This is a genomic window from Olleya aquimaris (assembly GCF_003259525.1).
GTDB classification, from domain to species: Bacteria; Bacteroidota; Bacteroidia; order Flavobacteriales; family Flavobacteriaceae; genus Olleya; species Olleya aquimaris.
The window spans coordinates 289,105-334,065 of sequence record NZ_QLLO01000003.1; the positions used below are offsets into that span (position 1 = coordinate 289,105).

The 44,961-nt window shown below is 32.2% G+C and carries 42 protein-coding genes (1 of these 42 only partly in view); 13 read left to right on the forward strand and 29 right to left on the reverse strand.

Features of this window, described 5'->3' with window-relative positions:
• The 5 genes from gldF to LY08_RS06210 form a co-directional block, all read left to right on the forward strand.
• Positions 1-152 carry the final stretch of a gliding motility-associated ABC transporter permease subunit GldF gene (gene gldF / locus LY08_RS06190; RefSeq protein WP_111659577.1) on the forward strand. The gene continues 562 nt to the left of window position 1, outside the view, so only the last 152 of its 714 coding nucleotides appear in the window; its start codon lies off the left edge, out of view; its stop codon occupies positions 150-152.
• A 1-nt stretch (position 153) separates the two neighbouring features.
• A complete protein-coding gene (locus LY08_RS06195; protein ID WP_111659578.1) occupies positions 154-639 on the forward strand; it encodes a hypothetical protein in 486 nt (161 codons plus the stop codon).
• The gene (gene gldG, locus LY08_RS06200; RefSeq protein ID WP_245907559.1) at positions 620-2,299 is read left to right on the forward strand and encodes a gliding motility-associated ABC transporter substrate-binding protein GldG; all 1,680 of its coding nucleotides are present in this window, start codon (positions 620-622) and stop codon (positions 2,297-2,299) included. Before LY08_RS06195 ends, gldG begins: the two co-directional genes overlap by 20 nt.
• 84 nt (positions 2,300-2,383) lie before the next feature.
• Complete coding sequence (dnaN, locus tag LY08_RS06205) at positions 2,384-3,502, forward strand: DNA polymerase III subunit beta (RefSeq protein WP_111659579.1); 1,119 nt, start codon at positions 2,384-2,386, stop codon at positions 3,500-3,502.
• Between the two features lie 155 nt (positions 3,503-3,657).
• Positions 3,658-4,035, forward strand: a complete 378-nt coding sequence (locus LY08_RS06210) for a lipocalin family protein (protein ID WP_111659580.1) — start codon at positions 3,658-3,660, stop codon at positions 4,033-4,035.
• Between the two features lie 67 nt (positions 4,036-4,102).
• On the opposite strand, the gene LY08_RS06215 is transcribed toward LY08_RS06210, so the two are convergent.
• From LY08_RS06215 to LY08_RS06260, 10 genes are all read right to left on the reverse strand, one after another.
• Entirely contained in the window at positions 4,103-4,441 is a 339-nt protein-coding gene (locus LY08_RS06215; protein WP_111659581.1) for a DUF4870 domain-containing protein, read from the reverse strand.
• 85 nt (positions 4,442-4,526) lie between these two features.
• The gene (locus LY08_RS06220) at positions 4,527-4,943 is read right to left on the reverse strand and encodes a DUF6691 family protein (protein ID WP_111659582.1); all 417 of its coding nucleotides are present in this window, start codon (positions 4,941-4,943) and stop codon (positions 4,527-4,529) included.
• Position 4,944: 1 nt separating this feature from the next.
• Complete coding sequence (locus LY08_RS06225; protein WP_111659583.1) at positions 4,945-5,490, reverse strand: YeeE/YedE family protein; 546 nt, start codon at positions 5,488-5,490, stop codon at positions 4,945-4,947.
• A 325-nt stretch (positions 5,491-5,815) separates the two neighbouring features.
• Positions 5,816-6,418, reverse strand: a complete 603-nt coding sequence (locus LY08_RS06230; RefSeq protein ID WP_111659584.1) for a methyltransferase domain-containing protein — start codon at positions 6,416-6,418, stop codon at positions 5,816-5,818.
• Complete coding sequence (gene trxA, locus LY08_RS06235) at positions 6,418-6,711, reverse strand: thioredoxin (protein ID WP_111659585.1); 294 nt, start codon at positions 6,709-6,711, stop codon at positions 6,418-6,420. The genes LY08_RS06230 and trxA overlap by 1 nt, the downstream gene beginning before the upstream one ends.
• Before the next feature lie 8 nt (positions 6,712-6,719).
• Entirely contained in the window at positions 6,720-7,178 is a 459-nt protein-coding gene (locus LY08_RS06240; RefSeq protein ID WP_111659586.1) for a c-type cytochrome, read from the reverse strand.
• A 5-nt stretch (positions 7,179-7,183) separates the two neighbouring features.
• Positions 7,184-7,453: a heavy-metal-associated domain-containing protein gene (locus tag LY08_RS06245; protein ID WP_111659587.1), complete on the reverse strand. Its 270-nt coding sequence runs from the start codon at positions 7,451-7,453 to the stop codon at positions 7,184-7,186.
• Positions 7,454-7,625: 172 nt separating this feature from the next.
• Positions 7,626-9,041: an MBL fold metallo-hydrolase gene (locus tag LY08_RS06250; protein ID WP_111659588.1), complete on the reverse strand. Its 1,416-nt coding sequence runs from the start codon at positions 9,039-9,041 to the stop codon at positions 7,626-7,628.
• 125 nt (positions 9,042-9,166) lie between these two features.
• Positions 9,167-9,964: a sulfite exporter TauE/SafE family protein gene (locus LY08_RS06255; protein ID WP_111659589.1), complete on the reverse strand. Its 798-nt coding sequence runs from the start codon at positions 9,962-9,964 to the stop codon at positions 9,167-9,169.
• 66 nt (positions 9,965-10,030) lie between these two features.
• On the reverse strand, positions 10,031-10,663 hold the full coding sequence (locus LY08_RS06260; RefSeq protein ID WP_111659590.1) for a Crp/Fnr family transcriptional regulator: 633 nt from the start codon (positions 10,661-10,663) through the stop codon (positions 10,031-10,033).
• 107 nt (positions 10,664-10,770) lie between these two features.
• On the opposite strand from LY08_RS06260, the gene LY08_RS06265 reads away from it, so the two are divergent.
• From LY08_RS06265 to LY08_RS06295, 7 genes are all read left to right on the forward strand, one after another.
• Positions 10,771-11,430 carry an HAD family hydrolase gene (locus tag LY08_RS06265; protein WP_111659591.1) on the forward strand — a complete coding sequence of 220 codons (660 nt, stop codon included), beginning with the start codon at positions 10,771-10,773 and terminating at the stop codon, positions 11,428-11,430.
• An 87-nt stretch (positions 11,431-11,517) separates the two neighbouring features.
• Complete coding sequence (hemN, locus tag LY08_RS06270) at positions 11,518-12,882, forward strand: oxygen-independent coproporphyrinogen III oxidase (protein ID WP_111659592.1); 1,365 nt, start codon at positions 11,518-11,520, stop codon at positions 12,880-12,882.
• Between the two features lie 86 nt (positions 12,883-12,968).
• The gene (locus LY08_RS06275; RefSeq protein WP_111659593.1) at positions 12,969-13,805 is read left to right on the forward strand and encodes a universal stress protein; all 837 of its coding nucleotides are present in this window, start codon (positions 12,969-12,971) and stop codon (positions 13,803-13,805) included.
• Positions 13,806-13,945: 140 nt separating this feature from the next.
• Positions 13,946-14,794 (forward strand): universal stress protein, encoded by an 849-nt coding sequence (locus tag LY08_RS06280; RefSeq protein ID WP_111659594.1) that lies wholly within the window; start codon positions 13,946-13,948, stop codon positions 14,792-14,794.
• Positions 14,791-15,231, forward strand: a complete 441-nt coding sequence (locus LY08_RS06285; RefSeq protein WP_111659595.1) for a hypothetical protein — start codon at positions 14,791-14,793, stop codon at positions 15,229-15,231. Before LY08_RS06280 ends, LY08_RS06285 begins: the two co-directional genes overlap by 4 nt.
• A gap of 5 nt (positions 15,232-15,236) precedes the next feature.
• On the forward strand, positions 15,237-15,872 hold the full coding sequence (locus LY08_RS06290) for a hypothetical protein (protein ID WP_111659596.1): 636 nt from the start codon (positions 15,237-15,239) through the stop codon (positions 15,870-15,872).
• Between the two features lie 4 nt (positions 15,873-15,876).
• Positions 15,877-16,602, forward strand: coding sequence for a sulfite exporter TauE/SafE family protein (locus LY08_RS06295; RefSeq protein WP_111659597.1), 726 nt, complete (start codon positions 15,877-15,879; stop codon positions 16,600-16,602).
• Here the strand turns inward: LY08_RS06295 and LY08_RS06300 are convergent.
• From LY08_RS06300 to LY08_RS06340, 9 genes are all read right to left on the reverse strand, one after another.
• A complete protein-coding gene (locus LY08_RS06300; RefSeq protein WP_111659598.1) occupies positions 16,599-17,432 on the reverse strand; it encodes a universal stress protein in 834 nt (277 codons plus the stop codon). The genes LY08_RS06295 and LY08_RS06300 overlap by 4 nt on opposite strands.
• Before the next feature lie 87 nt (positions 17,433-17,519).
• Entirely contained in the window at positions 17,520-18,221 is a 702-nt protein-coding gene (locus LY08_RS06305) for a sulfite exporter TauE/SafE family protein (RefSeq protein ID WP_111659599.1), read from the reverse strand.
• Complete coding sequence (locus LY08_RS06310) at positions 18,222-18,668, reverse strand: FixH family protein (protein ID WP_111659600.1); 447 nt, start codon at positions 18,666-18,668, stop codon at positions 18,222-18,224.
• Positions 18,669-18,680: 12 nt separating this feature from the next.
• The gene (gene ccoG, locus LY08_RS06315; RefSeq protein ID WP_111659601.1) at positions 18,681-20,102 is read right to left on the reverse strand and encodes a cytochrome c oxidase accessory protein CcoG; all 1,422 of its coding nucleotides are present in this window, start codon (positions 20,100-20,102) and stop codon (positions 18,681-18,683) included.
• Between the two features lie 13 nt (positions 20,103-20,115).
• Positions 20,116-21,078 (reverse strand): cbb3-type cytochrome c oxidase N-terminal domain-containing protein, encoded by a 963-nt coding sequence (locus LY08_RS06320; RefSeq protein WP_111659602.1) that lies wholly within the window; start codon positions 21,076-21,078, stop codon positions 20,116-20,118.
• Positions 21,075-21,266, reverse strand: a complete 192-nt coding sequence (locus LY08_RS13625; protein WP_111659603.1) for a CcoQ/FixQ family Cbb3-type cytochrome c oxidase assembly chaperone — start codon at positions 21,264-21,266, stop codon at positions 21,075-21,077. Before LY08_RS13625 ends, LY08_RS06320 begins: the two co-directional genes overlap by 4 nt.
• A gap of 6 nt (positions 21,267-21,272) precedes the next feature.
• Entirely contained in the window at positions 21,273-23,468 is a 2,196-nt protein-coding gene (gene ccoN / locus LY08_RS06330; protein WP_111659604.1) for a cytochrome-c oxidase, cbb3-type subunit I, read from the reverse strand.
• A gap of 11 nt (positions 23,469-23,479) precedes the next feature.
• Complete coding sequence (gene ccoS / locus LY08_RS06335; RefSeq protein WP_111659605.1) at positions 23,480-23,668, reverse strand: cbb3-type cytochrome oxidase assembly protein CcoS; 189 nt, start codon at positions 23,666-23,668, stop codon at positions 23,480-23,482.
• A gap of 74 nt (positions 23,669-23,742) precedes the next feature.
• The gene (locus tag LY08_RS06340; protein ID WP_111659606.1) at positions 23,743-26,115 is read right to left on the reverse strand and encodes a heavy metal translocating P-type ATPase; all 2,373 of its coding nucleotides are present in this window, start codon (positions 26,113-26,115) and stop codon (positions 23,743-23,745) included.
• 110 nt (positions 26,116-26,225) lie between these two features.
• Between LY08_RS06340 and LY08_RS06345 the strand changes: the two genes are divergently transcribed.
• Positions 26,226-26,903 carry a Crp/Fnr family transcriptional regulator gene (locus LY08_RS06345; RefSeq protein WP_111659625.1) on the forward strand — a complete coding sequence of 226 codons (678 nt, stop codon included), beginning with the start codon at positions 26,226-26,228 and terminating at the stop codon, positions 26,901-26,903.
• 81 nt (positions 26,904-26,984) lie between these two features.
• Here the strand turns inward: LY08_RS06345 and LY08_RS06350 are convergent, their stop codons facing one another.
• From LY08_RS06350 to LY08_RS13630, 10 genes are all read right to left on the reverse strand, one after another.
• Positions 26,985-28,691, reverse strand: a complete 1,707-nt coding sequence (locus LY08_RS06350; protein ID WP_111659607.1) for a T9SS type A sorting domain-containing protein — start codon at positions 28,689-28,691, stop codon at positions 26,985-26,987.
• A gap of 89 nt (positions 28,692-28,780) precedes the next feature.
• Positions 28,781-30,160 carry a T9SS type A sorting domain-containing protein gene (locus LY08_RS06355; protein WP_111659608.1) on the reverse strand — a complete coding sequence of 460 codons (1,380 nt, stop codon included), beginning with the start codon at positions 30,158-30,160 and terminating at the stop codon, positions 28,781-28,783.
• A gap of 25 nt (positions 30,161-30,185) precedes the next feature.
• Positions 30,186-30,956 carry a glycoside hydrolase family 16 protein gene (locus LY08_RS06360; protein ID WP_111659609.1) on the reverse strand — a complete coding sequence of 257 codons (771 nt, stop codon included), beginning with the start codon at positions 30,954-30,956 and terminating at the stop codon, positions 30,186-30,188.
• Positions 30,956-33,256: a beta-glucosidase BglX gene (gene bglX / locus LY08_RS06365; protein ID WP_111659610.1), complete on the reverse strand. Its 2,301-nt coding sequence runs from the start codon at positions 33,254-33,256 to the stop codon at positions 30,956-30,958. Before bglX ends, LY08_RS06360 begins: the two co-directional genes overlap by 1 nt.
• On the reverse strand, positions 33,257-34,912 hold the full coding sequence (locus LY08_RS06370) for a family 16 glycosylhydrolase (RefSeq protein ID WP_317046877.1): 1,656 nt from the start codon (positions 34,910-34,912) through the stop codon (positions 33,257-33,259).
• Positions 34,913-34,929: 17 nt separating this feature from the next.
• The gene (locus LY08_RS06375; protein ID WP_111659612.1) at positions 34,930-36,981 is read right to left on the reverse strand and encodes a hypothetical protein; all 2,052 of its coding nucleotides are present in this window, start codon (positions 36,979-36,981) and stop codon (positions 34,930-34,932) included.
• 16 nt (positions 36,982-36,997) lie between these two features.
• Positions 36,998-38,470: a RagB/SusD family nutrient uptake outer membrane protein gene (locus LY08_RS06380; RefSeq protein WP_245907560.1), complete on the reverse strand. Its 1,473-nt coding sequence runs from the start codon at positions 38,468-38,470 to the stop codon at positions 36,998-37,000.
• Between the two features lie 2 nt (positions 38,471-38,472).
• Positions 38,473-41,517, reverse strand: coding sequence for a SusC/RagA family TonB-linked outer membrane protein (locus LY08_RS06385; protein ID WP_111659614.1), 3,045 nt, complete (start codon positions 41,515-41,517; stop codon positions 38,473-38,475).
• A 218-nt stretch (positions 41,518-41,735) separates the two neighbouring features.
• Positions 41,736-44,504 carry a helix-turn-helix and ligand-binding sensor domain-containing protein gene (locus tag LY08_RS06390; protein WP_111659615.1) on the reverse strand — a complete coding sequence of 923 codons (2,769 nt, stop codon included), beginning with the start codon at positions 44,502-44,504 and terminating at the stop codon, positions 41,736-41,738.
• A 314-nt stretch (positions 44,505-44,818) separates the two neighbouring features.
• Positions 44,819-44,961 (reverse strand): DUF6266 family protein (locus LY08_RS13630; protein ID WP_262510024.1); only part of this gene is annotated, 143 nt, incomplete at its 5' end.

Sequence of the window (44,961 nt, forward strand, 5' to 3'; positions counted from 1 at the left end):
TAACATCTAGTAATTTTATCGATAATTTAGGAATGAATGCTCACTACAAAAGTATGAGTCGTGGTGTGTTAGACACCAGAGATATTATTTATTTTTTAAGTGTCGCTGTATTGTTTATAGCGTTAACTAAATTCAACATCAAAAAACAATAAAATGGTTATTACAACTGGTTTAGTCCTATCGTTTATTGTTGTTTTTATATTAGCTTGGTTGTTTATAAAAACCATAGGTAATAACAAATGGTTAAGCTTATTGGTTAGTATTATTGCTACCCCTCTACTCTATTTTTGGATGTTTTATCCCATGTTAAATATTTTTACAAGCTATCATCATCAAAAGTATTTTAATGCAGAAGATTGGCAGGAGTTTCCGGAGTTACGTTATGAAATGGTAGACCAAATAAAACAACAAAATCAACTTATTGGTAAAACAAAACAAGAGGTTGAAGCTGAGCTGGGAGAACCAGAATGGTTTGGTTGGGACGAAACAATTAAAGCCAATTCTAATGACCTATGGAACTATAATTTAGGCTTTAAACCTGGTGCATTTAATAACCAACAAGAGTGTTTAGAATTACAATTTAAAAACGATACAGTAGCAGCATTAAAAACCTATCAACTTGAGAAAAAATTTGAATAATACCATCAAACATATAGGCTTATTAATTATTGGGTTACTCCTTATAAACATACTTTCAAACAAGGTGTATAAACGTTTTGATTTGACGTTAGACCAGCGTTTTACACTTAATCCATCTGCTTTGGATATTATAAAAAAAGTGGATTCACCTGTAATTATTGATGTGTTTTTGGAGGGTGACGATTTTCCGTCTGAATTCAGAAAGTTAAAAACCGAAACTAAACAATTACTTGAAGAATTTTCGGCTTACAATAGCAACATAAGTTTCAACTTTATAAATCCTATTGAAGATGATGCGACACGAGATCAAAATATTCAGCAATTAAATGCACGTGGATTAACACCTATGCAACTAACTGTTAAAGAAAATGGTAAATCTAGTCAAGCAGTTATTTTTCCTTGGGCTTTAGCAAGTTATAATAATGCAACTGTTAAAATTCCTCTAGTAAAAAATACAATTGGAGCTACACAACAACAATTAGTTACTAATTCTGTACAACATCTAGAATATGCATTTGCAGATGGTTTAAGCAAATTAGTTAACCCTAAACGACGCAAAATAGCAGTGTTAAAAGGTAATGGACAGCTAGAAAACAGATATATAGCAGATTATATAAAAACCCTAAAGGATTACTATTTTATTGCACCTTTTACTTTAGATAGTGTGTCTAAAGATGCTGAAAATACCTTGCAAAAACTGAAAGGCTACGATTTAATTATCAACGCAAAACCAACAGTAGCGTTTACAGAAGAAGAAAAATACATTTTAGACCAATACACCATGAATGGTGGAAAAAGCCTATGGTTACTTGAAAAAGTGGCTATGAGCAAAGATAGTTTGTACAACGATTTAGGTAAAAACGTAGCTGTACCAATGGATTTAAATTTAACCGATTTTTTCTTTAAATACGGTGTACGTATCAATCCGTTAATTGTTAGCTCTATGTACTCTGCGCCTATTACCTTAGCGTCTGGAGAAGGTAGTAATAGCCAATTTCAGAGTTACCCTTGGACCTATTCACCATTAGCAAAAGGCAACTCTAACCATCCTATAGTCAACAATTTAGACTTTTTAAAGTTTGACTTTTCCAACCCAATCGATACATTAAAAAATGGGACGACTAAAACCATCTTATTACAAACTGCGCCATTAACTAAATTAGAAGGCACACCAAGAGAGATAAGCTTGGATATGGTTAACGACCAACTAGACCCAAAATCATTTAATAAAGGTCCGCAAACACTAGCAGTATTATTAGAAAACACCTTTACTTCTGTCTATAAAAATAGGGTTAAACCTGTTGCCATTTCAGACAATAAAGATGAAAGTGTGCCAACTAAAATGGTGGTCGTATCTGATGGCGATGTTATTAAAAATGAAGTGGGTAGAAATGGTGTGGAAGAGTTGGGATTTGACAAATACACTGGACAAACATTTGGTAACAAAGAATTTTTAGTAAATGTGGCTAATTTCCTTTTAGACGATACTGGACTTATAAACATTCGATCTAAAGAAATAGCAGTTGCCTTTTTAAATCCAGAAAAAATAACCGAAGAAAAAACAAAGTGGCAACTCATAAATATCTTACTACCATTGCTTTTACTGGGTGTTTTTGGTTTTGCTTTTAACTACTTTAGAAAGAAAAAATACGCCAAGTAAGTGTTAATAAGTTTGTTTCCAATTTAAAGACATTAACAATATATTTGTAATACGAATATTAACAGAACATAACGCAAATAAATAATGAAATTTATTGTATCAAGTACCTATTTACTAAAACAATTACAAGTTTTAGGAGGTGTTATAAACAGCTCGAATACACTACCAATTTTAGATAATTTTTTATTCGAAATCAATCAAAATAAATTAACAGTTTCTGCAAGCGATTTAGAAACCACGATGTCTGCAGTTTTAGATGTAGAAAGTGATAACGAAGGTAGTGTTGCTATTCCTGCACGTTTATTGTTAGATACTTTAAAAACTTTTCCAGAGCAACCCTTAACTTTTGTTATAGAAGACAATAATACAGTTGAAATTAGCTCTAACCATGGTAAATATGCTTTAGCTTATGCAGACGGGAACGAGTTCCCAAAATCGGTAAGCTTAGAAGATCCAAGCAGCACTAAAATGCCTGGACATATCTTAGCAACTGCAATAAACAAAACCATCTTTGCAGCAGGAAATGACGATTTAAGACCAGTAATGAGTGGTGTGTTTTTTCAATTTTCTACAGAAGGGTTAACCTTTGTAGCAACAGATGCACACAAGCTAGTAAAATACGGTCGTGAGGATGTGAAAGCGTCTCAAGTAGCCGAGTTTATTATGCCAAAAAAACCTTTAAATCTTTTAAAAGGAATTTTAGCAGCAAGCGAAGAAGAAGTGACTATTGAATATAACGATTCAAATGCAAAATTCACTTTTGAAAACACAGTGTTAATCTGTCGTTTAATTGATGGGAAATACCCTAATTACGAAGCAGTAATCCCAAAAGAGAATCCAAATAAATTAACTATAGACAGAACACAGTTTTTAAACTCTGTACGTCGTGTTAGTATTTTCTCTAACAAAACAACGCATCAAATTAGATTAAAAATAGCTGGTGCAGAATTAAACATTTCTGCAGAAGATATTGACTACTCTAACAAAGCAGAAGAGCGTTTAACTTGTGATTACCAAGGAGATGATATGCAGATAGGCTTTAACTCTCGTTTTTTAACAGAGATGTTAAACAACTTAAATTCTAATGAGGTACAATTAGAATTAAGTATGCCTAACAGAGCAGGTATTTTAACACCTATTGACGATTTAGATGAAGGCGAAACTGTAACCATGTTAGTGATGCCAGTTATGCTAAACAGTTAAATTTTATTATAATTATCATAAAAAAAGCAATTCTAAAGAATTGCTTTTTTTGTTTGTAGTAAAATCATATTAACTTTTCTTACATTTGCAAGACACATGGTTCTTAATAGTTCCCTAAATTTTAAATTATTAAGAATGTATAATTAATTCATATTATGACTAATAGTATCAGACTAGTTTTAGTTTGTTTTCTTTTTTTTACTCAATTATCGTGTACCAACGATGATGTTTCAATCCCAACCAAAGAAGCTCATCCCATAGTTGGAGAATGGTTAAGAAGTGATTTTACAGCAGTACCTTTAAATGAATTTAGACTTATTTTTTTAGATAATAACGAAGGATTTAGAATATTTTTAGTCTCTACAAACAATGGTGATATAGGTACAACTACAGATTTTAATTGGAGTGTGGACAACAACACCTTAACTATTACAGAAATAGAAAACGAAACCATAGTCACCTCATTTGATTTTACATCAACAGGCAATTTAGTACTACCAGAATATTCCGAACTAGAGTTTATTAGACAATAATCTTAATATTTAAATTAAAAAACGCAACCCAATGGGTTGCGTTTTTGTCTTTATCCACTTAATATAACTAACTAATAAAATTAAAAGATAAAGGGTAATTTGGGTTTTCGCCATTACTAACTTTAATAGCGTTAATAATTGGATATATAATTGAAACTAGCCCTAAGACTAACCATCCTAAAAGCCCTAATCCAAATAACAAAATTAATGGTACACATATTATGTATAGTACAACTAAACTCAATTGGAAGTTTACTATGGTTTTACCATGAACATCCATTTGGTAAACTTTGTTCTTTTGGGTTAACCAAATAATTAACGGAAGGATTAAACTTCCAAACCCTAAAATTAAAGTCACTAGCTGACTTAAATGGGTTAATACTAATAATTGTCTGTCTTCTTTCATAACGATTTGATTTGATGATTGATATAAACCAACAGATTGGCTTACATAAATAAGACGTCAAATCATCAAAAATGTTACAAAAAAATTAGTGAGGTAATTTACTTTTTAAAACACCGTAAACAAAAGTCCCTAAGATTGCTCCTAGCAATAATATAAAAATACTGATGTAACCTGTACCCAATAAGGCATACATTGGACCTGGACAGGCACCAGCTAAAGCCCAACCAAAACCAAAGATAATTCCTCCAACAAAGTAATTGGTAAATCCTTTATCTTTATCCTTAACCTGTATAGGTTTTCCATTAAAAGTCTTTATTTCTTTCTGTTTAATTAATTGCACTAAAGCAATTCCAACAATAACAGCAGAACCAATAACGCCATACATATGGAAGCTTTTAAATTGAAACATTTCAAAAATTCTAAACCACGAAGCAACTTCAGAAATTATTAAAAGGATTCCAAAAACAAATCCAACACTAAAAAAAGCTATATATTTTTTCATCTTAAAAAATTAAAGGGAATATTAAATGAACCATGACTAAACCTCCAATAAAAAAACCAATTACTGAAAATAATGACGGTCTTTGTAAATTACTTAGTCCCATAATGGCATGACCAGAAGTACATCCTCCAGCATAACGTGCACCAAAACCAACTAAAAAACCTGCTATTAATATAATAGCAAAACCTTTAACAGTTAATAGTTGATCCAAACTAAATAGTTCTGCTGGGAAATAAGAAGAATTGACACTGTCAAATCCATAGGCGTTTAACTGATTAACAACGTCTTCGTTTATCTGAGGTGGATCTACTTTTAGCACTTGGAAGGCAAATATCCCTCCAGAAATTACGCCTAAAAGCACAACCAAACTCCAAATATTATCTCTCCAGTTTGTACAAAAGAAACTAGAGAATCGACCAGCTCCAGACATAGAGCATATGGTTCTTAAATTTGAAGACATTCCAAATGTTTTACCTAATCTTAAAAGTAAAAACATAATTATTGCTATTAAAGGTCCAGCAATAAACCAAGGTAAGGGATTGAGCATAATTTTTTTTTGACAAAGAAATGGATTTTTGTCAACATAAAAAGTAACTAAAGTTACATAGTAGCTAGTTACTTATTAAACAATTGATTTTTAATTATTTATTTGATTTCTTTTTATCACTATTAGTCATAAAATTAATTAAAATAGCTACAAGAGCTACACAAACTAATCCAAAAATAGCAATCATAATGACGCCATTATTCCAATTATATAAGGCAAAAGTTTTCAATATCATATCTAATAATTAATGATTAAATTCAATTGTAAAACTAGTAAAGGGAAGTATTAATTATTATGACAATTGTCATTAATTCAAAAAATAAGTTTAAAACACGGTCTTAGAAATTTTCTTTTTTTGAATAATAAAAAATAATTCTTTTCCTTGCCTAGGTTTAATAGAATTATAAGCTTGTTCCATAATGTTAATTTTAAAATAAGGTTTAAAATATTCAAGGTATTCTGCTTTACAACCTCCAAAAGGAGGATGTGTGTCGTTTAAAGGTGCATCAAATAGTAAACCAGTTACTTTACCTTTATCTTGTAACAATTCAGATGCTTTTGCAGCATAAGCTGGACGTAAATTAGGGTCTAAAGCACAAAAAAAAGTTTGCTCGATAATTAAATCGAAACTCATATCTAAATCAAAAAAATCGCTTTTAACAAGATGTGACTTTGGAAAAGAAGGAACTCTTGCATTAAAATTATTTAAAGCTGTTTTTGACACATCCACAACATACACATTATTAAAACCATTATTGTGTAAATATTCGGCTTCATAGCTGTTACCACCTCCAGGAATTAGAATGTTAAAGTTCTTATTTGTTAACTGATCAAAATAGGCTTTTAATGGTGGTGAGATTTTCCCTAAATCCCATCCAATATCATTGGATTGGTATCTGTTATCCCAGAAGTCTTCATTTAAATCCATCAATTTGATTTTATAATATTAATAATATCATTTTTTTGAAGCACACCAGATTGTCTCCACACTTGTTTTCCGTTTTTAAACAAAATCATGGTTGGTACACCTCTAACTTGATATTTTGAAGCTAAAGCTTGATTTTTATCAACATCAATTTTAATGATTGAAACACCTTCACCTAAATCGTCTTTTACCTCTTTTAATATTGGACTCAATGTTTTACAAGGTCCACACCAAGTGGCAAAAAAGTCTACTAAAACAGGAATATCTTTATTAATAATTTCTGAAAATTTGCTCATATTCAAATTTACATTTTTTTATGCTTCCCTTTTTCTTCTTTAAAATGCTCTTCAAACCATTCTGGTTGGTCAATATCATGTTCAAACATATAATCAGCTATTTGCTTTATTGTTTCTTCAGGAAATGATTGCTTAGGCATAACTCCAAAACGTTTTACAGCTCCATACATTTTAGCATCGTCTACATTAGGATTTTTTATCCAATTTTGCATAGATGTAATAAATTGCTCTTTTGTTGTGTCATCATTTAAATAATGCTTTTTTACTGCTATCATTGGTGGCCCAAGCCTATTGTCATGATCAGCTGATGGACTATGACAGATATAACAGTGAGTTTCCATTAATTTTTTTCCTGGATGATTGTTAGCTTCCATTTGTTTTTCGAAAGCAGAAAACTCTTTATTTTTAGAATTGTTGCAATTGAATAGAAAAACAGAAAGCATTCCTAGTACTATTAATTTTTTCATATTATTTATTTTAAAAATTTGCCTTTTGCACAACTTGCAAAAGACTTCGCTTTTGAAGTCAATGAATTTGTATCATCAATTGAAGGATAGCCTAAAGATTTAAGTGCGTCTTTTACTGTAAAAGCATCAGTTTCATTTATATAACTAAATGATACTTTACTGTCTTCTTCATCTACATTAATATTAGTAATGTTTTTAATTTCTGATAACTTTGTAGTTATGGTATGCGCACAACCACCACATTTTAAGTTTTGAATTATTATTGAGGTTTTCATGTGTGTATTATTTTAATTTTGGATAAAAACTATTCTTTTTTAGTCTCCTTTCATATTTAAACTATATCCTATAAAATTAATAAATAAAACACTATTTATCAGTAACTTTTGTTACACAAAAAGCGCGTATTACATTACTGCAATACGCGCTTTTTACTAACTAAAATTTATATTATTTTAAAGTCGAAGGACAAACATAGTCCGTTCTTGGTATATCTGTTTTCTTAATAGCACCATAACCACCAGCTACATCAATTAGGTTATGGATTCCTCTACTTTTTAATATCGACGCTGCAATTACAGATCTGTAACCTCCTGCACAATGGATGTAAAACGGTTTATCTTCTGGAAACTCGCTTAAATGGTCATTGATATTATCTAATGACGTATGGTTTGCACCATCTACATGTTCTGATGAAAACTCGCCATCTTTTCTAACATCAAAAATAACGTCCTTATTTTCTGGATAGCGTTTAGCAAATTCTTCTGCAGAAATTGAAGTTAATGTATCGTATTCTAATCCTGCATTTTTCCATGCCTCAAAGCTACCTTCTAAATACCCAACAACATTATCAAAACCTACACGAGATAAACGTGTAATTACTTCTTCTTCTCTACCATCTGGCGCAACTAAAAGTATAGGCTGACTCACATCTGCAATTAATGCACCTACCCAAGGAGCAAATCCACCATCGATACCAATAAATATAGATCTAGGAATATGTCCTTTTATAAACTCTGATTGATGACGTACGTCTAAAACAATAGCATCTGTTTCGTTTGCAACAGCTTCAAAAGCTTGTGGTGATAAAGGCTTTTGTGATATCTTCATGACTTTATCTAAACTTTCATACCCTTTAATATTCATCATAACATTTTGAGGAAAATAAGCTGGTGGTTCAGATAAACCGTCTAACAATTCGGCTATAAATTCTTCTTTAGTCATGTCTGCACGTAAGGCATAGTTTGTTTTCTTCTGGTTACCCAACGTATCTGTAGTCTCCTTACTCATGTTTTTACCACATGCAGAACCTGCACCATGTGCTGGATACACAATAATATCATCTGGAAGTGTCATTATTTTATTACGTAGCGAATCAAACAAATAACCTGCTAATTTCTCTTTTGTTAAATCTGAAGCTACTTTTTGTGCTAAATCTGGACGTCCAACATCGCCAATAAATAAGGTATCTCCTGTAACTATACCGTGTTCTTTACCGTTTTCATCTATTAAAAGATAGGTGGTACTTTCCATGGTATGTCCTGGTGTATGGATGACTTTAATTTTGTAGTCACCCACTGTAAACACTTGATTATCTTCTGCTATAAGTGCTTTATAATTTGGATTAGCGGTAGGTCCAAAAACTATTTGAGCACCTGTTTTGTTTTGTAAATCTAAATGACCAGAAACAAAATCTGCATGAAAATGAGTTTCAAAAATATATTTGATTGTTGCATTATCAGATTTTGCTTTTTCTATATAAGGTTGAACTTCTCTTAATGGATCTATAATTGCTGCTTCGCCTTTACTTTCAATGTAATAGGCAGCTTGCGCTAAACATCCTGTGTATATTTGTTGTATATTCATTTTTAATAAATTTTTAATTGTTTTTAAAATGTATTCGCCTTTGGGCTAGACTAATACTTGTATTATTTTCTATTCAAAAATAGTACGAAAATTATTTTTTTGCAGTAACAAAAGTTACATAGTTGTTAAGTTAATTCTTTAAATATTATGTAAATACCCATAATAAAAACAAACCAACCAAATCCTTTTTTTAATTTTTTACCTTCAATAAAATTGGATAAATATATTCCCAAAAATATACCAACCACTGATACTGCTGTAAAGCTTAACAAAAATAACCAATCTATTTCTAAATTTTCGACATCACCTATAAATCCTATTAACGACTTAATAGCTATTATTAATAATGAGGTGGCAACTGCTTTTTTCATTGGTAACTTTGCCAACAACACTAATGCTGGAATGATTAAAAAACCACCTCCTGCTCCAACTATTCCTGTTAAAACTCCAACAACAATACCTTCAATAATTATTAATGGATAGTTGTATTTTACTGTAGACTCTGCATCACTAGTGTTGGAATTATTTTTAATCATAAAAATAGAAGCAACCAACATAACTAAAGCAAAAAACAGCATGATTGCTATGTTTTTGGTTACTAAAAAACCTCCTAAACTGAAAAGCTTTTCAGGTATTGCAGGTACCATATATTTTCTGGTAGAATACACCGCAATAAATGCAGGTATAGCAAAAACAATAGCAGTTTTAAAGTCGACTAAACCTTTTTGTATATTTTGAATAGCACCAACTAATGCAGACACACCAACAACAAATAAAGAATAAGCAGTTGCTGTTACTGGATTTACAAATAATAAATACACTAATATAGGAACAGTTAATATTGATCCTCCACCTCCAATAAGACCTAAAACAACACCTATTAGAAGTGCTCCAAAATACCCAAATACCTGTAGTATATCCATAACTTAAATTTCAGTTTACAAAACTAGTATTTAATGGCGTTTTGATGCGTAACAAAAGTTACATTACTACAAATCTATAACTTTAATATTATTGCGATGTAACTCTATTTTACCATCAATCTCTAGGGTTTTTAGTAATCTAGATATAACCACTCTTGATGTATGTAAATCTCTTGCAATTTCTTGATGAGTGACGTGTATTAAATCATTATGATTAACCATTGCTTTATCTTTTAGGTATTTAAACAAACGCTCGTCCATTTTTAAAAAGGCAATGGTATCTATAGCTTCTAAAAGTTCTGTCATACGGTTGTGATAACTTTGTAATACAAATTGCTGCCATGATTTGTATTTACCTAGCCATTCTTCCATTTTAGATACTGGAATCATAATTAATTTGGTATCTGTTTCGGCTACAGCTCTAATTTCACTTTTAGAATTTCCTAAACAACAAGATAAAGTCATAGCACACGTATCACCTTGTTCTATGAAGTATAAAATAAGTTCGTCTCCTTCATCATCTTCTCTCAATATTTTAATAGCACCACTAACTAATAAAGGCATAGACTTGATGTAATCCCCTATTTCTATAAGCTTTAAGCCTTCAGGTATATCTCTGTATGTTCCTACATTATTAATTTCTTGAAGTAATTCATCTTCAAACAAATAGCCATAATGTTGTTGTAATTCTTGATACATTTTTTACTTTTTAATAAGGTAAAGTTATGTAATTAACTTAAATGTAACTTGTGATACTGAAGAAATTATAGATTGCTTTAATATCTTCGTAAAAAATTAATTACGTAATGGTTAAAGCAATTTTATTTGATATGGATGGTGTTATTGTAGATACGGAACCACTACACCACAAAGCTTATTATAACATGTTTAGTGATTTTAACATCACTGTTAATGAAGATTTATATCAAAGTTTTACAGGTCAATCCACAAAAAATATTTGTAAAAAACTTGTCAATCACTTTAAACTAGATCATACAGCTTTAGAACTAGAGTTGTGTAAACGCAACCATTTTAATGGGTTATTTAATCATGACGAGAGCTTAACATTGCTGGATGGTGTTTTAGATATTATACAAGATTATTACAATAATGGTCTAACTTTAGTATTAGCCTCTTCTGCCTCTATGGGAACCATTAACAAAGTCTTTACACGTTTTAATTTAGACCAATATTTTAAAGCAAAAATTAGTGGTGCAGATTTAAAAGCTTCTAAACCACATCCCGAAATTTTTGAAAAAGCAGCTCAATTAGCAGGTTTCTCACAACAAGAGTGTATTGTTATCGAGGATTCTACAAACGGAATACTTGCAGCTAAAGCAGCAGGCAGTTTTTGTATTGGTTATGATAGTTTACATTCTAAAAATCAGGATTATTCTAAAGCCGATTTAGTGATCTCGGATTTTAAAGCAATTAATTACGACACCATCAAAGCAATTTTAGACTAGCCAACTATTATTGCTGCTTTTATGACATCTATCATATTTTAAAATTAATTTCTCAGCTAACTTTGACTTATCAAAAAAAGTTAAAGTATGTGCTTTTCTTTAGTAAATAAATATAACGTCGCTGGTCCAAGGTATACCAGCTATCCTACTGTTCCGTATTGGAATGAGGCTCTATTTTCTATCAAACAATGGAAACAAACATTAATTCAAGCATTTAATGAGAGTAATACATCTGAAGGTATTAGCCTATATATTCATCTTCCTTTCTGCGAAAGTTTGTGCACCTTTTGTGGGTGCAATAAACGCATCACTAAACGTCATGAGGTAGAAACTCCTTACATTAAAGCGGTTTTAAAAGAATGGTCTTTGTATTGCAAATTATTTGATCAAAAACCAATGATTAAAGAGTTGCATTTAGGAGGTGGAACACCCACCTTTTTTTCTCCTGAAAATTTAACTCTTTTAATACACGGAATAAAACAAAAAGCCACTTTAGCAGATGATTATGAATTTAGTTTTGAAGGTCATCCAAACAATACTACCAAAACGCATTTACAAACTCTTTTTGATTTAGGGTTTAAGCGTGTTAGTTTTGGAGTGCAAGATTACAATCCTATTGTACAGAAAGCCATCCATAGATTACAACCTTTTGAAAACGTTAAGCGTGTCACAGAACAAGCCAGATCCATTGGATATACCTCTATTGGTCATGATATAATTTTTGGTTTACCGTTTCAAACGGAAGCGCACGTTGAAGAAACTATAAAAAAAACAAAGCAACTTTTACCAGATCGTATTGCATTTTATAGCTATGCACATGTCCCTTGGATAAAAGGTAATGGTCAACGAGGGTTTAAAGACAGTGATTTACCTGCACCAAGTATTAAACAAAACCAGTACCAATTAGGTAAAACATTATTAGCAGAAGCAGGATACCATGATATTGGTATGGACCATTTTGCTTTAAAAACAGATGCGCTTTATACAGCCAGTAAATCTGAAACGATGCATCGTAACTTTATGGGTTATACCGCCTCTAAAACTAAAGCTATGATTGGCTTAGGTGTGTCTTCTATAAGCGACAGTTGGTATGCATTTGCACAAAATGTTAAAACATTGGAAGATTACTATCAATTATTAGATAATAATACAATCCCTGTTTTTAGAGGACATATATTGTCTAAAGAAGACTTAATTATAAGGCAACATATTTTAAATCTCATGTGTCATTTTAAAACTAGCTGGATGGCAAACGGATTATATTTTGAAGATGTACCCGAAGTAATTTTGAAGCTTCAAGAAATGCAAAATGATGGGTTACTAAAAATAGAATTAAATCAAATTTTTATTACAGAAAAAGGCAAACCATTTGTTAGAAATATATGTATGGCTTTTGACCTGCTATTACAACGTAACAAACCTGAAACACAACTGTTTTCGATGACAATTTAAACTGTTAATTAATCTATAAATGACAAATCATTCTACTAAATGATTGTTATTTTTATACTAAATCCATAACCCTTAAAACCCTAAAGATGAAAAAAATAATCGTACCAGTAGATTTCTCAGAACATTCAAATTATGCATTAGAATCTGCAGCTATTTTAGCAAAAAAATATAATGCAGACATATTAGCATTACACATGTTAGAAATCTCCGAAACCATATTAACCAAAGGTGAAACAGATTTACAAGCTGAAACTATTTTCTTTATGAAATTAGCCGAAAAACGCTTTAGTGAATTCTTACAACAAGACTATTTAGAAGGTGTAAATGTTACTCCCATTGTAAAACATTTTAAAGTGTTTAGTGAGGTCAATGATGTAGCACAACAGCATAACGCAGACTTAATAGTTATGGGATCTCATGGTAGTAGTGGTTTAAAAGAAATTTTTGTTGGTTCTAACACAGAAAAAGTAGTGAGGCATGCAGAAATACCTGTATTAGTGGTTAAAAATAAACCTACAAATCTTAGTTTTGATAATGTGGTTTTTGCATCAGATTTTTCAGAAAACGCAGTAACACCCTATTTAAATGCTAGTAAATTATTTGAAAAATTAGGCTCTAACTTGCATTTAATTTATATCAATACACCTGGTGATAATTTTAGCAGCTCGTCAGAAATGGAACAAACTGTTGCTGATTTTTTACAAAAAGCAGATGGTAACTTAGATAAGTTGTCGGAAGTAAAATTTATCTCTGACTATACTGTAGAAAAGGGTGTGTTAAATTATGCTAATGTATCTGGTGCAGATGCTATAGCAGTAGCAACTCATGGTCGTACTGGATTTGCTCATTTTTTATCTGGAAGCATTTCGGAAGATATTGCAAATCACGCATCATTACCTGTAGTAACATTTAGAAAAAAATAAATCTTAAATTTTAGTTAGTTGATAAAACCTATCATAATGAGCAATCATTGTGGTAGGTTTTTCTTTTTAAAACCTAATAATTATCATGTTTTTTCTACTGGTTTACTAGTAACTTTAGGTAATTATTAAACGTAGTAGTAATGAAACATATATTAATACCAACAGATTTTTCCGATAATGCTTGGAGTGCTTTGGTATATGCTGTAAAGCTTTTTAAAAATGATGTTTGTAAATTTTATTTACTACATACAGAGCCTTTAGCACCTTCCTCTTTATCAGCTTTATCAGATGTTTACATAAAAAGCATCATGAAACAAAGTAACGCGCAGTTAGAAGAGTTAAAACAGCAAATTATGGTTAGTGATGCTAATGCCAATCATACGTTTCAGACTGATATTAAATTTTCAACTCTTAATCAAGCAGTTAAAAGTTGTATTGATGACTACCCAATAGATTTAATTATTATGGGAACTAAAGGTAAAACCAAAAATAAATCAATGTTTTTAGGAAGCAACACCGTTAGTTTAGTAGATAAGAATAAAAAATGTCCAGTATTAATTGTTCCTGATGAGTATGATTATAAACCAATCAAACAAATAGTATTCTCAACAGATTTAAACAGATTTTATAATGATAAAGAACTTAAAACTATAAACAATTTTGCTTTTGATAATAATGCAGTTTTAAGAGTTATAAATATTCAAACAGACAAACCATTAACAGACCTTCAACAATACAATTTAACGGTTTTAAAAAAGAGTTTTGAAGGTTTTGAAACACATTACCACTCGGTACCAAATTATGCAAAAAAAGCTGAAATCATTAATACATTTATTGATGATTTAGAAATAGACTTGTTAGTTATGGTTAATTATAAGCATAGCATTTTTGAACGCTATTTTAACGAACCTATTATTAAAAAAATAGGATTTGAACCACATGTCCCTTTTTTAGTAATTCCTGATAACAATAAAAACTCAACAACATGAAAACACATAAACAAGAAAAAATTACAGAATGGTATAGTGCAGATCGTATGCATGAAATGTCAAAAAATTGGTTGTCTGATCTAAATTTTATTAAAGACGAACAACTGTTTTTAGAAGATTTAATAACCAATTACACGCAAAAAATTATTGATAGTGATGCTTTAGACAGAGCACAAAATGTAGCAACAGCATTACAAAGAACCAAACGAGGCAATCAAAAACTTTTAACTGCTTTAAAAAGACACGAAAACGAGTTACAAATTATGGTAGATGGTAAGGATGAGCTTGAAAAGGAAAACAAGTACAAAGCAGAACATCAAGAATTTACCAAAACCATAAGCTCATTTTATTTTGATTATAAAGCAGTAAAATTTGAGATTTTTGAGTTAGTTAAACAATTAATGAAAACAGATAAAGAAGAACATTTATTAAAATAAAATGTATGAAAAATTTAATCTATCCTTTCTTAATTCTACTATTTTATAGTTGTGATAGTACACAATTAAAAGACCGTTGGATAAGTCCAGAAGCCGATAATTACACGCTAGAGAAGGTGTTTATTATTGGTTTAACAGACCATTTAGAAGCAAAAGAAAAATTTGAAAAAAAATTACAAAGTCAATTTGCTATTAGAGGTATTGAAGCCACAACTAGTTTAAACATCTTAGAGACAGACGTTCTATTAAAAAAAAGAACTGAAGAAGATTTAAACCTATTGGAAGAAAAACTTCTTAAAGAAGGCTATAATGCTATAATATTTAGCAAAGTTGTTGGGATAAAAAATAAAATAAAATACAAAGAAGACTATTCTGACCTTGACAACAATCATAAACGGTTTAATGATGACTATTTAATGTATCAAGATCAATTTTTTAATCCTGATGCTTACAAAGAATATCAAGTTTATAATGCAGAAACCTCTATATATTGCATTTGTCCTACTAAAGAGCGTACTTTAATCTGGAAAGGGTACATAGACATTATTGATCCAGAAAATATAAACGAAACGGTTAATGACTATTCAAAATTACTTATTCTGGTATTGGAAGAGGACGGAATCATACCATTAAAAGAATAAAAATATGCTATCTAAATACTTTGGTGTTTTTATATTCTTAGTCTTACTAGCAGAAATATTGGGCACTGTTGGTGGATTTGGATCGTCTGTTTTTTTTGTACCTGTTGCTAACTTCTTTTTCGATTTTCAAAGTGTATTAGGTATTACTGCGCTTTTTCACCTTTCTAGTAATATTATTAAAATTGGCTTTTTTAGAAAAGGTATTGACAAACGTGTGGTTTTATATTTAGGTATACCTGCTATAATTTTTGTGTCATTAGGTGCTTATTTAAGTCAGTTTTTTGACCCAAAAATTCTGACTTATTTTTTAGGTGGATTTTTAATTATTTTAAGCTTAGTCTTTTTAATTTTTAGACAACTAAAAATTAAAGACAAAAATAGTAACGCAGTTATTGGTGGAGCATTATCAGGTCTAAGTGCTGGGTTATTGGGTACTGGTGGAGCTATAAGAGGCATTACTTTGTCTGCCTTTAAAATGAATAAAGAAAAGTTTATTGCCACCTCAGCAGTTATAGATTTAGGGGTAGATTTTAGTAGATCTATTGTCTATTATCAAAACGGATACATTCACAAACATGATTTATACTTGATCCCTATCTTAATCATAGTAAGCATTGTTGGTACTTACATAGGGAAGAAAATATTGAATAAAATCTCTCAAGACCAATTTAGAAACTTTGTTTTAATACTTATTCTTTTAATAGGCATTGCAAGTATCATCTCCACTTAATCATGTAAAATAAATAAAGGAATTGATGCAATTTTACTGTGCTTAGTTATTGGAGAGCCAGAAAATAAACGCTCCAAAAAGCTTGTTTTTTGGATGATAAACACTTCAAAATCTATTGCATGAGTTTGCACATAGGTATCTACTACATGATGCATTGGCACATTAGTTATGTTATGATAATCATAATCTGAAGCTTTAAATAATGATTTTAATGCTTTGGCATCTTTTGCTGTAATCGAATTATTTTCAGCAGATTCTGTAATTCTCAAAATATGGTATTTAGCATCTTTTTTATCCACTAATTCCAAAATGACTTGTAGTCTTTTGCTATTTAATTCATCGTTTTCGTCTAAAGGAATTAATACCTCTTTAGGCTTAGCAAAATTATAATCCTTAGGAATAATAAGTGTTGGGCAATTTACTTTTCTAATGACGTTTAACGTATTACTACCAAACACTACCTCATCTGCTCCAGTAACACCATTGGTACCCATAACTATTAAATCTATAGTTTGAAGCTCTACTAACTGATTAATAGCGTCTGTAAACACATCATAATCTATATGAATAGAGAATGTGTGATTGTTGTTTTTATAGTTGTTTTGAAGCGTTGCCATTAAATCTTCTAAATCTTCTTTAGGAGATTTTACTATTGAAGCATACAAATTGTCGTTACCTGTGGTCATTAAATCTGCAGAAGTAAATGTTGATGCTTTATGCACATAAACCAAATGACATTTTAAAGTTTGAGCCTCTAATAGCTGTAAAGCATAGTGTATTGCATTTTTAGAACTTTCTGAAAAATCGGTAAGTAATAATATGTTTTTCATTTAAATAAGAATAAAATTTTATGTCAATAGCTTTTTCTAATTTACGACTTTAAGTCGAAATTAGATGGCGAACAATTAAAAAAACTATTAATGACAATCAATACTGCTTTGCACCATCTCCACCACAGGACTTGGAGATATAAAAGGAATGCCAAGACCTAAACCTCTTAATATAAATAGTGCACCAATAACTACAACAAAAACAGGAATAACTTTTTGGATACGTTGTTTAATGGTTGTATTTAAAAATTTACCAAGATATATAGCTGTAGTCATTAACGGAATAGTCCCTAAACCAAAAAATGCCATATATAAACTACCTTGCAGAGCTGTTCCTGTTGCAATTGCACCAAAAACTGCCATATAAACTAAACCACATGGTAAAAACCCGTTTAAAAACCCAATAGTTAAAAAGGTGTCTGCAGTTTTCTTTTTTAAAGCTTGTCCCATTTGTTTTTTTACAAATCCTACAGCTTTAAAAATTGGTTTAACTATTAAGTGTTGACCTATTTTTTTATATGGAAATATAATAACCACTATCATTAACGCTCCAATAATAATAGATAGTTTTTGTTGTAAACCAAAAATATAAAGGCTTTTACCTATTAAACCAAAAACTAATCCAATAATACTGTAAGCTAACAAACGACCAATGTGGTAAGCGGTTATTTGACTCACTTTTTTAAACGAATTACTTCTATCCACAGGTAGCATAAAGGCAATAGGACCACACATCCCAACACAGTGGAAGCTTCCTAAAAGACCAAATATAATTGCGGATAAAAGCATTTAATAAGTAATATCTTCTTTAAACATATAGTTTTTATCGTTGTACATCCAATCTATTTTAATGTTCCAACGACCATCCAACAAACGTTTGTCAGGTATGAGCAAATTGTGATTAGACAACAAAATTGTGGTTTCGAAGTCTAGTTGTTTGTTAGATGGTCTATATAGGAACACTTTTCCTGAAATGGCGCTATAATCTAGGTCTTCTGGAAAACTAATAATCATGCCTTCCGGAGTTTTTTTCCAAGTTAGTTTAGACGTTAATTCTTTTGAGTTTTCTTCTTTATTAATATCGTTTTGATACTCTAATTCTTGTTTGTAATAATCTTCACTTACCAAGTCATGATCTAGGTCTTTATTAACATTCATACTAATAACAAAGTACATGATAAAGCTTATAAAAGCTATAAATGCAATAACTATAGACGTTCCCCAATTTAATTTCATAATATCTTTTTATTAAAAACTTCTTGGTCCCAAGAAGTTTATAGTTGTTGTTTCAATTAACTTATCACTACTGTATACCTCTACGGTTACTTTGGTTCGGTCTCCACTAAGCAGACTTTCGTCAAGTTCAATAAACATAGTACCTTCTGCCAATCCCTGAGCTGGCACTACAAAACTTTTATCTGTAGATACTAATGTAATTGTACCCTCTATTGCTCTTAATTTAAAACTAACATTAGATATGTCTTCTGTGGTTTTATTAACTAATTTATAAGTAAACACATTACTTATAATGGTTTCACCTTTATGCTCGTAACGTTGACCTGGCAATCTTAAAATATTAGCTTCTATGTCGTTACGCAACTGTAACATGGTAAATAAAGCGCCAATAAGCACAATTAATACTATGATGTAACCTTTAAGACGTGCGGTCCATTTAAATGGTTCTTTATCTTCAATATTGGCTTCGCTAGCATAACGTATTAATCCTGTAGGCAAACCTACTTTTTCCATAATGGTATCACACTCGTCAATACAAGCGGTACAATTAACACATTCTAATTGTGTACCATTTCTAATATCAATACCTGTTGGACACACATGTACGCATTGAAAACAATCAATACAATCACCATGACCTAAAGCTGCTCTATCCTCATCCTTTCGCCATTTTTTACGTCCGTTTTCTCCTTCTCCACGCTTATGATCATAGGCAACAACTATAGATTTATTATCTAAAAGAACCCCTTGTAATCGACCATAAGGACACGCAATGATACATACTTGTTCTCTGAACCAAGAAAACACAAAGTAGAATAAACCAGTAAATATTAATAAAGGAATTAACGTTCCTACATGTTTAAAGGGTCCTTCATTTACATATTCTAATAGTTTGTCACTACCTATTAAATAGGCTAGAAAAATATTAGCGATTAAAAATGAAATGATAAAAAATATGGTATGCTTTAATACTCGTTTTTTTATTTTTTCTGAGGTCCACTTCGATTTTTTTAAACGCATTTGCTTTCCTCTATCTCCATCTATCCAAAATTCGATACGTCTAAAAACCATTTCCATAAAAATGGTTTGCGGACAAATCCAACCACAGAATATACGTCCAAAAGCTACTGTAAACAATGTGATGAAGATTACACCAATAATCATTGATATAACAAATAGGTGAAAATCTTGAGGCCAAAACGGAAAACCAAAAATATTAAATCGACGCTCTATTACATTAAACAATAAAAACTGATTCCCATTTATTTTAATAAATGGAGCTGCAAATAAAAAGGCTAATAAAAAGTAACTCACATACTTTCTATAATCGTAAAACGTACCACTTGGTTTTTTTGGAAAAACCCAAGCACGTTTACCCTCTTCGTTTATTGTTGCTATCGAGTCTCTAAAGGATTCGTTTTTTGGAGCTTCCATTTCTTTTTATCCTTTATTCATTTACAGAAACAGATTTCTCTACCTCTAAAACCTCTATATCTTTAGCTTCTTCAGGGATTTCTAAATCTTCTACTCCTTCTGGTTGCCATAATTGTCCTTCAGGATCTTTTGGACTAGCTGGTGTTGTTCCTTGTAAAGACAAGACGTAACTTGCTACTTGTGCCATTTCAACAGGTTTTAAACCTTCTTTTTTCCACGATACCATTCCTTTTCCAGAACGACCACCTTCAGATATGGTTTTAAAGACACTTTTAATATCACCTCCTAATATCCAATACTTATCTGTAAGATTAGGACCAATTCCTCCTCCTCCATCTGCCACATGACATGCTACGCAATTAGTTGTATAAATGGCTTTTCCAGCTTTTAAATCTGCAGCATCTGTTAACAAGGTTACTGTATTAAAATCAACAAGGTTTTTAGCTGTTTTTTTGTATTCTTCTAATTCAATTTTAGCTTGAGCATACTCTTGCTCTATTTCGTCTTGTTGTGTATCTCCATCAAAAATGTGATACTTAGCTAAGTAAACAACTGCAAATACAATAGAGATATAAAAAGAATACACCCACCATGGTGGTAAGTTATTGTCTAACTCTTTTATACCATCGTAATTATGGTCTAAGATAATTTCGTGTTCTTCTTCTATAGGTTTATCATCTCCTTTTAACTTGCTATACCACGCTTTTAGTTTGGTAAACTGAGGTACTTTAGTCTTGCTTGCCAAATAACGCTGTTTTGCTTCTTCATCTAAACTCTGAAACAATACGTTTTCAATAGAGCCTACAATACCTTCAATAGCAATTAATACAAATAATATCAATGCTAAAAATAACATGATAATTGGGTGCTCTAAAAAGGCTGGTTTATCTCCTGAGTCTACAAAATATTCAACCAATCCAAAGATGGCAAAGAATATAACAGGAACTCTGACGTATGATGGGATTAAATTTCTCATGATTCGGTATCGTTTTGGTTGTCTAATTCTAATGGTATATTACTAACTTTAGTGATGTAATCCTTTTTAGCGGTTAGAACCCACCAAAAAAGTATTACAAAAAAGCCAAAGAATATAAGCAGTGATAGTATTGGGTATATTTCTATACCAGTAATACTTTCTAAATGATTTTTTACAAATTTTAACATGGCGTATTAGTTTTGTGCGGTTGTAGTTTCTGTATCATCAACATTAATATCTGTTCCTAAGCGTTGCAGATAAGCAATTAAAGCGACAATCTCTCTGTTTTTCATTTCAACAAAATCTGCTCCAGCTTTTTGTTTACTAGCTTGATAAGCTTCAACAAAATCTGGGTCTGAATGTAGATTTTCTTCAATTTGAGCACCTTGTGCTAACATATTAGCTTGTGCATTAGCTATATCCTTCTCTGTATAAGGCACTCCTAAAGCAACCATAGTACGCATTTTAGCTTCGGTTTGAGATTTATCCAGCTCATCTTCTATTAACCATTGGTATCTTGGCATAATAGATTTTTTATTCATAGCCTGAGGATCATACATGTGGTTAAAGTGCCAGTTGTCGTTATACTTTTTACCTATTCTATGTAAATCTGGACCAGTACGTTTACTTCCCCATAAAAATGGATGGTCATAAACATATTCTCCTGCTTTACTATACTCGCCATAACGTTCTACTTCACTTCTAAAAGGACGTACCATTTGCGAGTGACATCCAACACAACCTTCACGTATGTAGATATCTCGACCTTCTAGTTCTAATGGCGAATATGGTTCTACACTACTAATAGTAGGAATATTAGATTTAACCATAATCGTTGGGACAATCTGTATAATTCCACCAATTAAAATTGCGATAGTAGCATATATAGTTAATTTAATTGGTTTACGCTCTAGCCAAGTATGGTAGCCTTCTCCAGCAACTCGTTTTTTAGAGACACGTTGTAATGCTGCAGCTTCAGCTAATTCGTCTTCAACAACACTTCCTTTTCTAATAGTAACAATAATATTATATACTAAAATTAGCATACCTACCAAGTACAAGGTACCACCAATAGCACGCATCCAGTACATTGGCATAATCTCGGTAACGGTTTCAAGAAAATTTCCATACTTAATATTGCCATCTGGATTGAATTGCTTCCACATACTTGCTTGTGTAAATCCAGCAACATACATTGGTAAAGCGTACATAATTATTCCTAAGGTACCCATCCAAAAGTGAAGATTGGCAAGTGGCAACGAGTGTAATTTTGTTTTAAATAATTTTGGTACTAAATAGTAAATCATACCAAAAGTTAAAAACCCATTCCAAGCTAACGCACCTACGTGTACGTGTGCAATGATCCAATCTGTAAAGTGAGCAATTGCATTTACGTTTTTAAGTGATAGCATTGGACCTTCAAACGTAGCCATACCATAACCTGTAATAGCTACTACCATAAACTTAAGTACAGGATCTACACGAACTTTGTCCCAAGCACCACGAAGCGTTAACAGTCCGTTTATCATTCCTCCCCAAGAAGGCATTAATAACATCACAGAAAAGGTAACTCCTAAATTCTGAGCCCATTCTGGTAAAGCGGTATATAATAAGTGGTGAGGTCCTGCCCAAATGTAAATAAAGATTAACGACCAAAAGTGTACGATGGATAATCTATATGAATATACAGGTCTGTTAGCTGCTTTAGGTACAAAATAGTACATTAATCCCAAGAAAGGCGTGGTTAAGAAAAAGGCAACCGCATTATGACCATACCACCATTGTACTAAGGCATCCTGTACACCAGCATAAACCGAATAACTTTTCATACCAGTTAAACTAACTGGTAACTCTAAACTATTAAAAATATGTAACACTGCAACTGTAACAAACGTAGCAATGTAAAACCAGATAGCAACGTATAAATGACGCTGACGACGTTTTAACATCGTACCAATTAAGTTTGCTCCAAAAGCTACCCAAATTAATGCAATTGCAATATCAAAAGGCCATTCTAACTCTGCATATTCTTTAGAAGTGGTATAGCCTAATGGTAATGTAATGGCTGCACCAACAATAATTAATTGCCATCCCCAAAAATTTATATTGCTTAGCAAATCGCTAAACATTCTTGCTTTTAACAGACGTTGAGTAGAGTAATATACTCCAGCAAAAATAGCGTTACCCACAAATGCAAAAATCACCGCATTGGTGTGTAGTGGTCTTAAACGACCAAAGCTAAGCCATGAAATCCCATCTGTCATATTTGGGAATAAAAACATGAACGCTAAAATGAGTCCTACTAACATACCTACAACTCCCCAGAGCATGGTAGCGTAAAGAAACTTTTTAACAATCTTGTTATCGTAATAAAATTGCTGCATTTCCATAATAATTGTGATTAGTCTTTATTGTTGTTTTTAGTTATAGTTTTTGATTTAGTTTTAACTAATTCGTCTTCAAATAGAATTCGAACAGAAGGTGTGTAACTATCGTCAAATTGTCCGTTTTTGACTGCCATGATAAAGGCAATAAAAAAGATAATTGCAACAATAATGCTTACTGTTAGTAAAATATATATAACACTCATACCTATTAGAAGTTATGTTTCAAAATTAGTTTAGATGCGCCTTTTAAAAGATGACATTTGTCATGTTTAAAGCATTATTTTAATTTTCTTCCCACAATATTTGTGGCTACTGTAGTAAACACCACAATACTAATAGAACTTAAAGGCATCAAAATAGCTGCTATAACTGGCGCTAACTGACCAGTAACAGCAAAATAAAGCCCAATAACATTGTAAAATAACGAGAGAATAAAACTCCATTTTACAATCTTAATTCCGCTTTTAGATGCTTTGATATAATGATAAAGCTTGTTGAATTTTGTAGCATCTAAAATAGCATCACAAGCAGGTGAAAACACATTCACATTTTCTGAAATAGCTATACCTACATGACTTTGTGCTAATGCTCCTGCATCATTTAAACCATCTCCAACCATCAATACTTTTGCTCCTTCAGATTGATGATATTTAATGTACTCTAACTTATCATCTGGTTTTTGGTTAAACAACAGTTTTGTTCTTACAGGTAGTAGTTTTTTTAGATTTTCTAATTCGCCTTCATTATCTCCAGATAGGATAACTAAATCGTAGTGTTTTTTTAGTTTATTAAACAATTTTGACAAGCCTTTTCTGTAGCTATTATAAAAAGTGAATTTTCCTTTATAAGTATTATTTGCACTAATATATACAGAGGTATTTAATACTTCTGTTTCAGTTTGATGTCCTACAAATTGTGCTGAACCAATTTTGATGTTTTGAGTGTTGTGAGAGGCTTCGATACCTTGTCCTAAATACTCTTCAAAATAATCTAATGATATGATATTGTTCTCTTCTAAAATATCATATAAACTTCTGCTTAATGGATGGTTAGAGCCTCTAAGCGTGTTTTTTAACAACACTTCTTCGTTTGGACTTAGTGGCAAACCTTCATATTTTGCATCACTTTTTTTATTAGAAGTTATAGTACCTGTTTTATCAAAAATTATAGTGTTTATGTGCGCTAATTGTTCTATTACAGAAGCATTTTTTAAATAAAATTTTTGCTTTCCAAAGATGCGTAGTAAGTTTCCAAAAGTAAATGGTGCTGCTAAAGCTATTGCACAAGGACAGGCAATAATAAGTACTGCAGTAAACACATTTAAAGCTTTGCTAGCGTCTGTATATAACCAGAAGGCTGTAGCCACAAAAGCAATGGTTAGTACTGCTATGGTAAAACGCTTACTAATAGCATTAGTTAAAGTTGTAAACCCATCTTCTTTATTTTTGCTAAACACATCATTGCTCCATAGTTGTGTTAAATAACTTTGTTCTACAGATTTGATTGCTTCCATCTCTATCACACCAGAAGTTTGCTTACCGCCTGCAAATAGCTTGTCTCCAGATTGTTTAGTCACAGTTTCGGACTCGCCAGTCACAAAACTATAATCAATTTTTGCTCTTCCGTTAATCAAAATTCCGTCAACAGGAATTAACTCTTGATTTCTTATTAAAAGTCTATCGCCTTTTTCTATATCATAGACTTGAACAGGCACTTCTTCATTATTAAAAATTTTAGTGACTGCTATTGGGAAATACGATTTATAATCGCGCTCAAAGGATAAAAACGAGTAGGTTTTTTGCTGAAAAAACTTTCCTAACAACAAAAAGAATACTAAACCCGTTAAACTATCAAAAAAGCCAGAACCAAGGTCAAAAATAATTTCGGCTGTACTTCTTAAAAACAATACAATTATTCCTAAAGCTATTGGAATATCTATATTTAAAATTTTTGTTTTTATGGCTTTATAAGCCGAAACAAAATAGTCTTGTGCTGCATAAAACACAACAGGAAGCGAAAAGCTAAACATTATCCATCTAAACAAATGTTTGTATTGGTCCAACCAAAACTCGTTAACCTCAAAATACTCTGGAAACGATAAAAACATCACGTTACCAAAAGCAAAACCAGCGACTCCAAGCTTATAAATTAAGCTTCGGTTAACATTTTCTTGACCTGTTTTATAATCTTCTAAGCTTATGTAAGGTTCATACCCTACAGAGCTTAACATTATTACTAATGCTTTAAGTGAAAACGATTGTGAATTATAGGAAACACGGACTGTTTTTTTTCCAAAATTGACTTGAGACAATGTAATTGCTGGATTTAGTTTGTTTAGATTCTCTAAAATCCAAATACAAGAACTACAATGGATATGCGGAATATAAAGCGTAACAATTTGTGTGTTACCATCATCAAACTCGACTAACTTATCTATTATTTTTTGCTGAGACAAAAAATCGTATTTACCTTCAATCTCTTTTGGAATAGCTCCTGGAGAAGCTTGTAAGTCATAATAACACGTTAAATCGCTTTCTGACAATATCTCGAAAACCGTTTTACAACCATTACAACAAAAGGTTTTATCTTCTAAAACTATTGTTGTATCTGTACAATTATCTCCACAATGATAACATGCTTTTTTCTCCATAAAAATTTGCTCATTTACCTGTAACAAAGGTTACAATTATGCTTGTTCTATTTTATGATATTTGTCATATAATGTATACATTTGATGTATCACTATTTTATAATTTAGGTATGAGTAAATGTGAACAATGCATTGTTAGGCAATTCAATAGTTTGAAAACCCTAACAAGAGAAGAATTAATGCGTGTTTCTGCCTGCAAAACAGGTAAAATCATAAAAAAAGGTGAGGTCATTTTTAAAGAAGGTGACACCCTTAATGGTATTTATTGTGTTAGAGACGGTGTTTGCAAAATGAGTAAACTCAGCGAAAATGGTAAGGATCAAGTGGTAAAACTTGTAGTAAAAGGTGGCATGATGGGACAACGCTCTTTAGTAAGTGGAGAAACAGCAAATCTTAGTGCTGTAGCTATCAATGACATGCAAATTTGTTTTATACCTAAGCAAGAGATTTTAAACGATTTACAGAAAAATTCTAATTTTTCTATGGATGTATTAAAAAAAATGGCTCAAGATTTAAGAGATGCAGACGATACAGTTGTAGATATGGCTCAAAAAACTGTAAAACAACGTATGGCTGAAACCTTAATTTACATCTCAAAAAAGTTTGGACATGATGCTAACGGTTTTTTAAATATAACTTTATCCAGAGAAGATTTTGCTAGTATTGTAGGGACTGCAACAGAAAGTGCTATTAGGATTTTATCTTTATTTAAAAAAGAAGGCTTAATAAGTACATCTGGAAAGCAAATTAAAATTGAAGATGAGCAAGGATTAATGCGAATAGAATAGAATAAAAATAAACTGACTTACAATAAAAAAAAGGATGCAATACATTGCATCCTTTTTGTATTTAAATGAATAACTATACTATTATTCTTTTATAAGTTTTATTGTACTTGAGGAATTATTATTGCTAAGTTTAGCAAAATATAATCCAGAATTTAAGTTTACAGTTTCAATGGTAAAGTCTGTACTATTAACATCTTTTATAAAAACTGATTTTCCTAAAACATCAAATACTTCCACAGTTTTTACAATCTGCTTTGTTTTAACGGTCCAATTATTAATAGTTGGATTAGGATACGCTTTAATAGTGTTAACCTCAAACTCATCTACAGATAATGGGTTTTGTGTCATTAGAATATTATCTACAAACACAGTGCCTTGTGGTGTCACAACTTGCATAAATGCCTCAAATTTCCATTGGTATAAATGTGTGCTAGAAAATCCTAAATTAGTAAAATATGACATTGGAATAGTAACTAAAGTCCAGGCGCCTGTAACAATTGGTTCGTCAGTACCAATCTCATAAGTGTATTCTAAAACAGCACCATTATTACTAATTAGTCTAAACTGAAAACCAGGAACACCAGGAGCTGCCCAATACATAAAATGAACATAATCATATATAGAAACATCATCTGGACCACCTTCTCCTTGCCCATATCCTGCAAAAGAAAAGTCAAATTTTAGAGCTTTATTGACATTAGATCCAAGGTCTAAATCTGGTTCACCTCCAATGGTTCCAAAATCATAAACAAATGGAAAATTGGTCGAATAGTTATTGGTATCATTGTAAATACTATATGTTTCGTTATCTGGAGAATTTGGTAATGGTGCAGGCTCTGGGTCTGCAACCGGAGTAATATTAGTGCCTCCTGCAAAATCATCGACTAAATACGTACCGACATCTGTATTATTAAAATCTGGAAAAAACACCATTAAATCATAGTTACTTAATCCTGAAGGATAATCTAAACTAATAATTTGCCAATCTGTTCCTGTAGTTGTAAACGACAACTCTGTGGTTGGATTAGCTCCAGATCCACCTTCAAATTTTAGCAAATGTGTTCGTGCACCATAATCTGCAACTGGTTTAATTCTAAAGGTAATCGTGTTATTAGTATCATCCGATAAGTCTAAATTTTCTGCTAAATTTAATTGAGCAGTATCAAATGGAAGTCCTCCTCCTGCAATTTGTCCAACGTTATCTCCTGCATCTGTTGTTAAAGTAAAACCGCAATCAAAGCAATTAAACGTATCGTCTGTAGTTTCAAAATCTATAGGAAAAATCGCAGCTGGAGGTGGTGGTGGAGCGACATTAATTCCGCCTGCAAAATCATCTATTAAGTACGTCCCAATATCTGAATTATTAAAATCTGTAAATAGAACCATTAAGCCATAATTTCCTAAACCTGATGGAAAATCTAAACTAATATCTATCCAAGCTGTACCAGAAGTTGTAAATCCTAATTCTGTATTAGGTGCAGTACCATTTTCAAATTTTAGTAAATGTGTACGTGTACCATAGTCTGCTGCTGGTTTAATACGAAAAGTGATTGTATTATTAAAATCATCAGATAGGTCTATATTTTCTGCCAATGCTAACTGTACATTGTCATACAAAGCACCACTACCAGTTATAGAACCAACATCGTCTCCTGCATCTGTTGTTAAGGTAAACGTACAGTCGTCCGCAACCATATCATCTAAAGGGTCTGAAAAGTCAATTGGGAATATTTGAGCATAACCTAAGCTACTGATTAATAATGCACATAAAAGTGTAATGTTTTTCATAGTTTCTAGGTATTAGAGTGAAAAAAAAAAAAAAGCCACATTGCATAGGCATATGTGGCTTTTACAATTTAGTTAGTTATTAGTAATAATTACTCTTTAATTAATTTAACGGTTTTTGATCCGTTTTCAGAACTAAGTTTAGCAAAATATAATCCTATGTTTAATGTAGCTGTTTCAATAACAAATTCTGAACTATTTACATCTTTTACAACAACTAATTTTCCTAAAACGTCATATACTTCAACAGTTTTCACTAATTGAGTTGCTTTAACATTCCAATTGTTTTTTGTTGGATTTGGATAAATATTAAAATCTGTTGTAATAAAATCTTCAGTACTTAGAGTTGCAGGAACTACTACTATTCCTCCTATTGCTTGTTGTCTAGCATTTTCAGTAGTAGGGTCTGCAATTGGACCAACTACCTGAAACCCGTATTGAATAATTAATCCAGGTGCTAATTGTGCTGCTGTCGCAGAAACAGAAAAATCTCCAGTTGAAGTTATTGATACACTTGCACCTACATCATCAGAGTACCCAGTACTAGGGTTTAAACCTTTAATAAAAGCAGTTACAGTATATCCAGAAGGTATATCAGCACTTGAAATATTTCCAAAAAACGTTAAATCGTTTCCATTAAGAGCAGGATCTTCAATATAAGTGTTAGCTTCAAATATTTTATTTGCAACAGATGTTCCTACACCTCCTGTAGTCCAATAATCATCTGCAGGATTTTCTTCCCACGTATTAAAATTAGGTTTTAATGTAATGTTTGTTGTATTTAATTCCGTTTTAAGATCCGGAACTCCCCATACTCCTCCACCTGCAAAACCGCCACCATTAGATGGTAATTCAAACCAATTGGCATAACCAACCCAAGCAGCAGTAGGATCTACATTTATAACATTTGGACCTGTAGGAGCTGCTGGTATAGCAGAACCCTCTACAGCTGTTACATTATCAATATATACAGTTATTCCTTGTGTTGGTGGATTAACAAAATTACCTGAACTATCAACATTTGCATATAATACAAATTCGTTCCACTCACCAGTTGCTGCAGTAAATGTAAATGTTAAAGTTTCCCAACCCGAACCAGTATGTGCTTCAGATGTTGGTAATTCTATATCTGCTTGACCACTTTGACCTGCTTGAATTTTTCCTTTTAGATATATTCCAGTCATAGAATATACGTTAACAGATACTGTTTTTGTTGTTGTTAGATCCATATAGTTAGTTTGAGGTCTAACAAAAATTCCTTTCCAGAAGTCACCACTAGCAGTAGTTTCTATTTTTCCAACTTGATTAGCAGCATTATCTGGAGCTGCATCTAAAGTAGCTGTTAATCCAGCACCGAATCCTCCATAGATATCTTGTGCTGCAACATTTTGAGCAGCCTCAAAATCTTGTAAATTTACTTGAGCCGATAAGACTGAAGTAATCAATAAAAATAAATAAGTAATTTTTTTCATAATAAATAGTTTTTAAATGAATTAATTAATCAGAGCTTGATACTTTTACGTAATCAATGATAAACTCTTGAGGGAATATGGAATCGTCCACTTCTGGACCTCCAAAATTACCACCTATTGCTAGGTTTAAAATGATATAAAATGGCTTATCAAAAGGCCACGTTTTATCATTTTTTATTTCTGGTGAAAATGTGTATACTAAAGTATCATCGATATAAAATGAAATAGCATCTTTAGTCCAATTGGTTTTATACAAATGAAACCCATCTTCAATATTTTTTATGGTAGTTATTTTTGTGTTTATTGATTGTCCGTAACTATCTGGAGTATGTAAGGTAGTATGAATTTGATGAGGAGCTTTGCCAACATATTCCATAATATCAATTTCTCCACATGCAGGCCAAGTATTAGTGTCAATATCATTTCCTAGCATCCAAATTGCTGGCCATAAGCCTGCTCCTTGTGGCAATTTTGCTTTGACTTCAATGGTTCCGTATTGAAACTCGATTTTATTTTTAGTAGTGATTCTACCAGAGTAGTAATTAGTACTGTCTTTTGTAGCTTTGATTACTAAATTGCCATGTAAAAGACTAACATTCTCTTTAGTGTAGATTTGCCTTTCGTTATTTCCCCAACCACATAAGTTTGGGCAGCCATCACCTAACTCGTAATTCCAATAGTCTTGGTTTAATTCTACACCATCAAAATTATCTTCAAAATAAAATTCTTTTTTATCTTCTTTATTACCGCAGGATAATAAAGTAAATACAGATAAAAAAAGAACTATTGGTTTCATTATAAAGTAAATTTATCTTGTAATGTTGTTTTAGAGCTTCCGCCTATATAAACTTCAAAGTCTCCGTCCTCAACTATAAATTCTCCTTGATTATTGAAAAATCCTAGTTCATCTTTAGTTAGAGTTAATTGAATTTTTTTAGTTTCTCCTGGCTCTAATTCTACTAACTCAAAGCCTTTTAATTCTTTTACTGGTCTAGTAACACTTGCATATAAGTCTCTGATATATAACTGAACGACTTCTTTTCCTTTAACTTTTCCAGAATTGGTTAAGTCTACAGACACTGTTACTGTATTGTTGTTAGAAAACGTATTATCAACTTTTAAATTAGAATAATCAAAACTTGTATAACTTAATCCATGACCAAACACGTATAAAGGGTCGTTTTTTTCATCCTGAAAATGAGACCAGAATACAACGTCTTCTCCAGGTAAAACTGGTCTACCTGTATTTTTGTAGTTATAGTAAATTGGAACTTGTCCTACGTTTCTAGGAAACGTCATTGGTAATTTTCCGCTAGGGTTATAATCTCCGTATAAAACTTGCGCGATTGCATGCCCACTTTGAGTACCTAATTGCCAAGCTTCAACAATTGCAGGAATATTTTTGTCTGCCCAAGTTATAGTTAATGGTCGTCCATTATTTAATACTAAAACTATGTTTTTATTAACTTTATATACTGCTTCTAACAACTCTTGTTGTACTCCTGGTAGACCTAAATCTGTTCTACTTCTACCTTCTCCACTCATAAATCCATGCTCTCCTAAAACCATAACAACAACATCTGCTTGTTTAGCTGTTTGGATAGCTTTACTGAAACCGCTTTTATCTGTAGTATTGACTTTAATTTCAAAAGCAAACTCCTCTTTTCCAATTGAAACATCAGCTCCTTTGGTATAAGTTACTGTATTACCAGTATATTGATTTAATCCTTCTAAAACTGAGACTGCTGTATTATCTTTTGCAGCAATACGCCAACTTCCAAGTGGACTAGTTTTATCTGCAGCTAAAGCACCAATTAATGCAATTTTTTGACCTTCTTTTTTTAATGGTAATAGATTATTTTCGTTTTTAAGAAGTACAATAGATTTTTTAGCCATATCTAAAGCTGCATCATGGATTTCTTGACTACCAATAACTTCTTTTTCACGAGCTTCATCTAAGTATTTGTAAGGATCATCAAATAATCCTAATTCAAATTTTACTCTTAATATGCGTCTTGCAGCATCATCAATAAGTTTTTCATCTACTTTACCTTCTTTAACTAAACCTGCTAATTCTTCGACATATAAATACGATTCCATATCCATATCAGAACCAGCATTAGCTGCTATTTCTGCTGCGTGTTTACCGTCTTTTGCGTGACCGTGAGCAATCATTTCTGTAATTGATCCCCAATCCGATACAACAAATCCGTCAAAACCCCATTGACCTTTTAAAATATCACGTTGTAAGTATTTATCTCCTGTTGCAGGAATTCCGTTTAATTCGTTAAAAGAGTTCATAAACGTTCTAACGTTAGCCTCTTTAGCTGCTTTAAAAGGAGGTAGAATAATATTGTTTAATGTTGAAGTACCGACATCTGCAGTATTATAATCACGTCCAGACTCTGCAAATCCATAAGCAGCAAAATGTTTTGCACAAGCAGCAATGGAATGGTGAGCGGATAAGTCTTCCCCTTGAAACCCATTAACTCTAGCAACTGCTATTTTAGAACCTAAATACGTATCTTCTCCAGCACCTTCCATAACACGTCCCCATCGTGCATCCCTTGAGATGTCAACCATAGGTGCAAATGTCCAGTTTATTCCAGCAGCAGAAGACTCTTTTGCAGCCATTTCAGCAGAGTTTTTAATAGCTTCTAAATCCCAACTCGCAGATTCGGCAAGAGGTATAGGAGTTAAGGTCTCATAACCATGAATTACATCAAAGCCAATAATTAAAGGAATACCAAGACGTGTTTCTTCTACAGCAATCTTTTGAACTGCTTTTACATCTTTTACTCCTCTAACATTAAGCATGGATCCAACATAACCTTTACGAAGATGGTCGTATTTTTTTGCCTGATCACCATCTTTTGGCACTGGTCCTGTGACGTCCCAAAACCCATTATATTGATTCATTTGCCCTATCTTTTCTTCTAAAGTCATTTTTGCTAATAAAGCATCAACTTTGTCTTCAATAGATAAGGTTTTAGATGTTTTAATGTCATTTAAAGCTAAGTCGTTCTCATTATTTGTTTTACACGAAATAATGAGAAGACCAGCTAGGACTAATATATAATACTTAATTATATTCATTTATTGATATACTCTTACATAGTCAATTTCCATAGATGATTCTGTAAATGCAGGATCTATATTTCCTCCAAAAGTTCCACCCATTGCTATGTTTAGGATTAAGAAAAAGTCGTTATTAAAAGGAGTTGCAGATGTATTTGCAAATGTGTGATAAACCATATCATCAACAACTATTTTAATTACGTCTGGTGTCCACTCTACTGTATAATTATGAAACTCGGTAGAAGCAGTATCTACGATAGTTTCACTACCATCTGCATTACCACCAAAAGCTTCAGGATAGTGTAATGTTCCGTAAATAGTATTTTGGTTGTTACCAACATGTTCCATGATGTCTATTTCACCACAAGCTGGCCAAGTGTTAGTTTGGTAATCTGCTCCTAACATCCAAATGGCAGGCCAAGTTCCACCTCCTGTTGGAAGTTTAGCTCTAACCTCTACACGACCATAAGTAAACTCATACAATCCTTCAGATTTAAGACGTGCAGATGTATACCCACTACCAGCTGCTTTGGCAGTAATTTTTAGCATACCGTTAGCGACTTCTGCGTTTTCAAGATTGTTAGTATAATTTTGTACTTCTTGATTTCCCCATCCATTAGCACCTAAATCGTAGGTCCAATTTGCTGGGTTTGGCGCACCATCTGTATCAAACTCGTCAGACCACACTAAATTAGTATAAATAGTCTCTAAACCTTGAGAAGGCTCTTGTGTTGTAAATGTATGATACCAAGCTAAAATAGGGTTATTTAAGTCAATACATCTTACTCTCATAATAGACTCTGTAAGTTCTATAATTTCGTAGCTTGAGGTCCCAACATAGTAACCCATAAAGTTACCATCTGAAAAATTCATGACTGTACCTCTTGACATAAATGCTGGATCAGGTACAACGCTCCAATCTACAGATGTAGGTGCAAGAGACACTAAACTTGTGCCAGACGTATCATAATCATAGCAGAAATCGTATCCTGCTGAACCACCCACTACAGACTCGTAAGCACCATTAAAATAGGTTTGACCATTATTATCTAATTGATAGCTTAATTGATTATTTGCATCAAGAGAAAAGATTAATTGATCTGTATAGATACATTCACTCTCTGCAGAACCAGCTTTTTCAAACGGTTGTGCTGCATACCATTGTGGATACCAAAATCCATCTCCAATACTTCCATCTGCAGGACCAACACCTAAGTGCCCAATTTCTTCTGCTGCCCAATACCATGTTTTTGAGCTTCCAGATCCACCTGTTAGCAATTGTTTTGCTTCTAAATCGTCAAATGAACTAAAAACCTCTATAGTGATTGATCCACTAGTTTTATTACCACCAGAACCTATTGCATTAACCACAATATTATATGTGTTAAGACCAACTAGACTAAATCTGTGTGTCACTTCTCCTGAAGGAACCACTTCACTTAAACCATCTCCAAAATCAAAATCATAAGAAATGGCGTTGTTAGCTGTAGCTTTTAAAACTACTAATCCACTTCCATCTCCATTAGGATTAGAAGCATCAGCTCCAACAATTTCTGCTGTGATGGTTAAATTACTTGGAGCTACGATGTCTCCAAAACTAGCATCATCATCTTGACAGTTTACAAAAAACACTGTCAGAGCTAATAAGCTTACTATTTTAAAAATATTTTTCATCTTTTTCATTTTATAGATTATAGCTTCACTAGCTTATATTGCCAGAATACTCCTGCTCCAGCTTCAATGTTTACACTTATAGTATTACTATCTATAAATGTTACATTGTAAGTTATTGAAGAAGGTACTGCTACGTTTGGTAGCTCGCCTTGATTATTAGCTTTAGGAATTCCGATATAAGCACCTGTACCATTAATGGTAACTGTATTTGCTCCTGAATCATATGTATATGTTGCTGATGCAGAACCATCATGAGGTGCTACAGGAGTACCACATGAGTCTGAACCACCTTGCCATCCTTCGACCCAAGTATCTGCTCCTAGAACATTGGTAAAAGAACCATCTGCTCCGAATACATATGTATCGTCATAATAACAAGCTCTATCTGCTACACAAACATCATCACAATTCCACCATGATGTGTCTCCTGCTGCAGGTCCAACACCTAAAGCACCAGCTTCGTTAGCCATTTGCCAAGTACCAGCTAATGGTGATGGAGCTGCTCCATCTCTAACTAATTTATATTGCCAAAATACTCCTGCTCCAGATTCAATGTTAACATTCATTGTATTTTCATCAACAAATGACACATTGTATGTAATTGAGCTAGGAACAGCTACGTTTGGTAACTCTCCTTGATTATTCGCTTTTGCTAAACCTAAATAAGCTCCAGTTCCGTTTAAGGTAACCGTTCCTGCTGTTTGATTAAACGTGTAGGTTGCAGCATTAGAACCATCATGAGGTGCAACAGGTGTACCACATGAATCACTTCCGCCTTGCCAACCTTCGATCCAACTATCTGCTCCTAAAACATTACTAAAAGAACCATCTGCATTAAATACATAAGTATCATCATAATAACATGCTCTGTCTGCTACACAAACATCGTCACAGTTCCACCAAGAGGTATCTCCTACTGCTGGTCCAACACCTAAAGCACCTGCTTCTGAAGCTAATCTCCATGTTCCAGTTAAATTAGATGGTGCTGTTGCTTCTTTGTAGTAATATAAATTATCTATAAATACTGTACCTGAACCCACAAATTTGAATTGATGGATATCATGCATAGATAATCCTTGATCTGTATAGTCTGAAATTGGAATATCAAAACTGTTCCATTGGTTAGCGATTAACGATACAGTTACTTGTTGCTCTCCTGAAGACAAACTAATAGGAAATACTTGTAAGTCTGCATCTTCTGCAGTCCAAACATCAATATGTAAAAATTCCATTGCAGAAACATCTACAGCTTCACCATACTGAATACCTTGATAGTTTAAGTTACTATACTGTAATGAAGTATCTCCACCTAAATCAAATTCAGCAAATGTGGTTGTTTGTCCCCAATTAGGATAAAAATCTGAATTTTCAATATTTGTATATGCATTTGAATAAATAGAAACCACATCACCTGGTGCTCTTGCTGGAGGCACTGTAGCTGGTGCTATTGGTTGTAAGATTGCAGTCACTTCAAAATCTTCGGTATAAACCGTTGTTTCTGTTCCTGCACTAAAAGCTGTTACTGTAATAGTATAAACTCCTGCATCTGCGTATTGATAGCTGTATGGCTCATCAAAATTGGTCATAACTACCTCGCTACCATCTCCAAAGTTAACTTCATAATACAACGCAAATTCTGCTTCTGCATTAATATTTACTTGTTTAGAAATTGTGTTATCATTCTCTATAGTAACTACTAAGTTTTGAGGAGCTAAAAAAGACACTACCACTTCTTGAGTAACGCTAGTTGTTTTACCATTTAAACCAGTAGCAACAATGATGGCATTATAGGTGCCTTCTTCATAAACATGCTGTGTGCTTTCTCCTGGATTTAAAACATCAGATAAACCTGAACCATCTCCATAATTTACTTGAAAGCTAACTACACCTTCTCCTAAGGGAGTAATTGTAACTAATCCAGTGTTGTCTTGCGTTACAGTTACTAAAGCAGAGACATTTACTGGTGCTGTAATAGCATCAGTGTTTGGTGTATTATCATCATCTTGCACACAAGCAAAAATTACTAATGCAGCAAAAAGAGTAGATACGATGTACTTTAAATTCTTCATTTTTCTTTTTATTTAATTAATATCCTGGGTTTTGTTGCCAATTTCCGTTTGAGAATTGAATCTCTTCAATTGGAATTGGGAATAATTCATTTTTATTAGGTGTAAATCCTGGTATTTGAGTACCTCTACCTGTGCGCACTAAGTCAAAAAAGTGATGACCTTCTCCAACTAATTCTACACGACGCTCATGATAAATAGCGTTGGTAAGTGCTGTACCTGTTAAAGACACGTTGTTAGATGTATTTCCAAAAGCGCGCTCTCTAACTCTGTTTAAAAAGTTTTGAGCTTTTGTATCGTCGATACCACCTCTATTAAACGCTTCTGCAGCCATTAATAAAACATCTGCAAAACGAATAGCTCTGTAATTATTAGGGTTAGTAAGGTTTAAATCTCCTTGAGCTTGCGAGCTTCTAACACGTGGTAAATATTTTCTATTAAAGTATCCTGTGTGTTCATAACCTGTACCATAACTAGCACCTGTTGATGCTGACCAAGCTTCGATATCCAAAATTGCAACATCTTTTCTGTTATCACCTGCTTCAAATTCGTCAACTACATCTTGGGTTGGCACATTAAAACTGAATCCAGAGGTGAATAATGGTCCGTTATAATTTCTAACTCCACTAAATCCTACTGCTACATTACCTTCACTACATTGTAAACATCCAAATCCAGCACCTTCTACATCTGTGTACTGTACTTCAAAAACAGACTCTATTCCGTTTTCACCTTCATTTTCAAAAATAGTATCGTAATCTGTAACTAAATCGTAAGGTCCATTTAATATTAAGTTTTCTAATATTGACGCTGCTGCAGAAAATTTATCTTGAAATAAATAGGCTTTTCCTAATAAGGCTTGTGCAGCTCCTTTAGTAACACGACCTACTTGAGGTGCTGTATAATCTAAATTATCTACTGCATATTGTAAATCTGCTTCAATTAAAGCATAGACTTCTGATACAGGAGATCTTGGGATTGAAGTTTCGTCACCTAATTCAAAACGAGTTTCTTTAAGTGGCACTGGTCCAAACCATTTTACTAACTCGAAGTAATAATAGGCTCTTAAAAAACGTGTTTCAGCAATAATAATTTCTTTTCCGGGGAAATTTGTTTTATCCTGAAATTCCATAATGTAGTTTGCTCTGTTTACTCCTGCAAACATCCAATTCCATACGTCCTTTAAATTACTATTAACAGGTGTATGTATCATATCATCAATTTGCTGAAAACCGATTACGTCTGTTGCACTTTCGCCACCACATAAGGTATTATTTGAAGCAATTTCACCTAGAAGTACGTTAACATAACTTGATTGAAGCATGTCATATGCACCAATTAATGCATTGTAATAGTCACTTTCTGAATTAAAGTAATTTTCAGAATCAATTGAATATACAGTATCACGATCAATAAAATCATCTGTACATGATATTGAAGTTAAAAAAGCTAAAGACGCTATTAAGTATTTTATATTTTTCATAGTCTTTATTATTAAAAGTTAAGATTAAGTCCTAAAATATATGTTCTTGGTATAGGGTAGAAACCTGCATCTATACCTCCTCCAATTGGTGCACCATTAGAAGCACCTGGATCATAACCTTTATATTTTGTAAATGTGTATAAGTTATTAACTGCTGTGTAAATTCTTAATTTAGAAATACCCATTTTATCAGTAAACTGATCTGGCAAACTATATCCTAATTGTAGATTCTGAATTCTAACAAAAGAAGCATCTTCTACAAAATACTCAGAGAATACATTATTACTTGTAGCTCCAGTAGTTACTCTTGGTACTGTTGTGCTAGTCCCTTCTCCTGTCCATCTATCTAAAACATAATTCAATTTGTTAGCATCAGATAATGTACGCTCGTAATTACGCACCATATCATTACCAAGCGAAGCAAAAGTATATACTACAAAATCGAAATTTTTATAGTCCAAACTTAAGTTAAGTCCCATTGTTACATCTGGAATAGGATCTCCAATATTAGTTCTATCATCAAAATTAATCACTCCATCTCCATTAATATCTACATATCTAATATCTCCAGGAGCTGCAGTAGCACCTAAAGCTGATTGCGAAGGATGTGCATTAACTTCTGCTTGATTTTGGAAAATTCCATCTGTTTGTAATCCATAAAAATAGCCAATAGGTTGTCCTACCTCCATTCTAGATGGTGCAGGTTGTCCAACTCCAAAGCCGCCACCTTCTAAAAATCCAGTACTGTTATTAACTTCTAAAACTTTGTTTTCTAATGAAGTTACGTTGTAATTAATGCTAAATTTTAAATTATCAGATAACTGATCTTTATAGTTTATGGCGAATTCTAATCCTTTGTTTTCTACCTTTCCAGCATTTACTGTTGGCGAACCACTACCTGGAGCAGATGTACCTGTAATACCAGAAGTAGATATATTAGAAATTAATAAGTTGTCTCTTGTATTGACAAAATAATCTGCTGTGATATCTACTTTATCATTTAGCAATCTTAAATCTAAACCAACATCAAACTTTTTAGCTTCCTCCCATTGTAAATCTGGATTAGCTAATACACCCAATGCTTGCCCATTTACTAAAGCACCATCAAACACATAAGTTGCTTCTCCGCTTAATAAACTAGAAAATCCATTACTAGGTATTTGGTCGTTTCCTAAAATACCATAACTAGCTCTTAACTTTAAGAAGCTTAATGTATTAGAATTTTCTAAAAAAGATTCGTCTGACACAACCCAACCAGCAGTAACCGACGGGAAATACGCAACACGATTGTTAGGACCAAATTTTGTAGATAAGTCACGTCTTAACATTGCAGAGAATAAATATTTTCCTTTGTAGTCATATTGTAAACGAGAGAAAAAAGACAATCGTCTTTCGTCATAAGCATACGACCCAACATCTCTTGATTCGCTGATTCCTTCTGCTAAAGCGATATCTGCAAATTCCCAAGAATTATTAGGAACATCATAACCAGTTGCAAATAATCCATTACCAAATTCTTTAAAAACAGTTGTACCAACTGTAAAATCTATCTTGTGCGCATCAGCAAATGTGTTATTGTAAGTTCCGAAAATATCTAATGAATAATTGTTATCATTAATTGCATTTTGCGACACACTGCTTCTTGGTACATCAAATACTTTTCCACCGTAATCTACTTGCTTTGCAAAACTTTTACCTTCGCTATTACTAGTGTTAAATCCAATTCTACTGGTTAATTTTACATTTTTAAGAACATCATATTCTAATGCTACTGTACCATTTAATTTTCTTAAATCATAATCGTTAAACGTATTGTCAATTTGTGCTAATGGGTTTATAATTTCAATACCTAATCCTGGTGTACTTGGTACTAAAGTAAAATTACCATTGCCATCAAACGCAGATAATGTAGCAGGAGTATTAATTGCATTAAATAATACAGATCCTAAACCACTATCGTTAATAGCATCTCTATCTAAGTACGTATATATTACATTTGCTTTTACATTAATTTTATCGCTAATATCTGCACCTAAAGATAATCTTGCAGTATTACGTCTAAAATCTGTCTTTTTTGGTGCAATAATACCTTGTTGGTATAAATGCGATCCACTGATTGCATAAGTTATTTTTTCTGATCCACCAGATACACTAAAATCATGATTTATAATTGGCACATTGTTGTTGAAAACTTCTCCTTGCCAGTCTGTACCTTCTCCCAATCCTGACACATTTGGATAAGGTAAGTTTTGCCCTCCTGCTGCATACGCTTCATTTAATAATAAAGCATACTCTGTGGCATTAAGCAAAGGTAACTCTCTTGTTGTTTCTTGAAATCCTGTATAGGTATTAAAAGAGACTTTAGGCGCTTGGTTTTTTCTACCACTTTTAGTGGTAATTAAAACAACACCATTGGCACCTACTGTTCCATAAATTGCTGCTTGAGCATCTTTTAATACAGTAATCGTGTCTATATCATTAGGATTTAAAATATCCAAACTACCTTGATAACCATCTATAATTACTAATGGTCCATTTGCTCCATTAGTAGAAATACCTCTAATACGGATATCTAGTCCAGCACCAGGTGCTCCACCTTGAGTAGTAACATTTACCCCAGAAACCGTACCTTGAAGAGCTTGTTCTACTTTAATAGGTTTGATTTCGTCTAAAGTTTGAGAACTAACAACAGAAACAGCTCCTGTAATTTCTTTCTTTTTCTGAGATCCATATCCAATTACCACTACTTCTTCTAAAGCTTCGACATCTTCTGATAAAGCTACATTAATTGGATTACCGTTTGCTACAACAACTTCTTTTGTGGTATACCCTATATAAGAGAATACTAGAGTTGCATTTTGAGGTACATTATTGATGGAGTAGTTTCCATCAAAATCTGTGGTAACTCCATTAGATGTGTTTTTAACTATAATGTTAACAGTTGGAATAGGCAAACCATCTTGTTCACTAGTTACATTTCCTGTTATAGTATACTCTTGCGCTGTAGCAGAGAGAGTAAAAATTAATAACAAAAAAGAGAAAAGAGTTTTTTTCATGTTTAGCTGTTTTTATGCTTTTATCAAATTTATTAAGTAATTCTATCAATTTGCTAAAAACAACCGCTACAAATAACATACATCGCAAAAAAAAGAACAAAAGATTGTCAATACCTAAGTTTAATTGGCATTAACCACTAGTTTATTGAGTGTCTATAATTTGAAGATTTATGAAATGTTGTGGTGATGTATAGGTTAATTTAACAAATGTATTGTTTTTAAATACTTAGGATATAATCTGTTAAATTTACATCATGAGCTAATTCCATCTTTTTACGCAATCGATATCGTTTTACCTCTACACTTCTTGGAGATATATTTAGTAAAGGAGCAATTTCTTTTGAGGATAAATTAAGTCTTAGATAGGCACATAATCTTAAATCGTTGGATGTTAGCGATGGATGCTTGGATTTGACCTTCTTTAAAAAGTCTTTGTCTGCGTTATTAAAGGCTTCTTCAAACAAATTCCAATCGTCTTTGTTATTAATATTCTTATCTATAATTTTAATAACCGATTTTAAATTTGAGTCTTTAACCTTATCATTTAATTCGCTTTTAATCGTATTTAAAAACTCATTCTTTTTAATTAAACTCATTGTAGAGATAGCTAACTCTCTATTTTTACTTTCAATTTCTTGTCTTAACTTTTCATTATTTAAAGTCATTAGTTGTTGTTTAGACTCTAAATCTTTAAGTTCTAATTCACGATTGGATTTTTGAACTAATTTTTCCTTTTGTTTTCTGTAATAAATCTTATAGAAATAGTTTATAAGTATAAAGGCGATACATCCGGACAAAAGGTAGATTGCAACCATTACATTAGATAAGTACCATGGTTTTGCAATTTCAAAATTATAAATAGCTTCATTATCAACAAGCTCTCCACCTACTCTAGCCCTGACCTTAAAGGTGTAATTACCATACGGTAAGTTTTTGTAAAGCACACTGGCTTCCGTGCTCCAAGTGCTCCAATCATTATATAATCCTTCTAATTTATGAGAGTATTCAGCTTCTAAATACTTATCAAATTGAGCAACACTATAGTTAAATTCTAAATTATTTTCTTTATTAAGAAAAGTATTTGAGTCATTAAGATCCACCAAAGACTTAGTAGTATGCAATGGAGATTTATTAATAGAATTAATGTAAACAGTGTATGATTTAGGATTAATTTTAGAAATATCTAAAGTTATATAACCTTTAGAAGTACCAAATAAATATACATTTGGTTTTATGTTAAAAATACTTTCGTAACCTGATAGTCCCTCTCTTAAAGAATTTGGCAACGCAATAAAGGAAATATTAGGCGTTTTACTAAGTTTACCTGGACTGATGAAGTTAATCCCCTTTTGGGTCACTATCCATAAGGTGTTGGTGTTTTTATTAGTTATAAGTTTTCCTGAAGAATACCCTTGATTTTCAAACAATTGACTTAAAACCGAATCTTTTACAAAAACATCCTCTTGTTTTTGCTTTTTAAAAACACCTTGCTCTGTAGCATAGTAAATAGCATCATTATATTCTGTTAAAGAAGAAAAAAGACCTTTTTCTAAATCATTAAGTTTAGATACGTTTAAAGCTTGTTTAAAATCTGAATCTGTCTTTATTTTAAAAACTCCCTTATACTCGTGATTGACTAAAATCTCATTAATATCAGAGAAAACAAAAAACCTAGATGAGTTATCAAAACCTTCAATTTTATTTCTAAATTGCCAAGTACCATTATTATTTTCTAAAATATTTAATCCATTATAATTGCCTTGTAACAATAAATTAGGATGGTTTTTAATGGGTAGCAAATCCCAAGTCCCATCCACATCTGCTATTTGAATTGCTAAATCGTTTTTTATTAAAAAAGTACCAGAATTATGACCACAAAACAATTGATTTTTTAAGATTTTTAATTTCCAGACTTGTCCTTTAATATTTTTAACTGCCTTAAACGTTGTTTCGTCTTGATGCTTATAAAACAAGCCCTGATTTGTTCCTAAATACAAAATGTCCTTAAAAATAACAGAACTATATACGGTTCCTAACACACCATTATCATCATTAAATATTCTAAATGGCGAGTTAATATTAATACAGTTAATACCATTATCTAGAGCTAACCAGAGGTTATTATCTATATCTTCAAAAACAGAAAGTACAGTATTATTTCCTAAACCATCTGCTTGACTAATTTGTTGAATAATTTCACCAGTAGCAGAAATTTGAAGCATCCCATTAGATATAGTTCCTAACAGTAAGCTCTCATCGTCCAACTGACGACTACTATACACAGAATAATTAATTAGTCTAGAGTTTAATTTTTCTGACCACTCTTGTATTTTGTTATTATTATCTAAACTAAATATTCCATGGTCTTGTGTTATAATTACCAATTTATAATTTAGAAGGTAAACTCCAGCAATAATTTTGTTTTGTAGAGTGGATGCGTCTATGATGGTCTTAGATTCACCGTTTTCTAATTGTAATAAGCCTTTTGAAATGTCTTGATAATAAATTGTTTTATCTACTTTAAACATTTTTATTATACCAACGTCGGAATCTATAATTTTAAATGTATCTGTTTTTAAATTATAGATATAAATTCTATTTAAAGATTGAAACAACAACCAATCGTCTAAATTGGTGATATTCCAAAATTGCTCATCTTCTAATAGTCTGTCTTTGATTTTTTCTGAAAGTGAGGTGTATTGTAAATCTCCTATGTTAGATTTGGACCAATAACCAAACTCCATATAACTACCTGTATAAATCTTATTATCTACAACTTTTACAGATCTAATAATCGTTTGATTTGGAGAAGGATATAACATCCAATCGGCACCATTAAACTCTAAAAGCCCTTTAGAGTTAGCAACATAAATGTATTTATTGTTACTCTGTGAAATTGCCCAATTTTGATTCTCTGCGTTATATTGTTTAGGAGAATAGTATTGTATTGGTGGTAAGTCTTGCCCTAACACACCTTGCAAACTCATAAACAAGCCTATAAAAAATAAGGGTTTACTGAGTTTTAACCAAAAATCAAGTTTACAATTAAGCATGTAGCAATATACAACTTTGTATGGTTAATTTAAATAAAGTTTAAAAACTATACAGTAGCTATACTACTTCCCGATGCAATATATAACTAACCCTGTATTCATTGGTAATACTGCATATGGGCAACAAATAGCATACAAAAAACATATAAAAAGAGAAGATTAGCAACAACTATTAATAAATAGAGCAACAAATATAGCATAAAAAAAACCGCTCGATTAGAGCGGTTTCCAAACAAAAACACCAAGCATTAATTAGCTGTTCCAGAGCCTAAATAAATACTGTTTGATACTTGACTACCATCAGCAGTAATAAACGCCATAAATAGCTCTACTGTATCTCCTGCATAAGTTGTTGGGATTGGAACAATTTGAGAACCAACAGTTCTGTCGG

Coding starts and splice junctions, on each gene's coding strand:
- LY08_RS06280 (WP_111659594.1), top strand. CDS start 13,946: ATGAAACATATATTAATACCAACAGATTTTTCCGATAATGCTTGGAGT.
- bglX (WP_111659610.1), bottom strand. CDS start 33,256: ATGAATATAATTAAGTATTATATATTAGTCCTAGCTGGTCTTCTCATT.
- ccoS (WP_111659605.1), bottom strand. CDS start 23,668: ATGAGTGTTATATATATTTTACTAACAGTAAGCATTATTGTTGCAATT.
- LY08_RS06220 (WP_111659582.1), bottom strand. CDS start 4,943: ATGAAAAAATATATAGCTTTTTTTAGTGTTGGATTTGTTTTTGGAATC.
- LY08_RS06250 (WP_111659588.1), bottom strand. CDS start 9,041: ATGAATATACAACAAATATACACAGGATGTTTAGCGCAAGCTGCCTAT.
- LY08_RS06360 (WP_111659609.1), bottom strand. CDS start 30,956: ATGAAACCAATAGTTCTTTTTTTATCTGTATTTACTTTATTATCCTGC.
- LY08_RS06265 (WP_111659591.1), top strand. CDS start 10,771: ATGGTTAAAGCAATTTTATTTGATATGGATGGTGTTATTGTAGATACG.
- LY08_RS06260 (WP_111659590.1), bottom strand. CDS start 10,663: ATGTATCAAGAATTACAACAACATTATGGCTATTTGTTTGAAGATGAA.
- LY08_RS06240 (WP_111659586.1), bottom strand. CDS start 7,178: ATGAAAAAATTAATAGTACTAGGAATGCTTTCTGTTTTTCTATTCAAT.
- LY08_RS06370 (WP_317046877.1), bottom strand. CDS start 34,912: ATGAAAAATATTTTTAAAATAGTAAGCTTATTAGCTCTGACAGTGTTT.
- LY08_RS06350 (WP_111659607.1), bottom strand. CDS start 28,691: ATGAAAAACATTACACTTTTATGTGCATTATTAATCAGTAGCTTAGGT.
- hemN (WP_111659592.1), top strand. CDS start 11,518: ATGTGCTTTTCTTTAGTAAATAAATATAACGTCGCTGGTCCAAGGTAT.
- LY08_RS06285 (WP_111659595.1), top strand. CDS start 14,791: ATGAAAACACATAAACAAGAAAAAATTACAGAATGGTATAGTGCAGAT.
- LY08_RS06305 (WP_111659599.1), bottom strand. CDS start 18,221: ATGCTTTTATCCGCAATTATATTTGGTCTTTTAGGAAGCTTCCACTGT.
- LY08_RS06230 (WP_111659584.1), bottom strand. CDS start 6,418: ATGGATTTAAATGAAGACTTCTGGGATAACAGATACCAATCCAATGAT.
- LY08_RS06300 (WP_111659598.1), bottom strand. CDS start 17,432: ATGAAAAACATATTATTACTTACCGATTTTTCAGAAAGTTCTAAAAAT.
- LY08_RS06345 (WP_111659625.1), top strand. CDS start 26,226: ATGAGTAAATGTGAACAATGCATTGTTAGGCAATTCAATAGTTTGAAA.
- LY08_RS06290 (WP_111659596.1), top strand. CDS start 15,237: ATGAAAAATTTAATCTATCCTTTCTTAATTCTACTATTTTATAGTTGT.
- LY08_RS06320 (WP_111659602.1), bottom strand. CDS start 21,078: ATGAGAAATTTAATCCCATCATACGTCAGAGTTCCTGTTATATTCTTT.
- LY08_RS06340 (WP_111659606.1), bottom strand. CDS start 26,115: ATGGAGAAAAAAGCATGTTATCATTGTGGAGATAATTGTACAGATACA.
- LY08_RS06245 (WP_111659587.1), bottom strand. CDS start 7,453: ATGAAAACCTCAATAATAATTCAAAACTTAAAATGTGGTGGTTGTGCG.
- LY08_RS06295 (WP_111659597.1), top strand. CDS start 15,877: ATGCTATCTAAATACTTTGGTGTTTTTATATTCTTAGTCTTACTAGCA.
- LY08_RS06385 (WP_111659614.1), bottom strand. CDS start 41,517: ATGAAAAAAACTCTTTTCTCTTTTTTGTTATTAATTTTTACTCTCTCT.
- LY08_RS06225 (WP_111659583.1), bottom strand. CDS start 5,490: ATGCTCAATCCCTTACCTTGGTTTATTGCTGGACCTTTAATAGCAATA.
- LY08_RS06375 (WP_111659612.1), bottom strand. CDS start 36,981: ATGAAGAATTTAAAGTACATCGTATCTACTCTTTTTGCTGCATTAGTA.
- LY08_RS06310 (WP_111659600.1), bottom strand. CDS start 18,668: ATGAAATTAAATTGGGGAACGTCTATAGTTATTGCATTTATAGCTTTT.
- ccoN (WP_111659604.1), bottom strand. CDS start 23,468: ATGGAAATGCAGCAATTTTATTACGATAACAAGATTGTTAAAAAGTTT.
- LY08_RS06195 (WP_111659578.1), top strand. CDS start 154: ATGGTTATTACAACTGGTTTAGTCCTATCGTTTATTGTTGTTTTTATA.
- ccoG (WP_111659601.1), bottom strand. CDS start 20,102: ATGGAAGCTCCAAAAAACGAATCCTTTAGAGACTCGATAGCAACAATA.
- LY08_RS13625 (WP_111659603.1), bottom strand. CDS start 21,266: ATGTTAAAATTTGTAAAAAATCATTTAGAAAGTATTACTGGTATAGAA.
- trxA (WP_111659585.1), bottom strand. CDS start 6,711: ATGAGCAAATTTTCAGAAATTATTAATAAAGATATTCCTGTTTTAGTA.
- dnaN (WP_111659579.1), top strand. CDS start 2,384: ATGAAATTTATTGTATCAAGTACCTATTTACTAAAACAATTACAAGTT.
- LY08_RS06255 (WP_111659589.1), bottom strand. CDS start 9,964: ATGGATATACTACAGGTATTTGGGTATTTTGGAGCACTTCTAATAGGT.
- LY08_RS06355 (WP_111659608.1), bottom strand. CDS start 30,160: ATGAAAAAAATTACTTATTTATTTTTATTGATTACTTCAGTCTTATCG.
- LY08_RS06215 (WP_111659581.1), bottom strand. CDS start 4,441: ATGAAAGAAGACAGACAATTATTAGTATTAACCCATTTAAGTCAGCTA.
- LY08_RS06210 (WP_111659580.1), top strand. CDS start 3,658: ATGACTAATAGTATCAGACTAGTTTTAGTTTGTTTTCTTTTTTTTACT.
- LY08_RS06275 (WP_111659593.1), top strand. CDS start 12,969: ATGAAAAAAATAATCGTACCAGTAGATTTCTCAGAACATTCAAATTAT.
- LY08_RS06390 (WP_111659615.1), bottom strand. CDS start 44,504: ATGAGTTTGCAAGGTGTGTTAGGGCAAGACTTACCACCAATACAATAC.